We start from the raw sequence: 57,404 nt of genomic DNA, 5'->3' as shown, positions 1-57,404 counted from the left end.
CGACCGGCAGCCCCATGCTGCGTGCCAGTCCCACCGCCAGTTCCACATGGACCTGGGCTTGGCTTAGGCCCGGCCGCTGCAGCTCCAGGTAATAGGCGTTGGGAAACCAGCGCGCCCATTCTTCTGCAAGGTGCCTCGCGCGTTCCCAGTTCTGCTGCAGCAGGGCCTGCCCCACGTCGCCCTGATGGGCGCCGGAAAGCACGATGAGGCCGGCCGCCCCCTCGGCGAACCACTCCCGGCGCAACTCCGCCCGGCCGCGGTAGAGGTTTTCCCGGTAGGCGCGCGACAACAGCTCACACAACCGGCGATAGCCGTCACGGTCACGGCACAAAAGCAGCAGACGGAAAGGCTGGTCCCGGTTTGCCTCATTGGTGAGCCACACATCGCAGCCGATGATGGGCTTGATGCCCGCATTCCGCGCCGCGCGGTAGAACTTCACCAGGGCGAAGACATTCGCGAGATCGGTGAGCGCCAGGGCGGGCATGCCGTCTTCGCGCGCTTTGGCGACTGCATCGTCCACACGCACGATGCCATCGACCACGGAATATTCGGAATGCAGACGCAGATGGACGAAGGTGGGGTCGGGCATGGGGTGGAATTTTACCCCCTTTGCTTCGCCTCCCTGTGTCCGGGACTTCTCCCCCTGCCGTCAGTCTGGAACGATCGGCTGTGGCTTCGCCCTCGCCGTCGGGCGCGTGATTTTCCTGCGCTTGGCGCTTCGTCTTTCAAACGATATCGCCGGCGCTTTCTGCATCCAGCAGGACATCGACGCCACAGGCAGGGGTGATGGCGGCCGCAGGCAGCATCCCGCCGCCCCGCCAGCGGGCCACCGCCTCCCGTTTGCCTGCACCCGTCACCAGGAAGAGCACGCTGCGCGCCCGGGAGAGCCTCGCCGCAGAGAGGGAAACGCGCTGGGGTGGAGGCTTCGGGGCGTTTTCGATGGCGAGCACATCCGGCGCCGTGGGCCCCACCCCCCAGTCGTGGCCGGGAAACAGGCTTGCCGTGTGGCCGTCCTCGCCCAGGCCCAGCAGCACGAGGTCGAAATCCCCCACCCCCGCGAGCGCCTGCCGATAAGCCTCCACCGCCGCCGCCAGTCCCCGTTCGGTGGGGATGAGGTGCACCTGCGCAGCCGGGATGGGCACCCGGTCAAGCCAGACCGTCTGCGCCATGACGCTGTTGCGCTCCGGGTCGTTTGCGGCCGCCACCCGTTCATCACCGAACCACACGTGCCAGCGCGACCAGTCGGTGGCAAGCTGCGGCAGCAGGCTGTAGAGGAGACGCGGCGTGGTGCCGCCGGCGAGCACGATGTGAAAGGCGCCCCGTTCACCGATGGCGCGGCGTGCCGCCTCCTCCACGCGGCGCATCGCTTCCGCCGCCACCGCTGGGGCATCGGGCAGGACGTGCCAGCGGGTGGGCGTCATACTTCGTTACGCCATTCCTGATCCTCACCGTCGAACAGCCGGTTGGCCTCCTGCAGGCCCCAGCTACCCGCCGGATAGGTATGGATGTAATCCCGCTCCATGGCCCAATGCTTGAGGATGGGGTCCACCACCCGCCAGGCCCATTCCACTTCGTCGTAGCGGAGAAACAGGGTACGATCCCCTTCGATGACGTCCAGCAGCAGGTTTTCGTAGGCATCCAGGGATTTAACCCCGGGTTCCTGATAGAAGGCATTCATCTTCAACACCCTCGTCTGCATCTCCAGGCCCGGCTGCTTGACGTGCACCTCCATGTGCATGCTCTCCTCCGGCTGCAACGAAAGCACGATCCAGTTGGGCGCGATGGAAGTGAGCGGCGTTTCCCGGAACAGTTGCTGCGGCGGATGCTTGAAGCGGATGGCGATGAGGGAAAGCTGCTTGGCCATGCGTTTGCCGGTGCGCAGGTAGAAGGGCACATCCCGCCACCGCCAGTTGTCGATATAGAACTTGGCGGCGACGAAAGTCTCCGTCACCGAACCGGGCTCCACCCCTTCCTCCTCCTGGTAGCCGGGCACCGGCTCGCCATTGATGAAACCGGGGCCGTACTGGGCGCGGAAGGCGTGGGCGTTGACCGAACGCTTGGAAATCGGCCGGATGGAACGCAGCACCTTCACTTTTTCATCCCGCACCGCATCGGCATCCATGTTGGCGGGGGGTTCCATGGCCACCACGGTGAGTAGTTGCATGAGGTGGTTCTGCAGCATGTCCCGCAGCGCCCCCGCCCGCTCGTAATAATCCGCGCGCTTGCCGATCCCCACCTGTTCCGCCACGGTGATCTGCACGTGGTCGATGAAATTGCGGTTCCACAGGGGTTCGATGAGGGTATTGGCAAAGCGGAAGACCAACAGGTTCTGCACCGTTTCCTTGCCCAGGTAGTGGTCGATGCGATAGACCTGCTGCTCATCGAAGTGCTTGTGCAGCACCTGGTTCAGCATCTCCGCGCTTTCGATGTCCTCGCCGAAGGGTTTCTCCACCACGATGCGGTGCAGGCCGCGGGGCTTGTTCAACCCCGCGCGGTCGAGATTGTTGATGACCGCCACGAATTCGGCCGGCTTGATCGCCAGGTAGAAAACCACATTGGTACACGCCCCCATCTTGGGGGTGGCCAGCGCCTGCTTGAGCTTTTCGTAGTCCTCGCGGTTGTGCAGCTCGCCCTGCACGTAGGTGAAGCGTTGCGCGAATTTTTCGAAGAGCCCGGGATCGAACTGCGCCTGAAGTTTCCTCTCCAGCGCCTCGCGCATGAAGTTACGCCAGTCCTCGTCGGTGAAGGGACGCCGGCCGAAGGCAAACAGGCTCATGTGGCCCGGCAGCCGGCCGGCCCTTTCCAGATGATAGAGCGCCGGCAGCAGCTTGGTCTGCGACAGGTTGCCCGTGGAACCGAAGATGACGAAGCTGCAGGGGGTATCAGGATTGGTGGTCTGATTGCCGTTCATGCCTTGCTCCCGGTCTTCACCGCGTGGCCGCCAAAGCCCTTGCGCATCATGGCGAGCAGCTTGGCGGGGAAATCGTTTTTGCCCTGGCTGGCAAAACGCATCATCAGGGCCAGGGTCATCACCGGTGTCGGCACGCCCTGCTCCACCGCCTCCAGCGCCGTCCAGCGTCCCTCCCCGGAATCCGGCACATAGGGCTCGATGTCGGCGAGCCTTGCATCCTGCGCCAGCGCCTCCGCGGTGAGGTCGAGAAGCCAGGAGCGCACCACACTGCCATGGCGCCAGAGCTCGGCAATGGCCGCCAGATCCAGCTCGAACTCCCGCTTGGCGCCGAGCAGGGCAAACCCTTCCGCCAGCGCCTGCATCATGCCGTATTCGATGCCGTTGTGGATCATCTTGGTGAAATGGCCCGCCCCCACCGGCCCGCAGTGCAGCCAGCCCGTCTCCGGCGTGGGAGCCAGCACCCGCATGTAGGGTGTGATGCGGCTGGCCGCCTCGGCCTCGCCGCCGAACATGAGGCAATAGCCATTGGCAAGCCCCCAGATGCCGCCGGACACACCGCAGTCGATGAACTGCAGGCCGTGTTTTTTCAGCTCGACACCGTGGCGGATGGCGTCCTTGTAATAACCGTTGGCACCATCCACCACGAGATCGCCCGCTGAAAGGAGGGGCGTGAGCCGGCCGATGGCCTCCTCGGTTGCCGCCCCCGCCGGCAGCATGAGCCAGACGATGCGCGGCGGCGGCAGGGCCTCGACGAGCTCGTCAAAAGTCCGCACCGCGCGCGCGCCCGTTTCCTGTGCCAACGCCTCGGTGACCTCGAAGCTGCGGTTCCACGCCACCACCTCCACGCCACCGCGGGCGAGGCGCCGCGCCATGTTGCCGCCCATGCGGCCCAATCCCACCATTGCGATTCTCATGCGTCACTCCTTGAGCTTGGCCAGCGAAGAATACGCTCTATAATCCCTTTTTTCGCTTCCACTATAGAAGAACAACCGATTCCGCCGGAATGCCCCTCCAGGTTCTTTTCGCCACTTCGGAAATCCATCCCCTGATCAAGACCGGGGGGCTTGCCGACGTCTCGGGCGCCCTGCCCGCTGCGCTGCGCGGGCTGGGGGTGGACGCCCGCGTGCTGGTTCCGGGCTATCGCGCCCTCCTCGAACGTCTGGGCAGGAGCGACACGGTGGCGTGGTTTCCGCACCCCTTTACACAAGGGCAGGTGGAGTTGCGCGCAGCGGAAGTGCCGGGCAGCGGCGTTCCGCTCTATATCGTCGTCTGGGATGAGTACTTTAACCGAGACGGCGGCCCCTATCAGGCGGCCGATGGCCGCGACTGGCCGGACAATGCGCTCCGTTTCGGCTTGCTCTCCCATACCGCGGCGCTGCTTGCCTCGACGGACACCCCCCTCCACTGGCGGCCCCACCTCCTCCACTGCAATGACTGGCAGACGGGGCTTGCACCGGCCTACCTCCATTTCCGCCGGCAGCACACGCCGACGGTGATGACCATTCACAACCTCGCCTATCAGGGCAATTTCGGCGCCGAGTGGCTTGCCTCCCTGCGTCTGCCGCCGGAGAGTTTCAGTCTGCATGGCCTCGAATATTACGGTCATCTCTCCTTCCTCAAGGCCGGGCTGTATTACGCCAGTTGGCTGACGACGGTGAGCCCCACCTACGCGCGGGAAATCCAGGAGGAAAGCCTGGGCTTCGGCATGCATGGTCTGCTCAAGGCGCGATCTGCAACCTTGACCGGCATTCTCAACGGCATCGATACCAACGAATGGGACCCGGCCACGGACCCCCACCTGCCCCAGGGTTATGATGCCGATCATCTCCAGGGCAAGGCGGTCTGCCGGCGCGTGCTGAGGCAGCGCCTGGGGCTTGCGTTGGATGAGACGCGCCCCCTCATCGCCGTCATCTCCCGCATCACCTACCAGAAGGGTTCCGACGTGGTGCTCGCCCTCGCCCCCGCCCTGTTGCGCGAAAGGGCGCAGATGGCCATCCTGGGCAGCGGCGAAAAGGAGCTGGAAGCGGCCTTCACCTGCCTTGCCGCACGGCATCCGGGGGAGCTGTCGGTCACCATCGGTTTCGACGAAGGGCTGTCCCATCTCATGGAGGCCGGTGCCGATCTCTTCCTCATGCCCTCCCGTTACGAGCCCTGTGGCCTCAACCAGATGTACAGCCAGCGCTACGGCACACCGCCGGTGGTGCATGCCACCGGCGGACTGGCGGACACGGTGATCGATGCCACGGCGGAGAATCTTGCCAACGGCACTGCCACCGGCTTCGTCTTCCACGACATGCATTACGCCAGTGTGCTGGCCGGCGTCAGCCGCGCCCTTGCTGCCTGGCGCGATGTGCCCACCTGGCGCCGCATCCAGCGCGCCGCGATGGCCATGGATTTTTCCTGGGCGCGCAGCGCCCGCGCCTATCTGGACCTGTACCGGAGCGTATCAGGAATCAGCAATCAGGAATCAGGGATCGGAACGTAAGGGGCGCCGGAACACTCAATGTGCCCGCGCGCAAGGCGACGGCACCGGAAACGCCGGTTTTCTGAGCGTTCACCGAAATTCCCGCTTTTTTGTCTTCACAGGGCGTTGGTGTTCGGCTGCCCCTTTTCCGGCCACCGCCTACAGCCACACCATGAGCCCCATTTCCAGGGGATGGGTGAGCAGGGCGTGGGAGGGATAGGCGCGGATACGGTAGTCCAGACGGCCGCAGAGGCTGGGGGCGAGATCGAGGACGAAGCGGTGTTCCCCCGTCTCCCCGTCCAGACGATCGAAGCGGAAGCGGTAACGATGGGCGTCCTCGGCGTGGTGCTTGTTGCCCCGCGTCAGCAGCAGCTCCACCACCACGTCCTCCGGCTGCAGGCCATTCAGCCTGACCCCCACCTCGATGCGCACCTCCTCGCCAAAGCGGATGCGTCTTGGCGGCGTATCCAGCCGGCGTAACGTCACCCCCGGCCAGGCGGCACGCACCCGCTGTTTCCATTGCGCGAGGCTCCTTGCCCGCGCATAGTTTTCCTGCGCGAGATACCGTCCCGCTTTCGCCGCCGGGAGATAGAAGCGGCTTACGTATTCGCTCACCATGCGGCTTGCGTTGAAACGCGGCAGCAGGGTGGCGATGGAGGTTTTGGCCATCTTCACCCATTCTGGTGAATAGCCGAATTTGTCGCGCTTGTAGTAGAGGGGGATGACCTGGTCCTGCAGCAGTTCGTAGAGCGTCTGGCTGTCCTCCTTGTTGCGCCGGTATTCGTCCATGTTCTCCGGTGCGGGTTTGATGGCCCAGCCATTGGTGCCGTCGTAACCTTCGCCCCACCAGCCATCCAGCACCGACAGGTTGAGCACACCGTTGATACCCGCCTTCATGCCGGAGGTGCCGCTCGCCTCCAGGGGATAGACGGGGTTGTTCAGCCACACGTCCACGCCCGCCACCAGACGCCGCGCCATGTTGAGGTCGTAGCCTTCCGCCAGCAGCACTTTGCCGACGAATTCCGGCATGTGCATGATGTGGTAAATCTGCCGGATGAGCTCCTGCCCCGGTTGGTCGGCGGGATGGGCCTTGCCGGCGAAGATGAAGAGCACGGGACGTTCTCCATCCGCCACGATCTCCCGCAGCCAGTCCAGATTCTCGAAGAGGAGGGTGGCCCGCTTGTAGGTGGCGAAACGCCGTGCGAAGCCAATCGTCAGCACATTGGGGTTGGCCGGGTCCGCATAGCGGAACATGCGGTCCAGATGCGCCTGGGAGCCATGGTTGCGCAGATGCTGGTGGGTGATGCGATGCCGGATGAGCTGCAGCATCTGCGATTTGAGGGACTGGTGCACACTCCAGAAGAGGTGATCGGGAATGCGGTCGATGCGGGACCAGAAGTCAGGGTCCGACATGCGGTGGCGCCACTCGTAACCGAGGAACTGGTCGAACAGCTCGATCCACTCCAGCGCCAGGAAGGTGGGCACGTGCACGCCGTTGGTGACGTAGGTCATGGGGTTTTCCTCCGCTTCGATCTGCGGCCAGAGGTCGGCGCAGATGCGGGAGGACACGCCACCATGGATGCGTGAGACGCCGTTATGGCGGCGGGAACCGCGGATGGCCAGGGCGGTCATGTTGAAATCCGGGCTGCCATCCTTGCGACCGAGGGCCATGAGTTCATCGCGGCTGATGCCCAGTTCCGGCAGGAAGTCGCGGAAATACGCCTCGATCATGTCCGGCGCGAAGTGATCGTGGCCTGCCGGCACCGGCGTGTGGGTGGTGAACACCGTGTTTACCGCCACCGCCTCCAGGGCGCTGGCGAAATCCAGGCCCGCTTGGCGCAGCATGCGGATGCGCTCCAGAATCAGGAAGGCGGCGTGTCCCTCGTTGATGTGCCACACCGTGGGCTTCAGGCCCATGGCACTGAGGGCCCGCGGGCCGCCAATGCCCAGAATGATCTCCTGGCGGATGCGGGTGTGACGGTCACCGCCATAGAGCTGGTGGGCGATGTCCCGGTCTTCCGGCGTGTTTTCCTCGAGGTCGGTATCGAGCAGGATAAGGCGCACATGGCCGATGATGGCCTGCCACACCTTGACCGCCACCTGGCGGCCGGCGAGGGGCACACGCACGATGAGTTCATTGCCATCGTCCTCGAGCACCGGACTGATGGGCAGATCATCGAAATCCGCGTCGTGATAGGTGGCCACCTGCTGGCCTTCGCTGTTGATGGTCTGGGTGAAATAGCCCTGGCGGTAGAGCAGTCCCACGGCGATGAAGGGCAACCGCATATCGCTTGCCGCTTTGCAGTGGTCACCGGCAAGGATGCCCAGGCCACCGGAATAGATGGGGAAACTTTCGTGCAGGCCGAATTCGAAACAGAAATAGGCCACCAGATCGTGTTCCCCCAGGCTTTCCTGGCCGGAAGGGCGCATCGGCTCCGAGTGATAGGTGTCATAGGCCGACAGCACCCGGTTGTAGGTGGCGAGAAAAACCTGGTCGTCCACCGCATCCACCAGGCGTTGCTCGTCGATGCGGCGCAAAAACAGCTTGGGGTTGTGTCCCACCGCATCCCACAGGCCGGGATGCAGACGCGCAAACAGGGTACGGGTGGGCCGATCCCAGCTGTACCAGAGATTGGTGGCGAGTTCCTCCAGGCGGGCAAGCCGTCGGGGAATCTTCGGGTTCACCTCGAGGGTGAACGTATGACCGGTCGTCATGGCTGCTCCACTGAAAAAGGCGGCTTTTGTTTGGCGGGGTCGAAAGGGGAAGCCGGACCTCCGCCGCAGGGGCGCCTCATGTTCTTATGAATGTCTCCCGATAGTAGCGAAGTTCGTTGATGGACTCGTGGATGTCGGCGAGCGCGGTGTGTTTGCCCTCCTTGACCACGCCGGCGGCAAGCTCCGGCTTCCAGCGCTTGACCAGTTCCTTGAGCGTGCTCACGTCGAGGTTGCGGTAGTGGAAATAGGCTTCCAGCCGCGGCATGTAACGGGCGAGGAAGCGCCGGTCCTGGCAGACCGAGTTGCCACACATGGGCGACTTGCCGGCCGGCACCAGGGGCGCGAGAAAGGCCAGCATCTGCGCCTCCGCATCGGATTCACTCAGGGTGGAGGCCCGCACCCGTTCAATCAGGCCGCTTTTGCCATGGGTGCTCTTGTTCCAGTCGTCCATGGCATCGAGCACCTCGTCCGGCTGATGCACGGCGAGCGCCGGCGATTCCGCAACCACGTTGAGATCACCATCGGTGACCACCAGTGCCACCTCGATGATGCGATCCCGGTCGGGATTGAGCCCGGTCATCTCCAGGTCGATCCAGATCAACTGATTTTCAGCGGGCGCTTGTGCCATAATTTCCTTTCTTTTCCGGGTGGCAAAAACCCTTCTTCCGTCCCTGTCTATGGATACCGATTCCGCCGCCTTTATCGTCACCGCGGTCTTCCTCGCCGCCCTTGCGGCGCAGGTCGGGCTGACGCTTTGGCTTGGGCGCCGGCACGTGGCGCACATTCTAGCGCATCGCGATCGTGTTCCCGCCGAGTTCGCGGAACGCATCACGGCTGCCGATCACCGCAAAGCGGCGGACTACACCGTGGCCAGGACCCGGCTCATGATGGTGCAAAGCCTCGCCGATGCCGGCGTGCTGCTTCTTTTTACCCTCGGTGGCGGCCTCGATCGCCTGGATGGTTTGCTGCGCGGGCTGGTTAGCACGGAGCTCGCCCGCGGCGCCCTCTTCATCGCCACGGTGGTGCTCCTCCTGAGTCTTGTCGAGCTGCCTTTCTCCCTTTATCGCACCTTCGTCATCGATGCCCGCTTCGGCTTCAACCGCACCACGCCTGGCCTGTTCCTTGCAGACCTTCTGCGCACCACCGTGGTGATGCTGGTGCTGGGCTTGCCGCTGGTGCTGGCAGTGCTCTGGCTCATGCAGGCGGCCGGCCGTTTCTGGTGGCTGGCCGCCTGGGCGGTGTGGATGCTCTTCAACGTGCTGATGCTCGCCCTCTGGCCCGCGTTGATCGCCCCCCTCTTCAACCGCTTCACGCCGCTGCCGGAAGGGGAGCTCAAAGCACGCATCGAGGCCCTGCTTGCGCGCTGCGGCTTCGAGCCACAGGGGCTTTTCGTGATGGACGGCTCCCGCCGCAGCACCCACGGCAACGCCTATTTCACTGGCTTCGGCAGGACACGGCGCATCGTCTTCTACGACACCCTGCTGGCCAAACTCACGCCGGAGGAAGTCGAAGCGGTGCTTGCCCATGAGCTGGGTCATTTCAAACGCCGCCATGTGGTCAAACGTGTGCTGTGGCTGGCCGGGCTGAGCCTGGTGGGGCTCATGGTGCTGGCCCGGCTCTTAGAGCTGCCCGCCTTCTACACCGGCCTCGGCATAAGCCAGCCCTCGGCTTACATGGCCCTCACCCTGTTCATGCTGGTGGGCCCGGTGTTCACTTTTCTTCTCCAGCCCCTGCTGTCCTTCTATTCGCGCCGCCATGAGTTCGAGGCCGACGCCTTCGCCGCTCGCCATGCCAGCGCCGCGGCCCTGATCCAGGCGCTGACCAAGCTCTACCAGGACAATGCCGCCACCCTGACGCCTGATCCCCTGTATTCCACTTTCTACGATTCCCACCCGCCGGCGGCGCTGCGCATCGGGCGCCTGAAAACGGCGCCTGTTGCCTAGAGGGAGTTCGCCATGAAACGTTCGTTCTTTCTTCTGCTTTTCCTGGCCGCGACAGCGCATGCTCAGCCCTTCGCCGGCGGCGATGGGAAAAAAGGCAAAACGCTGCACGATGCCAAGTGCGTTGCCTGCCATGTGTCCCTCTATGGCGGCGATGGCTCCGGCATCTACACCCGCCCCGAGCGCAAGGTGAAAAGCGCGCAGGCGCTCGCCTCACGCATTTCCGCCTGCAATGCCAACACGGGTGCCGGCTGGTTCCCCGAGGACGAGCGCCACGTAGGAGCCTATCTCAATGAAACCTTCTACCACTTCAAGTGAGGTAACCATGACCACCGTCGTCTGCGATCTCAGCAAAGGCCATTGCAAACCCTGCGAGGGAGGGGTGCCGCCCCTCACGCCGGAACAGATCAACGGCTTCCTTTCCCAGGTGAAAGGCTGGACCCTGGAGAATGGCGGCATCACCAAAACCTACCAATTCCGCAACTATTACGAGACCATGGCCTTCGTCAATGCCACCGCCTGGATTTCCCACAGAGAGGACCATCATCCCGATCTGGAGGTGGGCTACAACCGCGTGACCGTGCGTTACATCACCCACGCCATCGGTGGCCTGTCGGAAAACGATTTCATCTGCGCCGCCAAGATCGACGCCCTCTTCGAACTGTAAGCCCATGGCGGAAGAGCGGCGCGTCGGCCGCGTGGTGGCCGCCCACGGTAGCCGCTTCGAGGTGGAGCTCGCCGACGGACGCCGTCTCTCCTGTGTCACCCGCGGCAAGAAGACCGGAGTGGCCTGCGGTGATCGCGTGGAAATCACGCCCACCTCGGCCGAAGGCGGCGTCATCGAAAGGGTGCTGCCGCGGGCAAGCCTCCTCTATCGCTCCGACCCCCAGCGGCAAAAGATCATCGCCGCCAACGTGACCCAGGGCGTGCTCGTGGTCGCGGCGGTGCCCAGCTTCCACGAGGAAATCATCAACCGGGTTTTGGTGGCGCTGGAGGCCCAGCAGCTCAAATGCGTGATCGTCCTCAACAAGGCCGATCTGCCGGAAACCGCCGCCGCCGAGGAACGACTTGCCCTCTACCGCGAGCTTGGCTATCCCCTGGTCAGGCTTTCGGCGAAAACCGATGTTTCGCCCTTAAGGCCCTACCTTGCCCGGGAGGTGAGCGTGCTCGTGGGACAGTCGGGCATGGGCAAGTCCACCCTCGTCAATGCCCTGGTTCCCGGCGCCCGCGCCGCCACCCGTGAGATTTCCACGGCGCTGGATTCCGGCCGCCACACCACCACCCATGCCACCCTCTACCACCTGGACGCGGAATCCGACCTGATCGACTCGCCGGGGCTGCAGGAATTCGGCCTCCATCATCTGCGTCCGGAAGACGTGGCGGCGGCCATGCGGGAATTCCGTCCCCTGCTGGGCCACTGCCGTTTCCACAACTGTCTGCACCGGGTGGAACCGGGCTGCGCCATCCGCGAGGCGGTGGAGGCCGGCCGCATCTCCCCGCGTCGGTTCGCCGCCTACCAGGCCATCGTCGGCGAAATCGTGGACTGGCGCGCCCGCCGCTACGGCTAGCCCCTCCATTTCCCGCAAGTGCCGCCGATATAGACTTGGACCATGGAAGCCAACGCACCCCTCCCCCTGCGTCTTGCCAGCGCCCTGGAACAGGTGGATGGCATCGTCCTCGGCAAGACCCATGCCGTGCGCCTTGCCTGTGTCTGTCTGCTGGCGCAAGGCCATCTCCTCATCGAGGACCTGCCGGGCTTGGGCAAGACCACCCTCGCCCATGCCCTGGCGCTCAGCTTCGGCCTGCAGTTCAAACGCATCCAGTTCACCGCCGATCTGCTGCCGGCGGATGTGGTGGGCGTGTCGGTGTGGGATCGGGGGGAAAACCGTTTCGTCTTCCATCCCGGCCCCATCTTCGCCCATGTGGTGCTGGCCGACGAAATCAACCGCGCCACCCCCAAGGCGCAAAGCGCCCTGTTGGAAGCCATGGAGGAAAGACAGGTCACCGTGGACGGCATAAGCCGCGCCCTGCCGGAGCCCTTTTTCGTCATCGCCACCCAGAACCCCCAGCATCAGATCGGCACCTTCCCCCTGCCCGAATCCCAACTGGACCGTTTCCTCATGCGGCTTTCCCTGGGCTATCCGGATGCCCGCGCCGAGCGCGCGCTGCTGGCGGGAGAGGATAGGCGCCGGCTGCTTGGGCAGGCGCGGCCACTGCTGGATGCATCCGCCATTCTCAAAGCCCAGGAAGAGGCGGCGCGGGTGTTTGTCTCCGAGCCCTTGCTGGATTACCTCCAGGCGCTGTTGCAGGCATCCCGCAGCGGCGCCTTTGGCCCGGGGCTGTCGCCCCGCGCGGGGCTCGCTCTGCTGCGGGCAGCCCGCGCCCATGCCTATCTCGCGGGCCGCCATGCCGTCCTGCCGGAGGACGTGCAGGCAGTGCTGGCCGCCTGCGTCGGGCATCGTCTCGTCGATCCCGCCGGCGAGAAGGACGGCGAAGCCTTGGCCCACCGTTTACTCGAGCGCGTGCCCGTGCCATGACGGGTTGGTAAGCCGCGGCCCATGCAACCCCTTGCCACCCTCACCGTGGGCCTTGCCCATCCCCTGCCGCGAGGCAGAAGGGGCCCGGTCCCGGGCCTCTCCCGCTGAAGAGCCATGGCCGCCGCTTTTCTCGCCGCGCGCTTTCCCCGCCTTTCCGCGTGGCTACGGACAACCCCGGTGGAGCCATCCCCGGTGGAAATCACCGGCCGTCGCATCTACATCCTGCCCACCCGCCATGGCGTGCTCTTCGGCGTGTTTTTGGCGGCCATGCTGGTGGGCGCCGTCAACTATGGGTTGAGTCTCGGCTTTGCCCTCGTTTTCCTGCTGGCCGGTGTGGGTCTCATCACCCTCTTTTACACCTGGCGCAATCTGCGGGGCATCACGGTCCACGCGCTGGGAGCGACACCCACCTTCGCCGGCGAAGCCGCGTGGTTTCATCTCGCCCTGTCGGCCGCCACGCCGCGCCCCGCCATCGAGCTCATTGCCGCGGGCGGTAGCCCCCTGCGGGTGGACGTGAACGGGCTCACCCCGGTGAGCCTGGCCATTCCCGCCCCCGCCCGCGGCCGACTGACGCTGCCGCGGCTCATTCTCGCCACCGACTATCCCCTGGGCCTTTTCCGCGCCTGGGCCATCGTGCGGCCCGATCTGGCCACTCTGGTCTATCCCCGCCCCCTCGACACCGCCCGGCTGGAACACGCCCCCGCCGCCCCCGACAGCGGGAGCCCCGAAATCCAGGCAGGGCCGCAGGGGCACGAGGTCTTCGCCGGCCTGCGCGCCTTCGTGCCCGGGGATTCCCCGCGCCGGGTGGCCTGGAAAGTCTTCGCCCGCGGCGGTCCCCTCCTCGCCAAGGAGTTCTCCGATACCGCAGGCGGAGTCATCTGGCTCGACTGGCAAGATGCTCCGGGGGAGCCGGAGACCCGGCTTGCTTGGCTTACCCGCGCCGTTCTCACCGCGGAGGCCCAGGGCGTGCGCTACGGCCTGCGGCTGCCCGGCAGGACACTGGCGCCGGATCGCGGTCCTGGCCACCGTCAGGCCTGCCTCAGTCTGCTCGCCACCTTTGGTGAAGCCAGGGCTTGCCCCGATTCCCGCCGCACCCGCGCAAAACCGCAAAGCCCGGCAAGCCCCCTTCCCCGGCGGAGCATCCTTGTCCTCACCGCAGGCCTCACCTGGGTGCTGGCACCCCTTGCCTTGCACCTGCCCCTCTGGGTGACCTTGGCGGCAGCAGCACTGATCACCTGGCGCACCCTGGCCACCCTGGGCTTCTGGCCCCTGGCGGGCAAAAGGCTTCTGCTCTTGCTTGCCGCAGCCGGTGCCGCCGCCATCCTCGCCGCCTATCACACGCTGTTCGGGCGCGAAGCGGGGGTGGCCATGCTCACCCTCATGACCGCCCTCAAGCTCATGGAAATGCGCAGCCGCCGCGACGGTGTGCTCGCCGTCTTCCTGGGGCTGTTTGTCCTCCTCACCCAGTTCCTCTACGGCCAGGGGATCGTCGAGGCGCTCATTGCTCTCACCGCGACGGGCTTTCTATTGGCCGGACTTGCCCTGCTCACCCATCCCGACCACAGTGGCCGAGGCGCGGCGCGACTGTCCGTCCTCCTCATGCTTTCGGCCCTGCCCGTCATGGTGGTGCTGTTCCTGCTCTTTCCCCGCCCCCTGGGCCCCCTGTGGGGTCTGCCGCGGGATGCGCGGGCGGGCATGAGTGGGCTTGACGAAACCATGAGCCCGGGCTCCATCAGCCGCCTCATCCAGTCCGACCAGGTGGCCTTTCGCGTGGAATTCGCCGGCCCCCTGCCACCGCCGGCGCAACGCTACTGGCGCGGGCCGGTGCTGGAACGCTTCGATGGCCGAAGCTGGCTGCCCGACCGCTCGCCCGCCCCGGAACCCACCGTGGAAAGCGCAGGTGAAGCCATCGCCTACACCCTCACCCTGGAGCCCCATGGCAGGAACTGGATCTTCGCCCTGGACGTGCCCGATCCCCTGGCACTGCCTCCCCAGACGCGCCTTTCCCCCACCCTGCAGTTACTCGCCGAAAAACCCGTGGAGCACCGGCGTCGTTTCGCCCTGCTCGCTTTGCCCCGCTACCGTCTCGACGCCAACGCCGACGCGAGTCTCCTCACCAAAGCCCTGGCACTGCCCGAAAAGGGCAACCCGCGCGCACGGGCCCTTGCGCAAACGCTTAGCGCGCGCGCCCACTCGGAGGAGGAAGTGGTGGCCGCCGCGCTCCAGCTCTTTCGCAGCCAGCCCTTCCACTACACCCTGACGCCGCCGCTTCTGGGGGAAGACGGCGTGGACGAATTCCTCTTCGAGACGCGGCGGGGCTTCTGCGAACACTACGCCGGTGCCTTCACTTTCCTCATGCGGGCGGCGGGCGTGCCGGCGCGGGTGGTGACGGGTTATCAGGGAGGCGAATTCAATCCTTTGGGCGGCTACTTCATTGTTCGCCAGTCCGACGCCCACGCCTGGAGCGAGGTTTGGCTCGCGGGGCGCGGCTGGGTGCGGGTGGACCCCACCGCCGCCGTGGCGGCGGAGCGGATCGAACGGGGAGTGGCCGCCGCCCTGCCGGCGGCGGAGCCCTTGCCCTTCCTCATGCGCACCGAGGTACGCTGGCTGCGGACCCTGCGTCTGCAATGGGATCTCCTCAACACCCGCTGGCACCAGTGGGTGATCGGCTTCGACCAGGAAAGACAACTCGCTCTGCTGGCGCGCATGGGCGCGGGCATCGTCTCCTGGCGGGAGCTTGCCTGGATGCTGGCAGCAAGCCTCGGTGCTCTGGCCCTGCTTTTTGCCGCCATCACCCTGCGCCGACCCACGCCCACCGATCCCCTGCAGGCCATCTGGCAGCGTTTCTGCCGCAGACTCGCCGCGGCCGGCCTGCCCCGCGCCCCCCACGAAGGCCCCCTCGCCTACGCCCGGCGGATCGCCCGCCTGCGCCCCGATCTTGCCGCACCCATCGAGGCCATCGCCGGCGCTTACGCCACCCTGCGCTACGGCCCCCGCATCAACCGCGAAGCACTCGCCAGCCTGCGCCGGCAGGTAGCAAAATTCCGCGTGCGGGGCGGCGTTAAGCGCCAGTTAAGCTCCCTCTAAGCCTCCTTTAAGGGAAAGACCGCAGACTGACGCCGTGTTCAAGCCACGGGAGTCTGCCCATGAAATCCGTTCTCTTCGTCCTCGTCGCCGGCGTGACGATGGCGTGCAACTTTGCCCAGGCCGCGACACCCGCCGAGCTTTTGGCGCAGTATCAGCTTGATGCGGCCAGGGCCACGCCGGGCTTTACGCCTTCCGCCCAGCGGGGCGGTGCGTTCTACCAGAACCGTTTCCCTGCCAATCCCCGGATGCCCGCCTGCACAAGCTGTCACACCAACGATCCGGCGCAGACGGGTCGGCACGTGGTGACGGACAAGGCGATCAAGCCTCTTGCGCCTGCTGCCAATCCTGAACGGTTCACCGATCCGGCCAAGGTGGAAAAATGGTTCCGCCGCAATTGCACCGAGGTGGTGGGGCGCGAGTGCACCCCGGCCGAGAAGGCCGATTTCATCGCCTTCCTGCTGAAAGGAAACGCGAAATGAAGCAGACGTTGATGCTCTTTGCCCTCTTGCTTCCGCTATTGGCCCACGCCGACAAAGAGGGCCGGACGCCCGCCGCTGCGCCGCCCGCCTACCCCGCGGAATGTGGCAGTTGCCATCTCGCCTTTCCACCCGGTTTGATGAGCGCAAACGATTGGCGCCAGGTGATGCAGCGGCTCGACCGGCACTATGGCGACAACGCGAGCCTCGATGCCAAGACGGCTGCGGAGATCGAGGCCTTCTTGACCCGCTACGCCGGAAGCGAAGGGAAATACGGCGGCGCCGCGCCAGCGCAGGCAGGCGAGCCGCCGCGGCTCACCCGCACGCCGTGGTTTGTGCGCAAGCACCGCGAGGTCTCCCGTGCCGATTGGAATCATGCGAAGGTGAAATCGCCGGCCAACTGTGCCGCCTGTCATACGCGGGCGGTGGAGGGCAGTTTTCGCGAACGCGAGATCGTCCTGCCTTCGGGCCGGCGCGGGGAAGGGGATTGAGCCATGGAGAGAATTCTGGTCTGGGACTGGCCGGTGCGCCTTGGCCACTGGCTGATGGTGGCGGCCTTCGCAATGGCGTGGCTCACCGCCGAGAGCGAATCCTGGCGGCTCGTCCATGCGGCGGCGGGGGGCGTCGTGGTGGGCGTGATCCTCTTCCGGCTTGTCTGGGGGGTCGTCGGTACGCGCCATGCGCGTTTCGCAAATTTCGTGCGCGGCCCAGCTGCCGTTCTTGCCTACCTAGAAGGGCTGGCCCAGTGTCGCCCGCCCCACGCGACCGGCCACAACCCCGCCGGCGGCTGGGCGATCATGGCGCTGCTCGCACTGGGACTTGCCACCGGCTTCACCGGCTGGCTGGCTTACAACGATATCGGCAGCCTCGGCGACCTGCACGAAGGCATGGCCCACACCATGCTCGCCGTGGTTGGCTTGCATATTGCCGGGGTGGGGGTCGGGAGTCTCGCCCACCGCGAAAATCTGGTGCGCGCCATGCTGACTGGCTATAAACGGGGGACAGTGGCGGAGGCGATCACCTCGCCCCGGCTCTGGGCCGTCCCGCTGCTTCTTGCTGCCGCATTGGCTTGCGGCATGGGGTTGGCGCGTTAAACTGCTGCCATGCGCCTGCTCCTCGTCGAAGATGATCCCCACCTGGGCGACGGCCTGATGGTCGGCCTGCGCCAGCAGGGTTACGCCGTCGATTGGGTGAAAGACGGTGTGGCGGCGGAACTGGCGCTGGCAACAGAACCTTTCGATCTCGTCGTGCTGGACCTGGGGTTGCCGCGGCGATCCGGGTTGGAGGTGTTGAGGAAGCTGCGCGCCCAGGGGAAGGCGACACCGGTCCTGATCCTCACCGCGCGCGATGCCACCGCCGACAAGGTGGCAGGGCTCGATGCCGGCGCCGATGATTACGTGGTCAAGCCCGTGGATCTGGATGAGCTCGCCGCGCGGGTGCGGGCGCTTACCCGCCGCGCCGCCGGCCGGGCCCAACCGGTGCTGCGCCACGGCGAGCTCGAGCTCGATCCCGCCGCCCACCGGGTCACGCTCGCCGGCCAGCCGCTGGAACTGTCGCCACGGGAATTCGCGCTGCTGGCGATCCTGCTGGAAAACGCCGGCCGGGTGCTCACCCGGTCCCAGCTCGAGGCCTCCCTCTACGGCTGGCATGACGAGCCGGAGAGCAACGTCCTCGAAGTGCACATTCACCATCTGCGCAGAAAACTCGGCACTGACCTCATCAAAACCCTGCGCGGCATCGGCTACACCATCCCGAAATGACCACGCGCTGGTTTTCATTGCGCCGCCAGCTGCTCCTGCTGCTCCTCACGGGGGTGACCCTCGCTTGGCTGGGCGCCATGACCTATGCCTACATCGAGGCGCGCCATGCCATCACCCACTTTCTCGAAGAGGAACGAAAACAGACCGATGAACATCTCCGCCACGAACTTGCCGAACATTTTCTCGAGGCGTTGCTGATGCCCCTCTTCTTCGGCCTGCCGGTGCTGGGCGGCTGGCTCTGGTTCGCTGCGTGGCGTGGGCTCAAGCCGCTCGATGAAATGGCGCGGGAAATTGCCGAGCGCGAGCCGCAGCGGCTGGATCCGGTCACGCCTGAGACGGCGCCGCGGGAGATTCGCCCGCTGATCGAAGCGCTCAATAGCCTCTTTGCGCGTGTGGCTGCCGCGATGGAAAAGGAGCGGCGCTTCACTGCCGATGCGGCGCACGAGCTGCGCACACCGCTGGCGGCGATTCGTGCCCAGGCGCAGGTGGCCGCACGGGCGCGGGACGAAGCGGAACGGCAGCATGCCCTGGAGCAACTTGCCGCAAGCGCCCAGCGCGCCGCCCACCTGATGGAGCAGCTCCTAACGCTCGCCCGCCTCGATCCGGCAGCCCCCCTGCCGATGGCCGAACTGCGCCTCGATCAACTGGCCGCCGAGGTCTGCGCCGAACAGGGGGCGCAGGCACTAGCGAAAGACATCACGCTGGAGCTCGCCGCCACTGAAGCCGCGCCGCTCATGGGCAACGAAGCCATGCTGCGCGTGCTTTTGCGCAATCTCATCGACAACGCCATCCGCTATACGCCGCAGGGCGGCAGGGTCGTCGTCACCATCACCCATCGCGCGGGCCGTCTCACCCTTGCCGTCTGCGACAACGGGCCGGGCATTTCCCCCGAACTGCGGCCGCTGGCCCTCGAGCGTTTCCACCGGCTCGCCGGCCAGGACACGGAAGGCAGCGGCCTGGGGCTGTCCATCGCCACCCGCATCGCCGAATTGCACGGCGCGCGCCTTGAACTGGATGAGGGAATCGACGGGCACGGATTGTGTGTGAGGGTTCAGGTTGCAGGACACAGGTTACAGAAGGACGGTGACAAACCGGCCCACTCCCCTTGAGAGGGATTTTCGTCTCGCTGCTATCTGTAACCTGTCACCTGGATCCTGTATCCTGCATGTCATCGAGGGGCATCGGCCGCCCCACGGCCCAACCCTGCGCATATTGCACGCCCAGGGTCCGCAGCACGGTGAGGATGGCTTCGCTTTCCACGAATTCGGCGATGGTGCCGATTCCCATCACCTGTGCCACATCCTGCACCGCCTCCACCATGGCGCGGTCCACTGCATCCTCGGCGATGCGGCGGACGAAACTGCCGTCGATCTTGACGAAATCGATGGGAAGATTGCGCAGGTAAGCGAAGGAGGACATGCCGGAACCGAAATCGTCCAGGCTGAAGCGGCAGCCACGGCGTTTCAGGGCCTGCATCAGCGCCGTCGCCCGTTGCAGGTTGGCGATGGCGGCGGTTTCGGTGATTTCGAAACAGACCCGCCGGCAGTCGAGGGCATGGTGGGCAAATTGCGCCTCCATCCAGGCAAGCAGGCTGTCGTCGGTGAGGGACTGCGCAGAAAGATTGATGGACAGGCAGACGTCTTCGGGACGGCGGGCAAGCCAGCGGAAAGCCGTTTCCATCACCCAACGGTCGATCCGGGCCATGAACTGGTAGCGTTCCGCCGCCGGCAGAAAGGCGGCCGGCGGGGTGAGGCTGCCATCCGCCTCGATGAGGCGCAACAGGACCTCACCGTGCCGCAGGGCCTCCGTGCCGTTCACTGGAACGATGGGCTGCCAGTAGAGACGGAACTGGCCCTCATCCAGTGCCTTGGTGAGCCGGGCGACCCAGTCCATTTCCTGTGCGCGCCGCCTGAAATCCACACTCTCCGCCACGTACTCACGCACGCGGCCGCGCCCTTCCTCCTTCGCCGCATAACAGGCGGCATCCGCCGCAGACAGCAACTCCTGCAACGTATGGCCGGGCCCATCAATGGCCACCATGCCAATGCTGGCCCCGGTGGTGAAGGTGCGTCCCTCCCAGACGAAGCGGTGATTCAGCAACAGTTCCAAGAGCTCGTCGGCGATTTTGCGCGCCCGTGCCGGGCCGGTATAGGGCAGCAGAACACCGAATTCGTCGCCGCCCAGCCGCGCCAGCACATCGTGCAAGCGCACCCGGTTCTGCATTTCAGTCGCGAGGCGGCGCAACAGTTCATCGCCCGCCATATGGCCGCAGGTGTCGTTGACTACCTTGAACTGGTCGAGATCCACGTAGAGCAGCGTGTGATGGTCGTCGGGACGCGTCACCTCCAGGAGCGCCTTGAGACGGTTTTCGAACTCCGCGCGGTTGAAGAGGCCGGTGAGGGGATCATGACTTGCCGCCCAACGCAGCCTGGCCTGGAGAGCATGCGCCTCGGTGACGTCGTGGAAGACGAGGATCACCCCCAAAAGATCACCGTAGCGATCACGGATGGGCGCCGCGGAATCCTCGATGTTGAGTTCGCGGCCATCACGGGTGATGAGCAGGGTGTGATTGCCCAACCCCACCACCTGCCCCGTCTCGAGCACTGTCTGCACCGGGTTGGTGATGGGCGTGCGGCGGATTTCGTCGAGGATGCGGAAAACCTCGGTGAGCGGCCGGCCCCGCGCCTCATCGGTCTGCCAGCCGGTGAGGCGTTCTGCCACAGGATTCATGAAGGTGATCTGCCCCGCGAGGTCGGTGGCGATCACCGCATCACCAATGGAGCGCAGGGTGACCTCGGCAAGTTCCTTCTCCTCCCACAGGCGCTCTTCCAGTTCGTCGCGGCGGGAACGTTCGGCGCGCAGCGCCTCCACCATGAGGCGGAAATCCCGCGCCAGCACGCCCACCTCATCGGGATGGGGATCGGTCTCGATCTCCACATCCAGGTCACCGGCGGCGATGGCATCGGCCGCTGCCGAAAGCCGGGCCAACCGCCGCGTCACCGCCTGCGCCACCCACCAGGCCACCCCTGCGCCCAACACGATGGCAAAAACGGTGAAGGCCACGCCGCGAAAGACCACGCGCCTGACCTCCGCATCCAGGCTGGCGCGGCTGAAGGCAACCCGCGCCAGCCCCACCGCCCGGCCCCCTGCGGTGATGGGATGCCCGGCATCCACCACCCCCCCATGCTCCATCACCTCGGGCCTTGCCGCGGCCATGAGTCTTCTGCTGGGCGCGTCGGTGAGGATGCGGCCCACCAGCCCTGCCTCGGTGGCCGCCCGCACCCGGCCATCCTGGTCGGTCACCAGGGCAAAAGCGAGGTGCGGCACCTCCCGCAGACCCTCGGTGAGGGCGGAGAGGGTGTCCAGGTCCCGGCTCACCAGGGCGCCGCTGGCGCTGGTGGCGAGATTGCGCGCCAGGGCCGCCGCCTGGCGATGGAAGGTTTCGGCGAGCAGTCTTTCCTCGCGGCTGACGAAGTCCCAGGCGATGTAGGCGGACAGGGTGGCATGCACCAGGATCACACTGGCCACGATACGGCCGCGCAGGGAATGCCACCCGTGCATCATCGCCTAGCGGCCGATCATCGTCCGGATGGACGCGGGCAGGCCGATTTCCGCGTCATAGCGTTCGAGGAAGGCACGGAAAGGCCGGTAGGTCTCATCATCGGCCCGTTCGAACCGCTGCTGCCCCAGCTTGAAGCGGGCGGGATCCACCGCCGGATCGTTGCCCATCGCCACCAGGGTAGCCGCCACCCGTGCCGTGAGGGATGGCGGCAGGTCCCGGCGCGCCACCACCGCGTTGTGGGGCGACGGGTCGGTGGTGAAAAGCACTGAAAGCTGGGCCGCCTTGGCCGGCTCATCCCGTTGGAAAGCCCGCAGGAAGCGGGCGGAGACACCACAGGCGGCGGCCTCCCCCGCCCAGGCGTTGAGCAGCGCCGCCACCTGCGTGCCGGTATAACGCAGACGCAGGCTTTTCACGTCTACCCCATGGCGGTGCAGATGCCAGAGGGGAAGCAGGGTGGCGGCCACCGCCGTTTCCGAAGGAAAACAGAGAAGCTGTTGATGGAGCTCCCGCAGGGTCTTCACCGTCCCCTGGCGGCTCACCAGGACGCCGCGGAAATCGTCATCGGGAAAATTCTTGGCGATGACGCGGTAACCCGCGCGCTGGGCGAGCAGGGTCTGCACGGGATTGGGCAGGGCGAAGTGATAGTGTCCGGCGGCAAGGCGCGCCTCGAATTCCCCGTAATCCTTGGCGCCCTCCAGACGGAAATGAACGCCGGGAAGATGGGCTTCGAGATAGTCCAGGATGGGCTGGTAGGCCGCCACCAGCTCCTGGGGATTGAGATGGGGATGAAAGCCGAAGACATAGGTGGCCTCCGGCGCTACCGCCGTGCCCGCGGGCCGGTATTCGGCCGCCTGCACCGGCACCAGAATCAAAATAAGCCACACCAGCCAACCCGCGCGCATATCCATTCCTTGTTGTTTTTGGCTGCCGCTCCAACCGGCTGCGCGGCTCTCCCATGGTAGCAAAAGGTGGGGGGATGGCAAGCCAAACGGCCTAAGGCGTCAAGGGCGCATGCTCTGCCTCGTGTTCATCGGCCCCGATGGGCCAGAGCGCATGGGCATCGAGGAGGAGACGGTAGCGCGCCTCGCTGGCCTCGATGGTGGCCAGGGTGGCCGCCAGCCGCGCTTCCAGGGCGAGGCGCCGCGCGGTAAGCAGGTCATTGAGACCGCCCTCCCCCAAGGCATAGGCACGCGCCGCAAGGGCGGCGGCCTCTTCCATGGCCTGCGCGGCGGCGGTCTGGCTCACGGCGGCGGCATGGGCCGCCTGCGCTCCCTGGAAAAGGTTTTCCGCCTCCAGGGCCAGTCTGGCCGCCACCAGCGCCTCGCGCTGGGCAGCCATCTCGGCCTCGGCGCGATGGGCCGCCACCGTCGCCGCCCGCGCGGCACCGCCGAAGGGGATGGAAACGGTAAGCCCGATGACGTTTTCCTCACCGCCCCGCTCCCGGCCCGCGTGCACACCCAGGGTGGGATCGGGTAGCCGCTCGGCCTCGGCACGGGCCACCATCAGCCGGCTGCGGCGCGCCGCCGCCTGGGCGGCGGCAAGCTCATGGTTGTGATCCAGCACCTTCTTCCGCCAGTAGGCGGCATCGAAGGGTGGCGGAGAAGCCAGGACCGGCTTCATTTCCGCGGGCAGGCGCAGACCGGGAAACCGCCGTGCGAGCTCGGTGGCCGCGGCCTGCTCGCGAAACCTGGCCTGGGCAAGATTCGCTTCCGCCTGGGCGAGCGCCGCTTCGGCGGCAAGCCTCTCCATCCGGGGCGCGTCCCCGGCCCGGATACGCCGCTCCACCACGGCAAGCTGTTCCCGGATGAGCGCCACCTGCTCGCGCCACAGCGCCGTCTGCACGTTCTCCTTCACCCAGGCGAACCAGCTCTTGAGCAGGCTTCGCGCCGCCTCGTGCAGGGCATCGCCCAGGGCCAGTCTGGCCTGTTCCACCCCCTCTTCCCCCAGCCGCGCATCCAGTTCCGCCTTTCCCGGCAGGCGGAATGCCCGCTCCAGCGCGACGTTCCATTCCCCATATTGCGCTCCGGGTGCCGGCCGCACCTCCCGGCGCTGACCGGTCAGACGCAGCACGGTCTCGTGGGGGCCCGCCTCGAGCCGTTGCCGGTTCGCCTCTTCCAGGCGGATGGCAGCGCGGGCGGCGGCCACCGTGGGCAGGCGTTCCAGCACCGCCACCACCTCCGCCGCCGGCGGCAGATCGGGATAATCCGCCGCAACCCCCGAACCGGCGAGGAGAAAAAGCAAAATCCCTAAAAGGCTTTTCATGCCAACCTCCCCTGTCCGGAAACCGGGCTCATCCACCAGGTGATTTCCGGATGCGGGAAACTGGCCTTGAGGTGGTCAAGCAACGCCTCGGCCTTTTCCCCTTCAGTGACGATCTGCACCATGACCCGCCCCACCCGGCCGCGCACGGCTTCGGCGCTATTGCGGTACACCACGCCCTGACCATGACCCGACACCATGAAGGTGGTGAAACCCGGCACCCATTCCGGGTGTTCCAGAAGATGATCCACCACTTCCTCTTCGAGGTCGGTGGGGATCACCAGCGTCAGACAGGTCATCATGCCAGTCGCTCCCGGGAAGAGGACACGCCGAAACGGGAAAAGAGCACCGGCAGCAACAGCAGGGTGAGCAGGGTGGAGGTGACCAGCCCCCCGATCACCACGATGGCCAGCGGCCGCTGGATTTCGGAACCGGGGCCATGGGCGAACAACAGGGGCACAAGGCCGAGGGCAGCGATGGAGGCGGTCATCAACACCGGGCGCAGGCGCCGCTTCGCCCCCTCCACCACTGCCCGGGACACCTCCATGCCCTGCGCCAGAAGCTGGTTGAAATGACTCACCATCACCACGCCATTGAGCACCGCAATCCCCAACAGCGCGATGAAGCCGACGGAGGCGGGCACCGACAGATACTCGCCGGAAAGCCAGAGGGCAAGCACACCGCCCACCAGGGCGAAGGGAATGTTGGTGAGCACCAAAAGAGACTGGCGCAGGGAACGGAAGGTGGCAAACAGCAGCAGAAAGATGAGGAAAAGCGCCACCGGCACCACAATGGCCAGGCGCGTGGCGGCCCGCTGCTGGTTTTCGAACTGGCCGCCCCACTCGAGCCGGTAGCCCGCGGGTAGCGGCACCCGGGCGGCGACCTTTTGCTTCGCCTCCTTAACGAAACCCACCAGGTCACGGTTGCGCACGTTGGTTTGCACGACGGCCATGCGCGTGGCGTTTTCGTGTTCGATTTTCACCGGACCGTCCACCCGCCTGGCCTGGGCCACCGCCGCCAGGGGCACGGCCTGCCCGTTGGCGGCGACGAGACGCACGCGGGTGAGTGCATCCCCGCTGTGCACTTCCTCGCCACCGCGCAACATTAGCGGCGTCCTTCGGCCCGGCTCGACGATGACGCCTACGGTCTTGCCCTCCACCAGGATGCGCAGGGCGTTCTGCAGCTCATCCCCGGTGAAACCGAGCCGCCCGGCGGCAAGCCGGTCGATCCCGATCGTCAGGTATTGGACGCCCTCGTTTTTCACCGCATAGACGTCCTGGCTGCCCGGCACCTCGCGCAACACCTGTTCAATGCGGCCTGCCAGACGGTCCAGGGTGGGTGCGTCGGGGCCGAACACCTTCACCGCCACATCGCCGCGCACGCCGGTGAGCATCTCCGACACGCGCATCTCAATGGGTTGGGTGAAATTCACCGACACCCCGGGAAAGGCCGCCATCACCTCCCGCAGCCGGTCGATCACCCATTCCTTGTCCGGCTTGCGCCAGTTTTCCTGTGGTTTGAGTACGAGGAAGCTGTCGGTGTCGTTGAAACCCATGGGGTCGAGCCCCAGTTCGTCGGAGCCGGTGCGGGCGACGATGCCGCGCACCTCCGGCACCTGGGCCAACACTGCCTGCTGCACCGCGAGGTCCAGCCGCAACGACTCCTCGAGACTGATGGAAGGCAGCTTCACCAGTTGCATGATGATGTCGCCTTCATCCATGGTGGGCATGAAGGTCTTGCCGATGCGGCTGTACACCACGCCCGTTGCCACGAGAAGGAGGAGTGCCGTCACCAGCAAAAGCCGCTGTTGACGAAGACTCCACGCCAGCACTGGCTCATAGAGGGCTGCCAGCCGCCGCACCAGCCAGGGCTCGCCGTGACGGACCCGGGCAAGCAGGAAGGAGGACGCCACCGGGATCACCGTCAGCGACAACAGAAGGGAGGCGGAGAGGGCGAAAACGATGGTCAGGGCCACGGGAATGAACAGCTTGCCCTCCAGTCCCTGCAGGGTGAGCAGGGGCAGGAAGACGATGACGATGATGGCAATGCCCGAAGCCACCGGCAGAGATACTTCCCGCACCGCGCGGTAGATCACATGCAGCGGCGAGACGGGGCTGTGGCTGCCGTGACGCGCGAGATGGGTGACGATGTTTTCCACGACCACCACCGCTGCGTCCACCAGCATGCCGATGGCGATGGCAAGCCCGCCCAGGCTCATGAGGTTGGCAGACATACCTGCGAGATGCAGACAGATGAAGGTGGCCAGTGCCGCAAGGGGCAGGGTGAGGGCCACCACCAGGGCGGCGCGCAAATTGCCGAGAAAGAGCAGCAGCAGGATCACCACCAGCACGATGGCTTCGGCCAGCGCCCGCGTCACCGTGCCCACCGCACGCTCCACCAGATGGCCGCGGTCATAGAAGACCTCGATGCGCACACCCGGTGGCAGAGTCTTTTCGATTTCGGCGAGCTTGGCACGCACAGCCTCCACCACCTGCCGCGCATTGGCGCCGCGAAGCCCCAGCACCAGACCCTCCGCCGCCTCGCCGCGCCCGTCGCGGGTGACGGCGCCATAACGGGTGAGACTGCCGATGCGCAGACGGGCGACATCCCGCACCCGCACCACGTTGCCGTCACGACGGGCAACGATGATATTGCCCACGTCGTCGAGATCGCGCACGGCGCCCTCGCTGCGCACCACCAGCACCTCCTCGCCGTCCGGCACCCGCCCCGCCCCATCGTTCCGGTTGTTGGCGGCCAGGGCCTGTTCCAGTTCAGTGAGGGTGATGCCCCGCGCCGCCAGTGCCTCGACATCGGGGATCACCTCGAAGGCCCGCGCAAGCCCGCCCAGCGTGTTGACGTCGGCCACCCCGGGCAAGGTGCGCAGCTGCGGCCGGATCACCCACTCCAGAAGACTGCGCCGCGCCTCCAGGCTGAGCCCCTCCCCCTCCACGGTGAACATGAACATCTCGCCCAACGGGGTGGTGATGGGGGCAAGGCCGCCGGATACGTGAGGGGGCAGGGCCGACTGGATGCCGTTCAGCCGTTCCGCCACCTGCTGGCGTGCCCAGTAGATGTCGGTCCCTTCCTCGAAATCGATGGTGATGTCGGCCAGGGCATATTTGGACACCGAACGCAGCACCCGCTGCCTGGGGATGCCCAGCATTTCCAGTTCGATGGGAGTAGTGATGCGGCTTTCCACTTCTTCCGGCGTCATGCCCGGCGCCTTCATCACGATCTTCACTTGGGTCGTGGAAACATCGGGAAAGGCATCGATGGGCAGCGCGCGAAAAGCCATCACGCCCACCCCCACCAAAAGCAGGGTAAGCACGATGAGCAAAAGCCGCTGCGTGAGGGCGAATTCGGTGAGCCTGGCCAGCATCACTGCCCCTGGGGGTTTGCCGCCGCCTTGAGCGCCGCCACCCCTTTCACCACAATGCGTGCCCCTTCCGGCAGGGCACCGCTCACCAAGACCTCACCGGCGCTCTCCTCCACCACCGTCACCGGTGTCATGACGAAGCCCTGGGCGGTCTGCAGAAAGACATGGGCGCGCCCCTGCTCCCGGGCGAGCGCGCCGGCGGGCAGGCGATACACCCGGGGTCCGGCAGCCAGTGTCACCTGCGCTTCCACGAACTGACCGGGCCGCAGGGACTCGAGCCCTTCGGTCATTTCCGCGCGCACCGGCACCGACTGGGAAGCGCCATCCACCGCCGCGCCCACCGTCACCACCCGCCCCCGGGCACCGGATGCCGTCACCGCTGCGCCGGGGCGCAGCGCCCTCGCCTCCTCCAGGCTCGCCTGCATCTCGAGCCAAAGGGGTTTCAGGCTGGCCAGACGGAAGAGCGGCGTATTCGCCTCCACCCGCTGCCCGGGTTCCGCCATCCGCTCCAGCACCACCCCCGTGATGGGAGCGGCAAGATCGATGACCGGCGACAGGCTGCGCGACTTGGCGAGCGCGCTGATCGCCGCCGGTGTCATGCCATACAGCCGCAACACCTGACGGCGCTGGGCGGCGGTGGCCGCCGCCTGGGCCTCGCTGTTTTGTGTGGCGCGCAGCCTTGCCTCCCCGATGATGCCTTCACGATAGAGTTGTTCGTCACGGCGAGAATTGCTCTCGGCAAGTTGCAGTTCGCTGGCGGCCGTGAGGTAATCCCGCTGCGCTTCCAGCAACATGGGGCTCGTCAGCCGCGCCATCAGCTGGCCGGCGCGCACGCTTTGCTGGCTTGCCACGGCAACCTGTTCCACCATGCCCGCCAGGGGCGCCGCCACCACGCGAATCTGCGCCGGCGGGACGACCACCCGCGCCGGCAGCCTGCGCCCGAGGCGCGCCTCCCCCGTGGGCAGGGGCGCGGTGACGATGCCGAGGGATCGCATCTGCCCCGCGTCGAGGGCGACGAGGCGGGGCGCCTCCTCCGCCCGGATGGACAAAGGAAAGGCAAGGACGGCGATCAACACGACAGCAACCAGGGGAACCATGGACACTCCTTCACCCCGCCGCCGGAAACGGCGGGCAGGCAACCAGTCTGCGCGCGCATTCTAACGTGGGCGTGTTGTAAGCGGCTTAAAACGGCCTTAAGACGCGCCTCTGCCTTCCCGGGCAAGAGCGGCTAGATGAAAAGCCGCCGGTGATTGTGCAGGTTGAGGCGGCGCAGACCGTCCACCCAGGTCACGAAGTCCATGTCGTGGCTGCGAGAGAGGGCAAGCGCCCGCTCCCGCAGCGCGTCCCAGGTGGGGTTGTTGGGGCTGGTGGCGAAGCCGAAGGCGATGACATTGCTGTGGCTGCCGGCGGGAAGTAGCAGGGTGAGTCCATCGAAGGCATCGAAAAGGCGCGCCACCTGGGTATTGAACTGGCCGTCTGAACTCCACAGATTGACCACCAGGATGCCCCCCGGCGCAAGCCGCGCCCGGCAGTGGCGGTAGAACTCCGGCGTGGTGAGTGCCTTAACCTGGCAGTGTTCGTCGTAGCCATCCACCATCACCACATCCCACTGCTGCACCGAGTTGGCGACAAAACGGGCGCCATCGTCGATGCGCACGGCAAGGCGCCCATCGTCGGCGGGAAGATGGAAGAACTGGCGGGCGGCCTGCACCACTTCGGGATCGATCTCCACCACCGTCGTCTGCGCCCCTGGCAGATGTTTCCACACCCATTTGGGAAGGGAGCCGCCGCCCAGGCCAATCATCAGAAAGCGGCGCGGGTCCGGATGGAAGAGGAGACACGCCAGCATCGCCCGCGTGTAGGCAAGCTCCAGCCGGTAGGGGTCGGTGAGGCGCATGGCGGACTGCACCGTGTCATTGCCTAGGTGCAGGGTGCGCACACCGTTTTTCTCGCTGACCTGCACCCGGCCTTTTTTCTGTTCCTCCCGCTTGAGGCGCCATCTGGCGAAGTAACCCATGGCGCCTTTTATACCACAGCCCGCCCTGGCGCTCAGGCGGAAGGCGCCAGGAAAGGATCAGGCGCGGATCGGGCATCCGCCCCAAGCGCCACGCATCGGTCGTATAATGGCAACCCCTTTTTGTCTTCGGCAACGGACGATGCGCGTCAGCCAGTTTTTTCTTTCCACCCTGAAGGAAGCGCCGGCGGAAGCCGAGCTCGTCTCCCACAAACTCATGCTGCGTGCCGGGCTGATCCGGCGGCTCGGCAGTGGCCTGTACACCTGGATGCCCCTGGGGCTGCGTGTTTTGCGCAAGGTAGAAGCCATCGTGCGCGAGGAGATGAACAAGGCCGGCGCCATCGAACTGCTGATGCCCGCCGTCCAACCCGCGGAGCTGTGGCAGGAGACGGGGCGTTGGGAGCAGTTCGGCCCGCAGATGCTCAAAATCAAGGACCGGCACCAGCGCGACTATTGCTTCGGCCCCACCCACGAGGAGGTGATCACCGACCTCGCGCGGCGTGAAATCCGCAGCTACCGGCAACTGCCCGTGAACTTCTATCAGATTCAGACCAAGTTCCGCGATGAAATCCGGCCGCGCTTCGGCGTCATGCGGGCGCGGGAATTCGTCATGAAGGATGCCTATTCCTTCCACGCCGATCTGGCCAGCCTGGAAGCGACCTATCGCGTGATGTATGACACCTACACGCGGATTTTCGAACGGCTGGGCTTGAGGTTCCGCGTCGTGGCGGCGGACACCGGCGCCATCGGCGGCACCGGTTCCCACGAATTCCATGTCCTCGCCGATTCCGGCGAAGACGCCATCGCCTTCTGTCCCAATTCCGACTACGCCGCCAATGTGGAACTGGCGGAAGCGCTGCCGCCCGCAACAAGCCGTCCGGCACCCGGGCGGCCCATGGAAAAGGTGGCCACCCCCGGCGCCCACAGCATCGCCGAAGTGTGCGCCCTACTCAAGGTCGAGCCGCAGCAGGTGGTCAAGACCCTCATCGTGGAAGGCGAGCAGGGGCTGCTCGCCCTGCTTGTGCGCGGCGATCACGAGCTCAACGAGGTGAAGGTGGGTAAGCTGCCGGAGGTGGGCAGGCTCAAAGGTTTTGCCACGGAAGCGCGCATCCGTGAGGCCGTGGGCTGTGGCACAGGCTCCCTGGGCCCGGTGGGGCTGGGACTGCCGGTGATCGCCGACCGCTCGGTGGCGGTGATGGCGGATTTCGTCTGCGGCGCCAACGAGGACGGCTTTCATCTCGTGGGCGTCAATTTCGGCCGCGATCTGCCGGAACCCCGGGTGGCCGACATCCGCAACGTGGTCGCCGGCGATCCCAGCCCGGATGGCAAGGGTCCGCTGGAAATCTGCCGCGGCATCGAGGTGGGCCACATTTTCCAGCTGCGCACCAAGTACTCCGAGGCCATGAATGCCACCTTCCTCGACGAGGAAGGCAAAAGCCGGTTCATGGAAATGGGCTGCTATGGCATCGGGGTGTCGCGCATCGTCGGTGCCGCCATCGAACAGAACCACGACGAGCGGGGCATCATCTTCCCCCGCGCCATGGCCCCCTTCGACCTCGCCATCGTCCCCATCGGGCTTTCCAAGTCTCAAGTCGTGCGCGAAACTGTCGAAAAACTTTACAGTGCCCTCACCCTGGGCGGGCTGGAAGTCCTTTTGGATGATAGGGATGAGCGACCTGGCGTGATGTTTGCTGATATGGAGCTCATCGGCGTCCCCCACCGCATCGTGGTGGGGGAGCGCAACCTCAAGGAGGGGAAGATCGAGTACCAGGCCCGCCGGGACAAAGAGGCCCGCATTCTTCCCCTCGAGGGCGCCGTGGAGTTTTTGCTCAGGGAAATTCCGCTCAAGCCATGAAGAAGCTCATCGTGCACCTCTGCTTCGGCCTCGTAAGCGGCCTGCCACTGGCGGCCTGGGCGGGCGCGCAGGTTTACGAGGAACTGTCCGCCAGCGTGCGCGCAGCGTTGTCGAAAAGCGTGGCGGATACCGCCGCGCCGCGCGTCGTCACCACCAATCCGCGGGAAGCGGAGGCCTGGCTTGCCGCCATGTCGGAGCGATTGAAGCGCTTCATGCCCGATCCCCAGGAGCGACGGGATTTCCTCGTCACCGTGCACTACGAGGCCACCCGCGCCGGCCTCGACCCGCAGCTGGTGCTTGGCCTCATCGAGGTGGAAAGCGGCTTCCGCAAATATGCCATCTCCTCCGCCTCGGCCCGGGGTTACATGCAGGTCATGCCCTTCTGGGTGAAACTCATCGGCACCCCCGAACATAACCTCTTCCATCTGCGCACCAATCTGCGCTATGGCTGTACCATCCTGCGCCATTACCTGGACATGGAAAATGGCAACCTCTTCCGCGCCCTCGGCCGCTACAACGGCAGCCTAGGGCAGGCGGAATATCCCAACATGGTGCTGGCGGCATGGAAGACGCGCTGGGCGTGGCACTACACCGACAACCCGCGCACGGCCGGGCAGAACACCGCCCAACATTCCGGCTGAAGCGGCGTCTGTCGTTCCTTGCCGAAATCACTGCCCTGAGCGTGACTACTCCGGCAGATGGATGACCGCGGGAAGCCCCGCGCGCAGCGTCTCCTTCACCGGGAAGACGACCTCGATGGGATACTCACCCTTCCCCCCGTCGGGTTCCAGGCCCAGGGCGCGGATACGGCCCGCATAGCGCCGGCCTTCCACCTCCACTTCCACTTTCTGACCGGTGGCAAGCTGGCGCAGCCGGGACAGTCCCACCGTTCCCCGCGCCACCATTTCGCCGGCGCGGGCAAGGACGATGAGGGGCTCTGGTTTGAGGGCGCTGGCCACCACCTGACCGGGTTCCACCAGCCGGGCCAGCACCACGCCATCGAAGGGCGCGCGCACCGAGGCATCGCGCAATTGTTTCTGCGCCGCCGCAAGCCGCGCCCGGGCGGCGTCGCGCTGCGCCTTGGCGCGGCTGTGGCGCAATTGCGCCGCTTCCAGTTCGGTGGCGGCGATCACCGTGCGGTTGTAGAGTTCCTGCACCCGGTCCAGGTTGCGCTTGGCATCCTTTTCTTCCTCCTCCGCCTGGGCCAGGGCGGCCTGCGCCTCGGCCACCTGGGCGGCGAAGGCGCTGGCATCGAGGCTCAGGAGGCTCTGCCCCTTGCGCACGCGGTCACCCGCCTGCACCGTCACGTTCTGCACGATGCCCGAGGCGGCCGCCCCCAGTTCCACGCGCTGGGACCATTGCAGGGTGGCGGCCACCTCCGCGGCGAGGACGGGGGTTGCCATCCAGGCTGCAAACCAGACGAAATGCTTGATCACGGTTGTGCTCCTTTGCCTTGCGCCAACTGGGAAAGGGGACGCCCCACCAGCGCCTCGATGCGCGCCAGGGCGAGGGCCAGGCGGTATTCCACGCTGCGGGCGGCAAGCTTCGCCTCCATGGTCTTGGCCATGGAATCGCCCAGGTTGGTGCGGTACTCCATCTCATATTGGCCCCGCGCCCGCTCCAGGGCGAGGTCGCGGTAATCCATTTCCACCTTGGCCGCACGGCGCCCGATGCGACGCAGGTGGTCCGCGTCCAGCCAGGCGGAAAGCAGGGCCTGAGCAAGCTCCCGCTTCAGGCGTTCGGTTTCCGCCTGCAGTTTCTGGAACTGGGCCTGTTCCCGCGCCAGCGAAGCCGAGACAGTGCGTCCCTGATAAAGCGGCCAGGTGAAGATCACACCGGCGCGGGCCTGATCCCGCCCGGAGAGGGGCCGCTGGGCGTAATCGGCGACTTCCAGCTCCGCATCCAGGCGCGGGTTGCGCTCGGCGCGAATGGCCTCGAGGCGCTGCTGGGAGGCGGCAAGCAACTGCTGCTGGGCCTTGAGCCGCGGATTGTTCTCCAGCATGGCGGCCAGCAGCACCTCGTAGTCGGGCAGCGGCCGGTCATTGTCGGCGAGGACCGGGTCCTCCAGCTCGCTGGGAAGCTGCCCCGGCCGGTTCATGGCATCGGCAAGCAGCGCCCGCGTCAGACGCTGAAGCTTTTCGCTTTCATAGCGGCGCACCAGCCATTCCTGGGAGCGGGCCTCCAGTTCGGCCACATCCACACCGGAGAGGAGCTTTTGTTCCGCCCGGTCCCGCGCCTGATCGAACGCCACATAGGCGACGGCGAGATACTCGTTGTCCACGGTGTAGCGCAGATCAGCCAGAAGCACGTCGAAATAACGCGCCATGATCGTAAGCCGGCGCTGGTCCCGCACGTCGAGGAGACTTTTTTCGCGGGCATCCAGGACGAGTCTGGCCGCCTCCTCGGCGCGTTGGCTGCGGCCGAAATCCCACAGGTTCTTGCGCGCGAAAAGCCGCACGCTGTTGTCGGAGATGAAATCCGTATCCGAAGGACGCAGGGCGGGGCGCACCCGCTGCAGGCGCGCTTCCAGATTCAGCGTCAGGTCCGTGCGCGCCGTGGTGAGCTCGAGGTCGGCCAGGGCCAGCGCCCGCTCCGCCTGGGCCGCTTCCACATCGGGATGGGGTTCATCCGCGGCCCGCAGGGCCTCGGCCAGGGTGAGCACCCCATTCGCCGCGCAGGCCACGGAGCTTGCGAAGAAGATGAGCAGCGCCGGCAGCGCGCGCATGGCACTCACTGCGCAGCCTGGGCTTTATAGACGTTGAAGGGCACGCTCTTGTACGTCCCCTCCACCACATAGCGGCCAAGAAGAAGAAACTCGCGGGCATCCTTCGCCACCCCGGTGAAGCGGTAAACGGGATTGCCCTCCAGATCGAAGAAGAGGAAAACGGGGGTCGCCCGCACCCGGTTTTCCGCGGCAAAGGCTTTTTCCGTGGTCTCCCTGCCCTTGAAATCCACCATCGTGAGTTCGTTCTTGATGTCGATGGGGAAGATGAGGAAGTGCTGCTTGAAATAATCCTGCACCTCGGATTGGTTGAGGATGGTGTCCTTCATCCGGTGACACCAGGGGCAGTCCTCCTGCTCGAACATGAGCAGAATGCCCTTCTTCCCCTGGGCCTTGGCGGTGGCAAGCTCCGCCTTGAAATCACCGATCTTCTGGTCGAAGAAATACTGGTTGACGTCCCGCTTCTCGGCAGCGACGGTGAGGCTTGCCAGCATGAGGATGGCAGCCAGCAAGGCGCGTAACATGACCTCCTCCAGCCTTTTACTTTTTTCCGGGTTTGGTGTTTTGCGCAATGTAGCGTTCCACTTCAGCCTGCGTCAACGCACCCACGTTGTAGGCGGCAAGCTGCCCCCGGGGATCGAAGAGATAGGTGGTGGGCAGGCCCCTGAGCGGGCCGATTTGCGCGGCGATGCGCGCATCCCCCAGCACGATGGGGAAAGTGACGAAAAGATCCTCGGCAAACTTCTTCACGTACTCTGGATCGCGCCAGTCCATGGCGATGCCGATGACCACCAGGTCCTTGCGCGTCTCGTGGAGTTTCTGCAGCTCCGGCATTTCCTCGAGACAGGGCGGGCACCAGGTGGCCCAGAAATTCACCAGCACCCATTTGCCCCGGTAATCGGTGAGCCGATGCACCCGGCCCTGGGTGTCAGTGAGGGTGAAGGCCGCCGCGGCCGCGGAAAACAGGCCCAGCAGAAACAAAACCAGAACACGCCCCACCACCCGTCGCAACACCGTCTGGCTCCCGTAAAATGTCGGTTTTCGTCCTAAAGACCCACTGCCATGGAATACCGCATTGAAAAAGACTCGCTGGGCGAGTTCAAAGTTCCCGCCGAGGCCTGGTATGGCATCCAGACGGCGCGCGCCGTGGAGAACTTCCCCATCTCGGGACGCCGGCCGGACGTGGATTTTATCAAGGCCCATGTGCTCATCAAACTCGCGGCGGCCCGCGCCAACTGCCAGCCGGGCTGGCTCGATGCCACCCGCCGGGATGCCATCGTCGCCGCCTGCGAGCGCATCCTCGCCGGTGAATTCCTGGATCAGTTCGTGGTGGACCGCTTCCAGGCGGGTGCCGGCACCAGCCACAACATGAATACCAACGAAGTGATCGCCAATCTGGCCAATGTGGCCCTGGGCGGCAGGAAGGGCGAATACAAGCCCATCCATCCCAACGATCACGTGAACATGGGGCAAAGCACCAACGACACCATCCCCACCGCCATCCGCCTGGCCTGCCTGATGAAACTGCCCCGCCTGCTGGAAGCGGTCGGCGCCATGGCGGCGGAATTCGAGCGCATCGGCCACGAGGAAAGGGACACGGTGAAAAGCGCCCGCACCCACCTGCAGGATGCGGTGCCCACCACCGTGGGGCGGGAATTCGCCGCCTACGGCTGGACCCTGCGGCGCATCATGGACGAGCTTGCGGCGGTGCGGCCGCGGCTGTGTGAAATCGGTCTCGGCGGCTCGGCGGCGGGCACCGGGCTCAACACCGCCCCGGGTTATCCACAGCGGGTGGCGGAGGAGCTCGCCCGCCTCACCGGCGAACCCATCGTGAGCTCCCATCTCACCGCCCAGATGCAGTCCATGTATGACCTGCAGCGACTGTCTGCCGCCCTGCGGGGGTTGGCCCTGGAGCTCACCCGCATCAGCAACGACATCCGCCTGCTTGCTTCTGGACCCCGCACCGGCCTGGGAGAGATCACCCTACCGCCGGTGCAGCCCGGCTCCAGCATCATGCCGGGCAAGGTGAACCCGGTCATGTTCGAGATGCTCAACCAGGTCTGCTACCAGGTGCTGGGGCAGGATGCGGCCGTGGCCTGGATGACCCAGGCCGGTCAGCTCGAGCTCAACGTGATGATGCCGGCCCTGGGCTCGGCTCTGTTCGACGCCATGGACTGGCTCACCCACGCCATCCGTGCCGCCACCGAAAAGAACCTGAAGGGCCTCAAGGTGAACCGGGAGCGCTGCTATGCCTTCATTCACGCAAGCGTGGGGCTCGCCACCCTCCTCAATCCGCGCATCGGTTACATGAAGGCGGCGGAAATCGCCAAGGAATCGGAAAGAACGGGCCGCCCCGTGCGGGAGATCGTGGCAAGCCACGGCATCATGAGCGCAGAGGAATTCGACGCCCTGGTGTTGCAGGCCGCCCGCGACGGCCGCATCGACGATTGACGGAAAGGCGCAAAGCGCCGCCTTTTCCCGCGCAGCAGGCGGACCGACAACTCCAGCCTTCAGCGCGCCTTGGTGTGGCCGGGCGCATTGGCGCTGTTGCCCGGTGCGCCCGCCCCTGTCGTCACCGCCGTCACCCGGGCCGCGCCCTGCCCACCGCCCTGGCCTGCGCCCACCTGCACCGTCCCCCTCCCGTTGCCTTCGGCTCGGACGCTCTTTCCATACACCACGCCGCCACCGCTCAGGGCAGTGGTGATGCCCCGCCCAGAACCCTGACCGGAGGCGGATTTCGCCGCCGTCTCGCCAAATTTGCTGCCCGCAGGCGCAGTGACCGACCCGCTCGCCTGCGCCGGGGCCGCCGCCTTCATGCTGCTGATCACTTCACCCAGCCGGAAACCATTGGCCTTGGCAATCTCCCCCCAGCCCATGCCGGCGGCGCGCTGGGTGAGGATGCCCTGCAGGGTGACGGTGCGGCTGCTCACCGTGCCATCCGCCGCCACCGTGGTGACGGTGAAGCTGCCACCGGTGAGCGCCGCCTGCAACTGCTCCGGCGTGGGCTCGCTGATGCCGTATTGGGCGAGCTGGGCCTTGGCCAGACTGAGACTGATGTAGGTGTTGCCGTAGCCCATGGGCCGGGTGGGCGGGGTGATGGTGGTGCTGGTCACCGTGCCCGCGGGCGACACACTGGTCAGGGTGATGGGTGAGCCCGTGCGCAGGCCAGTGATGAGGGCCTCCGCATTTTCCTGGGAGCCAGCAAAAGCGGCGAAATCCGCCGCGAACCGGCTCGTCACCTGGGCTGGCTGCCGCGCCCCTTCGCTGTCAAGGCGCGCCGCCTGGGTGGTCAGGGTGGTCTCCTCCTGCCCGGCGGCGACGGCCCCCGTGCTGGCCACAAACAGGATGGCGAGCAAAGCCCGACGCAAAATATCCATGATTGCCTCCTCTTCTCAGGTCACATCGAATGCCGGCACGAGCCGGCCGCTAACTCCCACCTTGCACGGTTCAGGGAAATCCTCACAGGGAGCGCTCCGTCTGCATGATGATCTCGGTGGCCGTGGCGCTGTCCTTCAGAAGTCCCTGGGAGGCCACCACGCGCATGCGGGTGGTGTTGGGGCTCAGCGCCTCCAGCTCGATTTCGATGTCCCGGTCGGCCGCCCGGGCCTTGATCTGCTCCCCGTTTTCGATGCGGGAAGTGCCCGCCACCTTGATCTGCATGCGCTGCAGCGCCTTGAGACTTGCCGCCTTCACCTTGGGCAGGGGTTCGGCAAAGGTGCGGTAAGTGATGCCACTCAAGGTGTGGGAAACCCCCGCCGAGGCGCCCACACCCAGCGCCGTCAGAGCTGCCGCCTCGCAACCCGCCAGCCCCAGGGCCGCCAGCAATAGGAAGAGGGTTCGCATCGATCCCATCCATCTGCTCCTCGAAAAAAGTTTTCATCCCTGTCAACCCACGCGGCCCCCCTGCGTTAAGGACGATAGCACGGGAGCCGTGCTGTTTCCTTTAACCATCGTTCACAAAAGGAGTCAACCATGAACAAACTCTTCGCCAGCCTGATTGCCGCCTCTTTCGCCCTGGCCACCAGCGCCTTTGCCGCCGACGCCGCCGCGCCCGCGGAGCCGGCTGCCGCCCAGGCCAAATCGGCGGATGCCCCGGCCAAGAAGAAAACCCACAAGCGCAGCCACAAGCGCACCCACAAGCCCGAGGCTGCCGCGCCGGCTGCCAAGTAAGACAGGCGGCGCCCCGCAGAGGATTAAAATGGCGGCCGATGACTTTGTCATCGGCCGCTTTTTCGTCAACCGTGAACGGAGGAGAAACGATGAAACGACTTCTGCTTGCCCTCACCCTTGCGCTCGCCACCCTTCCGGCCGCCCATGCCAAGGAAGAGAAAGCCCCCACCCCCCAGCAGGAACGCATGCGCCACTGCAATGAGGAGGCGGGCAAACAGGGCCTCATGGGCGATGAGCGCAAACAGTTCATGAGCCAATGCCTCAAAGGAGGCGGCGAGGCGGGCAAGGCGCGCACCGAGCAGCAGCAACGCATGGCCGACTGCAGCCGCCAGGCCAAGGAGCAGAACCTCAAAGGCGATGCGCGCAGGAAATTCATGAGCCAGTGCCTGAAGAAGCAGTAACTTCCCCCCTTCCGGCTCGCCAGTAGCGGGGCTGGCGGGCCCGCTCCTCGCTCACCTCGACCCCGCCGTCCGTGAGAAGGAAGGTGAGCGCCCCGCTTTCGTCACTGCGCAGCAGCCGGCTGCCCCACAGGCGGTAGCGCTCCACCACCTCCGCCTTGGGATGGCCGAAGCGGTTGCGATAGCCGACGGTGAAGACCGCCCATTCCGGGGCCACGTGGCCGATGAATTCCACTGTGGAGGACGTCCGGCTGCCATGGTGGGGCACGATCAGCACCTCACTTTCCAGCGCCTCCCCCAGGCGGGCGATGATCTCCCGCTCCGCCCGCGCCTCGATGTCGGCGGGGATCAAAAGGGCGCGGCGGCCCACGCTCGCCTGCAGCACACAGCCGCGGTCATTGGCCTTGCGATAGGCAGCCGCCTGCGGCGAGGGGTGGAGGATGCGGAAGACCACGCCATCCCATTGCCACTGCTGGCCCGCCTGGCAGGAAAGAAAGCGCGGCGCGGCAAGCCGCAGCGGGTCTTCCGCCGGCAGCGAGGCGAGCACCCAGTCCACCGGCACGCCATCGAGCACGGAAGGGGCCCCGCCCGCGTGGTCGTTGTCGGCATGGGAAACGATGAAGCCGTCGAGGCGCTTCACTCCCACCGCACGCAGATGGGGGAGGACGATGCGGCTGCCGCTGTCGGCGTCGGTGGCAAAACGCGGCCCGGCATCGAAAAGCAAGGCATGGTCGCGGGTGCGCAGCAGCACGGCCAACCCCTGGCCCACGTCCAGCACCGTCGCCTCCAGGGTGGCCGGCGGCAGCGGCGGTGGGGCGAGGAGAAACAGGGGCAGAAAGGCGAAGGTCCCCGCCCAGCGTGCAGGAAAGCCCCGCGGCGCGAGGAGCCAGGCCACCCCCACCACCGCCACCGCCACCGTCCACAACGGCGGCGCATGTTGCTGCCAGACGGCGGCGGGCCACTCGGCGAGCCAGGCGAGGGGCATCAGCCCCAGGGCAAGCACGGCATGGGCAGCGGCCAGGAGGCTGTCCAGACCAAGAAAGGCCCCGGCGAGGGTAAGCGGCACGACGACGAAACTCACCAGGGGAATGGCAATGGCATTGGCGAGGGGTGACACCAGCGAAGCCTGCTGGAAGAGCACGAGGAGCAGGGGAATGAGCCCCACGGTCACCGCCCACTGGATGCGCGCCGCCTCCACCGGGCGGCTTGCGCGGCCGAGGCGGTGGGCGCAGACATAGAAGATCAGCGCCACCGCGGCGAAAGACAGCCAGAAGCCGGGCGCACGCACAGCCCAAGGGTCGAGGAGGATGACAGCACCCAGGGCAAGGCTCAGCACGCGCGATGGGGAAAGGACTTCGTCGCGCCAGGCCGCCACGGCCGCCGCCGCCACCATGTAGAAGGTGCGCTGGGCGGGCACGGCGAAGCCGGTGAGCAGGGCATAGGCCAGGGCCGCCAGCACGGCGAAAAGGAGCGCCGCCTTGCGCGCCGGCCACCATTGGGCAAGCCGCGGGCTGCGCCGCCAGGCCCAGTGAACGATGGCGAACACCAGGCCAGAGAAAAGCGTCACGTGCAGGCCGGAAATGGCCACCAGATGGTTGATGCCGGTGCGGGTGAACAGCCGCCACTGATCCTGGGTAATCCCCCCCTGCTCACCGATGGCCAGGGCGATCAACACCCCGCCGAAGGGCTTGCCGGCGAGGGCCGCCGCCATGCGCCGCGCAATGGCGTCACGCAGCCGGCCGATGAGGTAGGCCGGCTTAACGACAAAGTGATCGATGCGGAAATTCTCGGGGTCCTGGCGGATGTAACCGGTGGCGCGGATGCCCCGCTCCAGCAGGTGATACTCGTAATCGAAACCATGGGCATTGACCGTCCCATGGGGGCGCTTGAGGCGCACGGTCCACTGCCAGCGTTCTCCGGCGCGCAGCCGCGCGGGATTGAGATGGGCGCCCTCGTCGGCATCCTCGGCGTGGCGGAACCAGAACAACTGGATGCGACGGGGCACCTGCGCGCCCGGGGTCAGCACCTCCTCCACATCGAAGGGGAAACGCAGGCCCCGCTCGGTGAACTGGGGCAAGTCCGCCACCACGCCCACCACCCGGATGTCGCGGCCCTCCCACGCCGAAGGCAGGGCATCCGCCAGGCGCAGTTGGGCACGCCAGCCAGCATAGTGGAAGCCGGCGAGGAAGGCCGTGGCGAGCGCGAAAGCCAGCCCAAGCCGTGGCAGCCGGGGCAGAGAGAACAGGGCGGCTCCCGCGAAAACGGGCAGCCAGAGGGCCGCCGTGGCGGCGGGGAGGCTTGCCTGCTGCTGCAGCCATGCCACCCCGAGGACGAAGCTTATAATGAGCAAACGCCCCTTTCCCATGAAGCATCTATTCCGCAAACACCTGCCCCATCCCCGGCACATCCGCGACCATCCATCCGTGCGCTGGCTGGCCCCGGTGCTGCATCACCCGAACCTCTGGCACCTCAACCGCCGCTCCGTGGCCGGCGGGGTGGCGGTGGGCCTGTTCACCGGCCTCATCCCGGGGCCGGTGCAGATGCTTTTCGCCGCCATCCTGTCGGTGATCTTCCGCGTCAACCTGCCGGTGGCGGTGCTCACCACCCTCTACACCAACCCCTTCACCTTCGTGCCCCTCTACCTGCTCGCCTACGAGATCGGCAAATGGGTCTATCCCAACTCGGGCGCCCAGGTGACGGCCTTCGAATTCGACTGGCGGGGCGACTGGCTGGCGGCCATTCCCGCCTTCTTCCACTGGCTGGCCTCCCTGGGTCCCACGCTTTTGGTGGGCGTGCTGATTCTGGCCTCCACCCTTTCCCTGGTGGGCTATTTCACCGTGCGGGGGTTGTGGCGTCTGGGCGTGGTGCTCCAGTGGCGGCGGCGCCGCCAGAGGAATTTACCACGGCAATGACTTTGGCATGGAGGGCTCTAAGGCGCGTGCCGTCCGGTCAGACGCGGCACTCTTCCGCGTACTGCACTTCGCCGGTTTCGTCCACACTTTCCAGATAGACGTCGTAACCCCAGAGGCGCGCCACGTGTTTGAGCATCTCCGGCGTGCTGTCACCCAGGGGACGGCGGTCGTGCATGAAATGACGCAGGGTGAGGGAGCGGTCACCGTAGAGGTCCACCTCCCACACCTGGATGTTGGGCTCGCGGTGGCCGAGGTTGTATTGATCGGCAAGCCAGCGGCGCAGTTGCAGATAACCGGCCTCGTCGTGGATGGCCGCCACCTCCAGTTTTTCCTCCCGGTCATCGTCCACCACGGCGAACAGGCGCATTTCGCGGATGAGATGGGGCGAGAGATACTGGGCGATGAAGCTTTCGTCCTTGAAGTTGCGCATGGCGAAGTCCAGCACTTTGCGCCAGTCACCCCCGGCGATGTCGGGGAACCAGCGCCGGTCTTCCTCGGTGGGGTTTTCGCAGATGCGGCGCAGATCGCGGAACATGTTGAACCCCAGGGCATAGGGATTGATGCCACCGTAGGCGCGGCTGTAGAAGGGCGGCTGATAGACGACGTTGGTGTGGGACTGGAGAAACTCGATCATGAACCCATCGGTAAGCCGCCCCTCGTCGTAAAGGTGATTGAGCAGCGTATAGTGCCAGAAGGTGGCCCAACCCTCGTTCATCACCTGGGTCTGCCGCTGGGGATAGAAATACTGGGCGATTTTGCGCACGATGCGCACGATCTCCCGCTGCCAGGGCGCAAGCCGCGGCGCATGCTTTTCGATGAAGTAGAGCAGATTCTCCTGCGGCTCGGGGGGGAAGCGCTCCGCCTCCTGCTCCCGCTTCGCGGCCTCCCGGGCCGGCAACGTGCGCCACAGGAGGTTCACCTGGGACTGGAGATAGGCTTCCCGCTCCCGCTGGCGCGCCTGCTCCTTGGCCATGGAAAGCCTCGCCGGCCGCTTGTAGCGGTCCACGCCGTAGTTCATCAGGGCGTGGCAGGAATCGAGGATTTCCTCCACCGCCTCCTCGCCATAGCGTTCCTCGCACTCGGCGACGTAATTGCGTGCGAAGACCAGGTAGTCGAGGATGGCCTCGGCATCGGTCCAGGTGCGGAACAGATAGTTGTTCTTGAAGAAAGAATTGTGGCCATAGCAGGCGTGGGCGATGACCAGCGCCTGCATGGTCATGGTGTTCTCCTCCATCAGGTAGGCGATGCAGGGATTGGAGTTGATCACGATCTCGTAGGCAAGCCCCATCTGGCCCCGCTTGTAGCTTTTCTGCGTGGTCATGAAATGCTTGCCGAAGGACCAGTGGTGGTAACCCACGGGCATGCCCACTGAAGAGTAGGCATCGATCATCTGCTCGGAGGTGATCACCTCGATCTGATTGGGATAGGTATCCAGGCCATATTCCGCCGCCACCCGCGCGATTTCCCGGTCATAGGCGCGCAGCAGGTCGAAGTTCCAGTCCGAACCCTCGGAAATGGGGCGGCGTCTGATGGGCGTCTCTTCCTTCATGCCGTGGCCTTTTTCCGGAACAGCTCCCGGAACACCGGATAGATGTCTTCCAGCCGCAGAATGCGCTGCATGGCGAACCGCTGCGGATAGAGGGAATGCACGTACTCGTATTCGTGCCAGAGGCTTTGCGGGTGCTCCGATTCGATCTCCACGTAGGCGTAGTACTGCACCAGGGGCAGGATGGAATGCAAAAGGAGCTCCCGGCAGCGGGGGGAATCGCCTTCCCAGTTGTCACCGTCGGAGGCCTGGGCACAGTAGATGTTCCAGGCCGCGCTGGGGTAACGTTCCCGGATGATCTCGTGCATGAGCTCCAAGGCGCTCGAGACCACCGTTCCGCCGGTCTCGCGGGAATGGAAGAAATCCTCCTCATCCACCTCCATCGCCACCGTGTGATGGCGGATGAAGACGAGATCGATCCGCTCGTAGCTGCGGGTGAGGAAGAGATAAAGCAGCATGAAGAAGCGTTTGGCGATGTCCTTGCGCTGCTCATCCATGGAGCCGGAGACGTCCATGATGCAGAACATCACCGCCTGGCTCGTGGGTTGCGGCTTGTCCACGTGGTGGGCATAGCGCAAATCCCAGGTATCGAGGAAGGGGATGGCCGCCAGCCGCGCCCGCAGGCTTTCCACCTCCTCGCGCAGGGCCTCGGCTTCCGGACTGTCCGCCAGGCCGGAAGCCACCAGTTGTTCCAGCGCCGCCTCCGCCTGCGCCAGGCGTTCCCGCGCGCCCGCCCCCATCGCCAGCCGGCGGCCGATGGCCCGTTTCATGGAGCGCACCACGTGCAGATTGGCCGGATTGCCATGGCTGACGAAGCCGGCGCGCACCCGTTTCACCTCCGGCACGGCGGTGAGCTGTTTTTTCACCATGTCCGGCAGCGCCAGGTCCTCGAAGAAATAGTTCATGAATTCTTCGCGGGACAGCTCGAAGACGAAATCGTCCAGCCCCTCCCCTTCGGGGGAGCCGCCACTGCCGCGGCCGTCACCGCCCGGGGGTCGATCGATGCGATCCCCGGTGACGAATTCGCGGTTGCCGGGATGGACGATCACGCGCCGCCCGCCGGGGCCGTGGTGGAAAATGGGTTCGGACAGATCCTTGGCCGGAATGGAAATCTTCTCGCCCCGTTCGAGATCGGTCACCCCGCGCCCGGAGACCGCTTCCCGCACCGCCTGCCGGATCTGGCTTTTGAAGCGGCGCAAAAACCGCTGCCGGTTGACCGCGCTGCGGTTCTTGCCGGAAAGGCGCCGATCGACGAACTGGCTCATGCCGCCTCCTTGACCTCAAACCCTAAAGCGCGTCTCCCCTGGGGCAGGCGGCTGCGGGTCGCCGGCGTTTTCATCGTCAGCCTCCGCGGCAAAGACGCCGTCAGGACGACTTCCTCGCCCGCAGATACCACTCGGCGAGGAGCCGCACCTGTTTTTCCGTGTAACCCTTGGCCACCATGCGCTGCACGAATTCCTGATGTTTCTTCTGCTCCTCGCTGGAGGCCTTGGTGTTGAAGGAAATGACCGGCAGGAGGTCCTCGGTGCTGGAGAACATCCGCTTTTCGATCACCGCCCGCAGTTTCTCGTAGCTGGTCCAGGCCGGGTTCTTGCCATGGTTGGCCGCCCGCGCCCGCAGCACGAAGTTCACCACCTCGTGGCGGAAGTCCTTGGGATTGGCGATCCCCGCCGGTTTTTCGATTTTCTCCAGTTCGGCGTTGAGCTGCGCCCGGTCGAGGATCTCGCCAGTATCCGGATCGCGGTATTCCTGATCCTGGATCCACATGTCGGCGTAGGTGACGTAGCGGTCGAAAATGTTCTGCCCGTACTCGGAATAGGATTCGAGATAGGCCGTCTGCAGCTCCTTCTCGATGAATTCCACGTAACGGGGCGCCAGGTATTCCTTGATGAAGGCGATGTAGCGGCTTTCCACCTCGGGGGGCAGTTGCTCCTGCTCGATCTGGTTTTCCAGCACGTAAAGAAGATGCACGGGGTTGGCGGCAATTTCGCTGTGATCGAAGTTGAATACCTTGGACAGGATTTTGAAGGCGAAACGGGTGGACACCCCCGTCATGCCCTCATCGACACCGGCGAAGTCGCGGTATTCCTGATAGCTCTTGGCCTTGGGGTCAATGTCCTTCAGGTTCTCACCGTCATAGACCCGCATCTTGCTGTAGATGCTGGAATTCTCCGGCTCCTTGAGCCGGGTCAGCACGGAAAACTGCGCCAGCATTTCCAGTGTGCCCGGTGCGCAGGGCGCCTCGGCAAGGGAGCTGTTGCGCAGGAGCTTCTGGTAAATCTTCACCTCGTCCGACACGCGCAGGCAGTAGGGCACCTTGACGATGTAAATGCGGTCGAGGAAGGCTTCGTTGTTGCGGTTGTTCTTGAAGGCCTGCCATTCGCTCTCGTTGCTGTGGGCGAGCACGATGCCCTCGAAGGGAATGGCGCCAAAGCCCTCCGTGCCCTTGTAGTTGCCCTCCTGCGTGGCGGTGAGCAGGGGATGCAGCACCTTGATGGGCGCCTTGAACATCTCGACGAATTCCAGCAGGCCCTGATTGGCCAGACACAAACCGCCGGAGTAGCTGTAGGCATCGGGGTCGTCCTGGGAGTATTTCTCCAGCTTGCGGATGTCCACCTTGCCCACCAGCGAGGAGATGTCCTGGTTGTTTTCGTCGCCCGGCTCGGTCTTGGCGATGCCCACCTGCCCCAGCACGGACGGCCAGCGCTTCACCACGCGGAATTTGGTGATGTCCCCGTTGAATTCGTGCAGACGCTTCACCGCCCAGGGCGACAGCACCTTGTTGAGATAGCGCCGGGGAATGCCGTATTCCTGCTCCAGGATCTCGCCGTCCTCATCGGCGGAAAAGAGGGCAAGGGGCGAGTCGTTGACCGGCGAGCCCTTGATGGCGTAGAAGGGCACGCGCTCCATGAGATGTTTGAGCTTTTCCGCCAAAGAGCTCTTGCCACCCCCCACCGGCCCCAGCAGGTAGAGAATCTGCTTTTTCTCCTCCAGGCCCTGCGCCGCGTGGCGGAAGTAGGAGACGATCTGCTCGATGGTCTCCTCCATGCCGTAGAAGTCCTTGAAGGCGGGATAGATCTTGATGACCTTGTTGGAGAAGATGCGGGAGAGCCGGGGGTCCTGGCGGGTGTCCACCAGCTCCGGTTCACCGATGGCGGCCAGCATGCGCTCGGCGGCGCTGGCGTAGGCCATGCGGTCTTTTTTGCAGAGCTCGAGATACTCGTCGAGGGAGTACTCCTCCTCCTCTCGACGGTAGCGGGCGATGTACTGGTTGATCAGGCTCATGGGCACCCCCGATGCACGATGTAAGACCGACGCCGAAACCCTGACGACAAACCCTGCCGTCCTGCGGGACTCTGGCACCGATCCTTGGACCGGGCCGAAGGGGATTGGTGCCATGCACCCACGTTTCGATTATCGGCCAAAACGGCCGGACCTTGATCGAAAATTTTCTGATGGCCCCTGACGGCCCGTTCATGGTGCCCGCCGCCGTCTCACTCCCGAATGCGCGCACCGGAACGGTTGAGGAGATACACCACCGCCCGCTCCACCTCTTCGTCGGTCAAGGCCGGATTGCCGCCGCGGGGCGGCATGCCGCGGATGCCGCGGATCGCCATTTTCACCATCATGCGCTTGCCCTCGCGGATGCGGGGCGCCCAGGCCTTTTTGTCGCCGATGCGGGGGGCCCCCGCCGCGCCCGTGTCATGGCAGGCGGCACAGGTTTCCCGGTAGACCTGCTCTCCCCCTTTTCCCCTCCTCCGCGGCAGCCAAGCTTCCCGCAAGGAGCAGCAAAGCCAACACGGTTACGCGCAGCATCAGATGGACTCCTCTCACCCCTGCCCACCCCGAGATCAGGCACGGCAGTCAAAATGGTTTCCACAACAACAAGGAGGCAGCGTGAGCTTCGAGGCTTGTCGCCGAAGGCCACACCTCCCATAATCGTACCAGGAGATCTGGCATGAAAGGTTTGCATCTGGAAGAAGCGGGAGAGGTAGCGGAACGCTACGCCGTGGTCTATGCGCCCGGCAAAAACCGCAAGCGCTTTGCCGAAAACTGCGTGTACGTGAAGGAAAGCGAGGCGCAGGCGCGCAGGGAGGCCGACCCCGCCCGCGGGCGCTTCGCCGCCGTGGTCATCGGTCCTTCCCGTTCCAGCGAGGGCTTCCGCCTCTACTACCTCAAGGCATGGCTCGACTGATCCGGCCCCTTGCCCGCATCGTCCTTGCGTTCCTGCTCCTTACCGCCGCTTCTGCCTGGGCGACGGGCGCGGACCCGGCCATCAACGCACCCTTCCGCGATCCCGACTTCCGCGAATGGGTGGAACGTTTCGAACGGGAAGGGCGCGAGGTCTATGACCGGCGCCATGCCATCGTCGAAGCCACGGGGGTGAAACCGGGCATGGCCGTGGCCGATGTGGGCGCGGGCACGGGACTGTTCACCCTGCTTTTCGCCAGGCGTGTGAATCCGGGGTCCGTCTATGCGGTGGACATCTCCCGTCCCTTCGTCGAAGCCATCCTGCGCCGGGCGCGCGAGGCGGGGCTTGGCAACATCAGGGGTGTGGTGAACACTCAGGAGGACAGCGGGCTTGCCCCCGCCTCCATCGATCTTGCCTTCGTCTGCGATACCTACCACCACTTCGAGGCGCCGCAGGCCATGCTGGCCTCGCTCCACCGGGCGCTGCGCCCCGGCGGCAGCCTGGTGATCGTAGATTTCCAGCGCATTCCCGGCACAAGCTCCCGCTGGGTGCTGGACCACGTGCGCGCCGGCAAGGAGACCGTGATCGCGGAGGTCACCGCCGCCGGCTTTCGTCTGGTGGAGGACCGGCCCCTGTTGCGGGACAACTACTTCCTGCGTTTCGTCCGGGAGCCCTGAAGCCGTCGAGGCTTCGACGCAGGCCGTCATCCCGGTGACACCCACGCCGCGCCCCACCACGGACAGACGGCCTTGGACGGCCTTCGGCAGGCGGGCATTGTTCTTGCAGCGGCCACCGCAGGTCTCCTCCGCCTGCTGGCCATGTTCCGCCCCCCCACGCTGCGTGAGCTTTTCCTTGCCGCCTTCCTCGCCGGCCTCCTGCTGCCCCTGATCCCCTTCGCGGTGGGGTTTCCGGGCCTGGCCTCGGCTGGCGCGCTGCCCCTCTGGCTGGGGCTCGCCCTTGCCGCCGCCACGGGGGGCGCGCTTGCCGCCTGGGGCCTCTCGGCATTGCTCAAGCGCAGCCTCACCGTGGTGGAGGAAGCGATGCGGGCAGAAAACCCCGAGGCATGCCGGCATAAGCTCGCCACCCTGCCCGCCTGGGCTCCCGCCGAGGTGCATGCCCTGCAGCAGGGGTTGGCGCGGCTTGCCCGGCAGGTGGAGGCGCGCCTTGCTCAACAGCTCGCCCACAGCGAAGAGCTGCGGCAGCGGCTGGAGGAAGCCAGCCGCAACCTCGCGGTCGCCAATGAAGCGCTCGCCACCCGCGCCTTTACCGATCAGGTCACGGGGCTTGGCAACCGGCGCGCCCTCTGGCGGCGGCTGGCGCACTGGGAACGCGCCGCCCCCGACAGTTATTCCCCCATGCAACTCTTGCTGTTCCGCCTCGAAGACCTCAACACCCTGGAAGCCTGGCTCGGCCCCGAAGCCCAGGACGCGGTGCTGGCCACGGTGGCCCAGCGCCTTGAGCGCGCCGCCCGGCCCCAGGATTTCCTCGTCCGCTACGGCTGCAACGAGTTTCTCCTCCTCATGCGCCGCTGCCCGCCGGAGGTGGCCGCCCAGCGCGCGCAGCAAATCCGCGAAGCCCTGTTGCGGGAGCCCGTCCAGGTCAAGGGCGAAGCCATCCCCCTGAAAATTGCCCTTGGCACCGCCCAACTGGAGGCCCCCCTCAGCCGGCCCGGCTTCGCCCAACTCCTGCGGGTCGCCGCCCAGGCGACCGCAGAGGCGGGGACTGCTTCCTTCCCTGTGGCCGACTGATTCCCCGTCCCGGCGATGAGCCGGGCCCACCTTGTCAAAGGGAAAATCCTCTTCACTGCCCACTGGGGCACTCGTCCTCTCGCTTCTGGTGTGAACGATCGTTCGATATACTGAGCAGGTCACTGCCAAAAGCCTGCACACCATGCCGCCTTCTGCCGAAAAGGATGCCCGCCCCGCGCCACGAGGGGATGCCGACATGGATCGGTTCGTGGCCGGCCTGCTGCGCAAATACCGCGACCGCATCACCGGCCACCTGCACCTTCCGGCGCAGCCCGCCCGTCATGCCGATTTTCCCGAAACCCTCGCCCCGCCCCTGGCCGCGGCGCTTGCGGCGCGGTCCATCGAAAAGCTCTACAGCCACCAGCGGCAGGCCTGGGATCACGTCACCGCCGGCCGCCACACGGTGGTGGTGACCCCCACCGCCTCCGGCAAGAGCCTCTGCTACAACCTGCCGGTGCTGGATGCGGCGCTGAAGACGGGGGCGAAGGCACTTTATGTATTCCCCACCAAGGCGCTGGCCCAGGATCAGGTGGCCGAGCTTCTGGAACTCAACGCCGCCGGCAACCTGGGCGTGCGCGCCTACACCTTCGACGGCGACACCCCGGCCGACGCGCGCAAGGCGGTGCGCACCCGCGGCGACATCGTGGTCACCAACCCGGACATGCTGCACCAGGGCATCCTGCCCCACCACACCAAATGGGCCCAGTTCTTCGAAAGCCTCAAATACGTGGTGATCGACGAGATGCACCTCTACCGCGGCGTGTTCGGCTCCCACGTGGCCAATGTAATCCGCCGTTTGTGGCGCGTCTGCCGTTTCTACGGCGCAGAGCCGGTGTTCATCCTTACCTCCGCCACCCTTGCCAATCCCCAGGAACTGGCGGAGGCCCTGATCGGGGCACCGGTGACCCTGGTGGCGGAAAGCGGTGCGCCCCAGGGGGAGAAACACATCCTGTTGTGGAACCCGCCGGTGATCAATGCGGATCTGGGCTTGCGCGCTTCCAGCCGTTCCCAGAGCACGCGGCTGGCGCGGCTGGCGGTGAAGGCAGGTTTCAAGACCATCGTTTTCGCCAATTCCAGGCTATTGGTGGAGGTGCTCACCAAATACCTGAAGGACGTCTTCGACCGCGATCCGCGGCGTCCACCGCGGGTGGCGGCCTACCGCGGCGGCTACCTGCCGCTGGAGCGCCGCGCCGCGGAAAAAGACCTCCGCGCCGGCCGTCTCGATTGCGTCATCGCCACCTCGGCGCTGGAACTGGGCGTGGACATCGGCGCCCTCGATGTGTGTGTGCTCAATGGCTATCCCGGCACCATCGCCGCCACCTGGCAGCGTCTGGGCCGGGCCGGACGGCGTCAGCGCACCGCCCTTGGCGTGCTGGTGGCGGGAAGCGATCCCCTCGACCAGTACGTGGTGCGGCACCCGGAATTCTTTTTCGGTCAGTCACCGGAACATGGGCGCATCGACCCCGATTCCCTGCTCATCCTCATGGATCACGTGCGCTGCGCCGCCTTCGAACTACCCTTCGTGGTGGGCGAGCGCTTCGGCAGGGAAAAGCTGGAAGACCTCCTCGCCTGGCTGGAGGAGCAGGGTGTGCTGCACCGTGAAGGCAGCCAGTGGCACTGGATGGCGGACAGCTATCCGGCCAACACCGTTTCCCTGCGCAGCGTGGCGGAGGGCAATTTCGTCGTCGTGGACTTAAGCGAAGGCCGACAGGAGGTGATCGCCGAAGTGGACTACACCTCCGCCCCCCTCACCCTCTTCGAAGGCGCGATCTACATGGTGCAGGCCGTGCCCTATCAGGTGGAACGCCTGGACTGGCAGGGGCGCAAGGCCTTCGTCCGCCGCACCCGCGCCGATTACTACACCGACGCCATCGACTACACCCGCCTGAAAATCCTGGACACCTTCGAGAAAGCCGGCAGCGCCGCGCGGGGGGAAGTGCATCTGGTGCGGCGCGTGGCGGGCTACAAAAAAATCCGCTACTACACCCACGAGAACGTGGGCTATGGCAACGTCAATCTCCCCGACCAGGAAATGCACACGACGGCGGTGTGGTGGACGCTCGATCCCGAGTGCCTGGCGAAAGGCTTTGCCCACCGCTGGCAGGCGCTGGATGGCTTCCTCGGTGCGGCCTATGCGATGCACCACGTGGCCGCCCTGCTCACCATGGCCGAACCGCGGGACCTGGGCCGCGCCGTGGGGGATGCCGGCAGCACCTGGTTCGCCACCGTGGGCCCGGATGGCCGGGGAGTGCCCCAAAGCCACAGTGGAGGCGAGCTCGACCCCGACAGCCTGGGCCGGGAATTCCGGCCCACCGTCTTCCTCTACGACAACTATCCCGGCGGCATCGGCCTGTCGGCCCCGCTATTCGATTTCCGCCGGGAGGTGATCCACCGCGCCCGGGAGCTGGTCGCGGCCTGCGGCTGCACCTCCGGCTGCCCCTCCTGCATCGGCCCCATTCTCGCCAGCGACGAGGTGCGGGGGTATTCCCCCAAACAGGCGGCCGCCCAAGTGCTGGCGCTGTTGGCGGAGGAAGGACGGTGATGCGGGGCGTTTCCCCTGCCCTGATGCGGGGACGATGATGCGACCGCAAGGCTTTGCTCCATGAACCTGCGTGAGCGCCTAAAGAAGTTGCAGGGCCAGAGAGGCTTCGCCGCTTCCCCCTCGCAGCCCACCCTCGCCGAACGCCTGGCGCGGCACGAGCGGCGGCCTTCGCCCCTGAACGAGGCGGAAGTGGCCGAGAAATTGGGCGGCGAAGTCATCGAGCGCGGGCTCATTCTCATCGAACGCACCTTCCCCTTAAACTTCGTCCATGGGGACATCACCCTCGACGAAATGCTCAAGGCGCCGCTGGCTGTGATCGGGGGCGACAGGGTCGAGCCGGAGGCACTTCTCTTTCTCGATACCGAGACCACGGGGCTTGCCGGTGGCACCGGCACGCTGCCCTTCCTTCTGGGCCTGGCCCGCATCGAGGGCAATACCCTGCGCCTGTGCCAGTTCTTCCTCACCGGCTTCACGGGCGAGGCAGCCATGCTGGAGGCCGCGCGGCGCTTTGGTGAAAAGGCAGCGCAGCTCGTGAGCTTCAACGGCAAGGCCTTCGACGTTCCCCTGCTTGCCACCCGTTACCGCCTGGCGCGCCGCGCCGACCCCTTCTCGCGGCTGAATCATCTGGACTTGCTCCACCCCACGCGCACCGCATTCGCGCGCACCTGGCCGGACTGCCGCCTGCAGACGGCGGAGCAGCGGCTGCTGGGCTTTTACCGCAAAGACGATCTGCCGGGTGCGCTCGTGCCCCAAGTGTGGTTCGATTTCGTGCGCCGCGGGGATTTCGCCCGGGTGCCGGCCATCGTGCAACACAACCGCTGGGACCTGATGAGCCTTGCCGCCTTGGCAGCGCGGCTTGCCGCCCTTTTTCAGCATCCCGATCATGCCGAGGCGGATGTGCTCGCCATCGCCCGTGCCTTCCGCCGCCGGGGCGAGGAGGACACAGCCCACGCCCATCTGGCCCGGCGCCGCGAGGCGCTGACGGTGTCGGGGCTCATGGAACTTTCGCAATTGCACCGCCGACGGGGCGAATGGGAGAAAGCGGTGGCCATCTGGGAAAAGCTTGCCGCGGGGGGTTGTCTGCCCGCCATGGAGGCGCTTGCCAAATACCACGAACACATCAGCCGCAACCTCCCCGAGGCGCTGCGCCTTGCCCGGTTGCTGGTCAGCCGGCGGCCGGAGGATCCGGCTTTCGCGCGGCGCTTTACGCGGCTTTCCCGCCGTCTTGACCGTTAGAACACTCGTCCAGTTTCCAGTAGCGCAAGAACAGGCGCCCGCCGCGCTGGATTTTTTCCGGGCCGCGGTCGGCGAAAGCCAGAATGCGCGCCACCTGCGCATCGTCGAGGAAGGGCCGGCCCTCGCGCCACGGCAGGGTGGAAAGCTCGATGATCCATCGGCCCGCCTCATCGCGGCGGCCGAAGGAAAGGTCGAAATCCAGCACGGCGATGAGCTGCTCCCGGGTGAAACCCTTGAGCTCGGCGAGAAGGGCGAGACTCTCCGCCCGCTGGGTGGTGCCGTAACGGTCCCGCACATAGGCGAAATAGGGACCGACGCGGAGCAGATAGCCGCGGCATTCATCCCCACCCGCCACCCCCACCTGCACATCGTGGAAACGCAGCGCCAGCACGCCGCCCTCGGCGCCGGCCAGCCGCTCCCAGCGCGCCGTCTCCCGCCCATCGAGACAGAATTCCCGCAGCCCCCCTTCCTCCACGCGCAGCCGCCGCAGAAAAGGCTGCCCCCGTTGGGGACAATAATCCACCTGGCGGCGGCGATGGAGGACATCCCCGGCGGCAATGCACGCTCCCGCCACCCCACCCTGATGGGCGAGGATCATGAGCTCATCATCGCTCAAGTCGGCAAAGCCCCGGCGCGCGGAGAAATCCGGCCGACTCGCCGGAATGTCCACCATGGCGTGCAGGCGCGTCGTCTGCAGCCAGAGGCTGCGGGTATCCGGTGTCTGTTTGCGCCAGGCGCCGACATAGGCGGCCGGCACGTCCGTATTGTTGGCGGGAAGCTTGAGGCTCATGGGATCAGGTGAGGGCAAAAGCCAATACTACCGGCATGACCGCCAGTGACGCCAGGTTTCCCAGCAGGACGATGGAGGCCACCTTTTCCGGCTCCTGGCCATATTGCTCCGCCATCAGATAGTTGAGCACGGCGGGCGGCAGCGCGCCGAAGACGAGGAGAATCGCCCGCTCCCGCGACGAAAGCGGCACCAGTGCATCGATGACAAGGACCATCATCAACCCCGTTGCCGGCGCCATGAGCCCGCTCAAGGCACCGATGCGCCAATCCCTGAAGGAAACCTGATTGAGGCGCACCCCCAGGCTGAAGAGGAGCATGGGAATGGAGGCATCCCCCAGCATCCTGATCGCCGTGTAGAAGGGCGGCCACAGCGCCTGTCCGGAGAAACTCACCGCCATACCGAGGAGGGTGGCGATCATCACCGGCGTTTTCATGAGCTCAACCAGACCCATGCGATGGGCGAGCAGATAGGGGCCGAGGGAGAAATGCAGCACCATCTCGGTGAGGAAGAGGACAATCGCCGCCGGCAATGCCGCCTCGCCGAAGGCCAGCACGATGAGCGGGATGCCCATGTTACCGGAGTTGTTGAACATCATGGGCGGCACGAAGGTCTTCGCCTCCACCCCGGCAAGGCGTGCCACCGGCCACGCCAGGAGCCCCGAGCCGAGGATCACCGCCGCACCGGCAGCCGCCAAGGGCCAGTAATGCGCCAAATCGAAGGATTTGGACGCCAGCGCGGCGAACACCAGCGCCGGCACCAGCACGTCCATGCTGATCTGGTTGGTGACCTGGATGTCCGGCCGCTTGAGGCGCCCATACCACCAGCCGATGCCGATGATGGCGAAGACGGGGAAGACGATGGAGAGAATGCGCAGCGCAAGCATCGGCGCATTTTACCCGGACGGGTGGCGGGAGACGGGAAAGAGCGAAGATCCCCCTCAACGAAAATCCCGCGACCTGGCCTCCAGTTGCCCCAGCAGTGCGCTGTAGTCCACCAGATGTTGGGCGATGAGGTGGACCACCTCCGCCTGCCGTTCCAGGCGCCCAAAGACACCCAGCAGGCTTGCGTGCAGCAGCTCGCGCCGCTGGCGTTCGGCGAGTTGACGCCACACCACCACGTTCACGTAGCCGGTCTCATCTTCCAGGGTCATGAAGATCACGCCGCTGGCGGTATCCGGCCGCTGACGGTTGATGACCAGCCCCACGGCGCGAGCCCATCTGCCGTGGGGCAGGCGGCGGATTTCCTCCGCGGTGAGCATACGCCGCCTGCGGAAGGCATCCCGCAACAGGGCGAGGGGATGACGCCCCAGGGTGAATCCCAGGCTCGCATAATCGGCCACCAGGTTCTCGGCCTCGGTGGGCGCGGGCAATGCCACCTTCTCCTCCGCCGTTTCCACCGGCTGAAAGAGGGGCGGTCGGTCCCCGATGCCGGCCACTTCCCAATGGGCGGTGTGACGATGACCGGCGAGGGAATCCAGGGCGCCGGCCGCCGCCAGCGCCTTGAGATCACGCCGATCGAGCGCCGCCCGCCGGGCCAGGTCCTCGATACTGGTGAAAGGGGCGAGGGCACGCGCCCGCATGAGCCGCTCCCCCCCCTCGCGGGAGAACCCTTTGACGAGACAAAGCCCCAGCCGCAGGGCGGGGGGCTTTCCCGGCGAAGGGGTTGGAGGTTCCAGGGAACACTCCCAGCCGCTCGCCATCACATCCACCGGCCGCACCTCCACACCGTGCCGCCGCGCATCCTGCACGAGCTGCGCGGGTGCATAAAAGCCCATGGGCTGGCTGTTGAGCAGGGCGCAGGTGAAGGCCGCAGGTTCATGGCATTTGAGCCAGGCGGAGACATACACCAGAAGGGCGAAGCTCGCCGCGTGGGATTCGGGAAAGCCGTATTCGCCGAAGCCCAGGATCTGCTGAAAAATCTGGCGCGCGAAATCTTCCGTGTAGCCGCGCGCACGCATGCCGGAAATCAGGCGCTGCTCGAAATGTTTGAGGCCACCCCGCCTACGCCAGGCGGCCATGGAGCGGCGCAGCTGATCCGCCTCGCCGGGGGTGAAGCCTGCGGCGACCATGGCGATCTGCATCACCTGCTCCTGAAAAATGGGCACGCCGAGCGTGCGCTCCAGCACCGATTGCACTGCCTCGGAAGGATAGCTCACCGGCTCCAGCCCCTGCCGCCGGCGCAGATAGGGATGCACCATGCCGCCCTGGATGGGCCCCGGCCGCACGATGGCCACCTCGATCACCAGGTCGTAGAAGCAGCGCGGTTTCATGCGCGGCAGCATGGCCATCTGCGCCCGCGATTCGATCTGGAACACGCCCATGGTGTCGGCGCGCTGGATCATGTCATACACCTGCGGGTCTTCGGCGGGAATGTCGGCCAGGGTGAAGGGTCTGCCGCGGCGGGCGCTCACCAGCTCCAGCGCCCGGCGGAGGGCGGAGAGCATGCCCAAGGCCAGCACGTCGATCTTGAGCAGGCCCAGGGCGTCGAGGTCATCCTTGTCCCACTGGATCACAGTGCGGCCGGGCATGGCCGCATTCTCGATGGGCACCAGCCGCGACAGGGGGCCGCGGCTGATGACGAAGCCGCCCACATGCTGCGACAGGTGGCGGGGAAAACCCACCAGTTCGTTGACCAGCTTCATGAGCTGGCGCAGGCGGGGATGGTCCGGATCGAAGCCCGCCTCCCGCAAGCGCTCCGGCAGTACCTGCCTGCCATCCCACCAGGCCACACTGCGGGCGAGACGATCCACCTGGTCGGGATCGAGCCCCAGCGCACGGCCCACATCCCGTAGCGCGCTCTTCGGTCGATAGGAGATCACCGCCGCTGCCAGCGCGGCGCGCTCACGGCCGTATTTCGCGTAGAGATACTGGATGACCTCCTCGCGCCGCTCGTGCTCGAAATCCACGTCGATGTCCGGCGGCTCATTGCGCTCGCGGGAGAGGAAACGCTCGAAGAGCATCTCCATGCGCGCCGGATCCACTTCGGTGATGCCCAGTGCGTAGCAGACGGCGGAATTGGCCGCACTGCCGCGGCCCTGGCAGAGAATGCCGCGGCTGCGGGCAAAGCGCACGATATCGTGCACGGTGAGAAAATAGGGCTCGTACTGCAACTCACGGATGAGGGCAAGCTCATGCGCCACCAGCTTGCGCACCTTCTCCGGCACACCGGCGGGATAGCGCCGGGGCCGGACCCTTTGATGTGGCTGCACATGACGCTCGACAGGCTCCTCTCCCGCGACATAGGGAAACCCATCTCCTCGCGCAACATCGTGGATATATGCAACTGCGTCGGTAAGACCGTGGTGAGCGGGGGCAAGCGCAGGACGGCCCTCATCGCGCTCGGGCGGCCCTACGACGAGGACTTCATAAACATAAAGGACTGGAACCTCCCGGAGAACAGGGAGAGGACGGGGCCTGATGGGTGGGCCTTTACCTCAAACAACTCTCTGCTTCTGGACTACGGCGACGAGATAGACTACGACTGGTTTGCCGAGAAGCAGATAACCAACGGGGAGCCGGGCTTCGTCTCCCTCCCCATGATGCAGACCTACGGGCGCCTGAAGGACGGGGTTCTCCCGATGGAGCGGAGGGACAACGCCATCCTGTGTAACCCCTGCGCCGAGATATCCCTCGAGAGCGACGAGGTCTGCAACCTGGTCACCGTATCGCCGAGCGCGCACGAGAGCATAGAGGACTTCCTGCGCTCCATAAAGTTCGCCTTCCTCTACGCCAAGACGGTGACGCTCCTTTCCACCCACTGGGAGGCGACGAACGCCGTGCAGATGCGCAACCGGCGCATCGGGTGCTCCGTCTCCGGGCTGGCCCAGTTCGTCGAGGACTACGGCTACCCGACGCTCAGGAAGTGGCTCGACGCCGGGTACAACGAAATACGCCGCAGGGACGCTCAGTACAGCGCCTGGCTCGGTGTCCGGGAGAGCATAAAGGTAACCGCCGTCAAGCCAGAGGGTAGCGCCGCGCTTCTCTCGGGCTCCACCCCCGGCGCGCACTACCCGACGGGGAGAACCTACATCCGCCGCATCCGCTTTAACAACCTCGACCCCCTGGTCGACGTTCTCGCCTCCGCCGGGTATAACGTGGAGCCTGCATACGGCGACGAGAAGCATACCGTGGTCGTGGACTTCCCCGTGCGCGGCCCGCAGATACGTAAGGAGGATGAGGTCTCGGTCTACGAA

At 65.8% G+C, this 57,404-nt stretch carries 50 protein-coding genes (1 of these 50 running past the window's edge); 23 read left to right on the top strand and 27 right to left on the bottom strand.

Annotated features, from left to right (window positions below):
* The 4 genes from dnaE to gnd all read right to left on the bottom strand — a co-directional run.
* Window positions 1-589: the beginning of a DNA polymerase III subunit alpha gene (gene dnaE / locus K6T56_02560; GenBank protein ID MCL6555226.1), read on the bottom strand. Its footprint begins 2,876 nt before the window's first position; 589 of the gene's 3,465 nt are visible here — the first part of the coding sequence; it begins with the start codon at window positions 587-589; its stop codon lies off the left edge, out of view.
* Window positions 590-725: 136 nt separating this feature from the next.
* The gene (gene pgl, locus K6T56_02555; GenBank protein MCL6555225.1) at window positions 726-1,421 is read right to left on the bottom strand and encodes a 6-phosphogluconolactonase; all 696 of its coding nucleotides are present in this window, start codon (window positions 1,419-1,421) and stop codon (window positions 726-728) included.
* The gene (gene zwf / locus K6T56_02550; protein MCL6555224.1) at window positions 1,418-2,911 is read right to left on the bottom strand and encodes a glucose-6-phosphate dehydrogenase; all 1,494 of its coding nucleotides are present in this window, start codon (window positions 2,909-2,911) and stop codon (window positions 1,418-1,420) included. Before zwf ends, pgl begins: the two co-directional genes overlap by 4 nt.
* A complete protein-coding gene (gene gnd / locus K6T56_02545; protein MCL6555223.1) occupies window positions 2,908-3,825 on the bottom strand; it encodes a decarboxylating 6-phosphogluconate dehydrogenase in 918 nt (305 codons plus the stop codon). The genes zwf and gnd overlap by 4 nt, the downstream gene beginning before the upstream one ends.
* 89 nt (window positions 3,826-3,914) lie before the next feature.
* Between gnd and glgA the strand changes: the two genes are divergently transcribed.
* Window positions 3,915-5,396: a glycogen synthase GlgA gene (gene glgA, locus K6T56_02540; GenBank protein ID MCL6555222.1), complete on the top strand. Its 1,482-nt coding sequence runs from the start codon at window positions 3,915-3,917 to the stop codon at window positions 5,394-5,396.
* Window positions 5,397-5,534: 138 nt separating this feature from the next.
* Here the strand turns inward: glgA and glgP are convergent, their stop codons facing one another.
* Window positions 5,535-8,090 carry an alpha-glucan family phosphorylase gene (glgP, locus tag K6T56_02535; GenBank protein ID MCL6555221.1) on the bottom strand — a complete coding sequence of 852 codons (2,556 nt, stop codon included), beginning with the start codon at window positions 8,088-8,090 and terminating at the stop codon, window positions 5,535-5,537.
* A 76-nt stretch (window positions 8,091-8,166) separates the two neighbouring features.
* The gene (gene orn, locus K6T56_02530; protein ID MCL6555220.1) at window positions 8,167-8,718 is read right to left on the bottom strand and encodes an oligoribonuclease; all 552 of its coding nucleotides are present in this window, start codon (window positions 8,716-8,718) and stop codon (window positions 8,167-8,169) included.
* A gap of 73 nt (window positions 8,719-8,791) precedes the next feature.
* Here orn and K6T56_02525 point away from each other — a divergent pair, with 73 nt between their 5' ends.
* The 11 genes from K6T56_02525 (at window position 8,792) to K6T56_02475 (ending at window position 18,999) form a co-directional block, all read left to right on the top strand.
* Window positions 8,792-10,033, top strand: a complete 1,242-nt coding sequence (locus tag K6T56_02525; protein ID MCL6555219.1) for a M48 family metallopeptidase — start codon at window positions 8,792-8,794, stop codon at window positions 10,031-10,033.
* Between the two features lie 12 nt (window positions 10,034-10,045).
* Window positions 10,046-10,348 (top strand): hypothetical protein, encoded by a 303-nt coding sequence (locus K6T56_02520; protein ID MCL6555218.1) that lies wholly within the window; start codon window positions 10,046-10,048, stop codon window positions 10,346-10,348.
* 7 nt (window positions 10,349-10,355) lie between these two features.
* The gene (locus tag K6T56_02515; protein MCL6555217.1) at window positions 10,356-10,697 is read left to right on the top strand and encodes a 4a-hydroxytetrahydrobiopterin dehydratase; all 342 of its coding nucleotides are present in this window, start codon (window positions 10,356-10,358) and stop codon (window positions 10,695-10,697) included.
* A 4-nt stretch (window positions 10,698-10,701) separates the two neighbouring features.
* Window positions 10,702-11,598, top strand: coding sequence for a ribosome small subunit-dependent GTPase A (gene rsgA / locus K6T56_02510; protein ID MCL6555216.1), 897 nt, complete (start codon window positions 10,702-10,704; stop codon window positions 11,596-11,598).
* 42 nt (window positions 11,599-11,640) lie between these two features.
* Complete coding sequence (locus tag K6T56_02505) at window positions 11,641-12,567, top strand: AAA family ATPase (protein ID MCL6555215.1); 927 nt, start codon at window positions 11,641-11,643, stop codon at window positions 12,565-12,567.
* Window positions 12,568-12,681: 114 nt separating this feature from the next.
* Window positions 12,682-15,654: a transglutaminaseTgpA domain-containing protein gene (locus K6T56_02500; protein MCL6555214.1), complete on the top strand. Its 2,973-nt coding sequence runs from the start codon at window positions 12,682-12,684 to the stop codon at window positions 15,652-15,654.
* 98 nt (window positions 15,655-15,752) lie between these two features.
* Window positions 15,753-16,133, top strand: coding sequence for a DUF1924 domain-containing protein (locus K6T56_02495; GenBank protein ID MCL6555213.1), 381 nt, complete (start codon window positions 15,753-15,755; stop codon window positions 16,131-16,133).
* On the top strand, window positions 16,130-16,621 hold the full coding sequence (locus tag K6T56_02490) for a diheme cytochrome c (GenBank protein MCL6555212.1): 492 nt from the start codon (window positions 16,130-16,132) through the stop codon (window positions 16,619-16,621). The genes K6T56_02495 and K6T56_02490 overlap by 4 nt, the downstream gene beginning before the upstream one ends.
* 3 nt (window positions 16,622-16,624) lie before the next feature.
* The gene (locus K6T56_02485) at window positions 16,625-17,224 is read left to right on the top strand and encodes a cytochrome b/b6 domain-containing protein (protein MCL6555211.1); all 600 of its coding nucleotides are present in this window, start codon (window positions 16,625-16,627) and stop codon (window positions 17,222-17,224) included.
* A gap of 9 nt (window positions 17,225-17,233) precedes the next feature.
* A complete protein-coding gene (locus tag K6T56_02480) occupies window positions 17,234-17,890 on the top strand; it encodes a response regulator transcription factor (protein MCL6555210.1) in 657 nt (218 codons plus the stop codon).
* The gene (locus K6T56_02475) at window positions 17,887-18,999 is read left to right on the top strand and encodes a hypothetical protein (protein ID MCL6555209.1); all 1,113 of its coding nucleotides are present in this window, start codon (window positions 17,887-17,889) and stop codon (window positions 18,997-18,999) included. Before K6T56_02480 ends, K6T56_02475 begins: the two co-directional genes overlap by 4 nt.
* A gap of 34 nt (window positions 19,000-19,033) precedes the next feature.
* Here the strand turns inward: K6T56_02475 and K6T56_02470 are convergent, their stop codons facing one another.
* The 7 genes from K6T56_02470 to K6T56_02440 all read right to left on the bottom strand — a co-directional run bounded on the left by K6T56_02470 (window position 19,034) and on the right by K6T56_02440 (window position 29,104).
* The gene (locus tag K6T56_02470) at window positions 19,034-21,454 is read right to left on the bottom strand and encodes an EAL domain-containing protein (GenBank protein MCL6555208.1); all 2,421 of its coding nucleotides are present in this window, start codon (window positions 21,452-21,454) and stop codon (window positions 19,034-19,036) included.
* Between the two features lie 3 nt (window positions 21,455-21,457).
* Window positions 21,458-22,354: a phosphate/phosphite/phosphonate ABC transporter substrate-binding protein gene (locus K6T56_02465; GenBank protein ID MCL6555207.1), complete on the bottom strand. Its 897-nt coding sequence runs from the start codon at window positions 22,352-22,354 to the stop codon at window positions 21,458-21,460.
* 91 nt (window positions 22,355-22,445) lie between these two features.
* The gene (locus K6T56_02460) at window positions 22,446-23,714 is read right to left on the bottom strand and encodes a TolC family protein (GenBank protein ID MCL6555206.1); all 1,269 of its coding nucleotides are present in this window, start codon (window positions 23,712-23,714) and stop codon (window positions 22,446-22,448) included.
* A complete protein-coding gene (locus tag K6T56_02455) occupies window positions 23,711-24,013 on the bottom strand; it encodes a DUF3240 family protein (protein ID MCL6555205.1) in 303 nt (100 codons plus the stop codon). The genes K6T56_02460 and K6T56_02455 overlap by 4 nt, the downstream gene beginning before the upstream one ends.
* On the bottom strand, window positions 24,010-27,090 hold the full coding sequence (locus K6T56_02450; GenBank protein ID MCL6555204.1) for a CusA/CzcA family heavy metal efflux RND transporter: 3,081 nt from the start codon (window positions 27,088-27,090) through the stop codon (window positions 24,010-24,012). Before K6T56_02450 ends, K6T56_02455 begins: the two co-directional genes overlap by 4 nt.
* Window positions 27,090-28,184, bottom strand: a complete 1,095-nt coding sequence (locus K6T56_02445) for an efflux RND transporter periplasmic adaptor subunit (protein ID MCL6555203.1) — start codon at window positions 28,182-28,184, stop codon at window positions 27,090-27,092. Before K6T56_02445 ends, K6T56_02450 begins: the two co-directional genes overlap by 1 nt.
* Before the next feature lie 131 nt (window positions 28,185-28,315).
* The gene (locus K6T56_02440; protein ID MCL6555202.1) at window positions 28,316-29,104 is read right to left on the bottom strand and encodes a fused MFS/spermidine synthase; all 789 of its coding nucleotides are present in this window, start codon (window positions 29,102-29,104) and stop codon (window positions 28,316-28,318) included.
* A 139-nt stretch (window positions 29,105-29,243) separates the two neighbouring features.
* On the opposite strand from K6T56_02440, the gene K6T56_02435 reads away from it, so the two are divergent.
* Together K6T56_02435 and K6T56_02430 are read left to right on the top strand one after the other, a co-directional pair.
* A complete protein-coding gene (locus K6T56_02435; GenBank protein MCL6555201.1) occupies window positions 29,244-30,956 on the top strand; it encodes a proline--tRNA ligase in 1,713 nt (570 codons plus the stop codon).
* Window positions 30,953-31,597 carry a lytic transglycosylase domain-containing protein gene (locus K6T56_02430; GenBank protein MCL6555200.1) on the top strand — a complete coding sequence of 215 codons (645 nt, stop codon included), beginning with the start codon at window positions 30,953-30,955 and terminating at the stop codon, window positions 31,595-31,597. Before K6T56_02435 ends, K6T56_02430 begins: the two co-directional genes overlap by 4 nt.
* Window positions 31,598-31,642: 45 nt before the next feature.
* Here the strand turns inward: K6T56_02430 and K6T56_02425 are convergent, their stop codons facing one another.
* From K6T56_02425 to K6T56_02410, 4 genes are read right to left on the bottom strand one after another with little or no spacing between them, the layout of a single operon-like run.
* Window positions 31,643-32,392 carry an efflux RND transporter periplasmic adaptor subunit gene (locus K6T56_02425; protein ID MCL6555199.1) on the bottom strand — a complete coding sequence of 250 codons (750 nt, stop codon included), beginning with the start codon at window positions 32,390-32,392 and terminating at the stop codon, window positions 31,643-31,645.
* Window positions 32,389-33,690: a TolC family protein gene (locus K6T56_02420; GenBank protein MCL6555198.1), complete on the bottom strand. Its 1,302-nt coding sequence runs from the start codon at window positions 33,688-33,690 to the stop codon at window positions 32,389-32,391. The genes K6T56_02425 and K6T56_02420 overlap by 4 nt, the downstream gene beginning before the upstream one ends.
* Window positions 33,687-34,202: a thioredoxin family protein gene (locus K6T56_02415; protein MCL6555197.1), complete on the bottom strand. Its 516-nt coding sequence runs from the start codon at window positions 34,200-34,202 to the stop codon at window positions 33,687-33,689. The genes K6T56_02420 and K6T56_02415 overlap by 4 nt, the downstream gene beginning before the upstream one ends.
* Before the next feature lie 16 nt (window positions 34,203-34,218).
* The gene (locus K6T56_02410; protein MCL6555196.1) at window positions 34,219-34,692 is read right to left on the bottom strand and encodes a TlpA family protein disulfide reductase; all 474 of its coding nucleotides are present in this window, start codon (window positions 34,690-34,692) and stop codon (window positions 34,219-34,221) included.
* 48 nt (window positions 34,693-34,740) lie between these two features.
* Here K6T56_02410 and K6T56_02405 point away from each other — a divergent pair, with 48 nt between their 5' ends.
* Window positions 34,741-36,129 (top strand): aspartate ammonia-lyase, encoded by a 1,389-nt coding sequence (locus tag K6T56_02405; GenBank protein ID MCL6555195.1) that lies wholly within the window; start codon window positions 34,741-34,743, stop codon window positions 36,127-36,129.
* A 59-nt stretch (window positions 36,130-36,188) separates the two neighbouring features.
* On the opposite strand, the gene K6T56_02400 is transcribed toward K6T56_02405, so the two are convergent.
* A complete protein-coding gene (locus K6T56_02400) occupies window positions 36,189-37,055 on the bottom strand; it encodes a hypothetical protein (GenBank protein MCL6555194.1) in 867 nt (288 codons plus the stop codon).
* Window positions 37,056-37,137: 82 nt separating this feature from the next.
* Window positions 37,138-37,521 carry a DUF3568 domain-containing protein gene (locus K6T56_02395; protein ID MCL6555193.1) on the bottom strand — a complete coding sequence of 128 codons (384 nt, stop codon included), beginning with the start codon at window positions 37,519-37,521 and terminating at the stop codon, window positions 37,138-37,140.
* A gap of 129 nt (window positions 37,522-37,650) precedes the next feature.
* Here K6T56_02395 and K6T56_02390 point away from each other — a divergent pair, with 129 nt between their 5' ends.
* Window positions 37,651-37,848 (top strand): hypothetical protein, encoded by a 198-nt coding sequence (locus K6T56_02390; GenBank protein MCL6555192.1) that lies wholly within the window; start codon window positions 37,651-37,653, stop codon window positions 37,846-37,848.
* An 89-nt stretch (window positions 37,849-37,937) separates the two neighbouring features.
* Window positions 37,938-38,249 carry a PsiF family protein gene (locus K6T56_02385; GenBank protein MCL6555191.1) on the top strand — a complete coding sequence of 104 codons (312 nt, stop codon included), beginning with the start codon at window positions 37,938-37,940 and terminating at the stop codon, window positions 38,247-38,249.
* Here K6T56_02385 and K6T56_02380 read toward each other — a convergent pair.
* Entirely contained in the window at window positions 38,221-40,611 is a 2,391-nt protein-coding gene (locus K6T56_02380; protein MCL6555190.1) for a DNA internalization-related competence protein ComEC/Rec2, read from the bottom strand. The genes K6T56_02385 and K6T56_02380 overlap by 29 nt on opposite strands.
* On the opposite strand from K6T56_02380, the gene K6T56_02375 reads away from it, so the two are divergent.
* Window positions 40,610-41,158, top strand: coding sequence for a DUF2062 domain-containing protein (locus K6T56_02375; GenBank protein MCL6555189.1), 549 nt, complete (start codon window positions 40,610-40,612; stop codon window positions 41,156-41,158). The genes K6T56_02380 and K6T56_02375 overlap by 2 nt on opposite strands.
* A 37-nt stretch (window positions 41,159-41,195) precedes the next feature.
* Here K6T56_02375 and K6T56_02370 read toward each other — a convergent pair whose 3' ends face one another.
* The 4 genes from K6T56_02370 to K6T56_02355 form a co-directional block, all read right to left on the bottom strand.
* Complete coding sequence (locus tag K6T56_02370; protein ID MCL6555188.1) at window positions 41,196-42,707, bottom strand: SpoVR family protein; 1,512 nt, start codon at window positions 42,705-42,707, stop codon at window positions 41,196-41,198.
* The gene (locus tag K6T56_02365) at window positions 42,704-43,969 is read right to left on the bottom strand and encodes a YeaH/YhbH family protein (protein ID MCL6555187.1); all 1,266 of its coding nucleotides are present in this window, start codon (window positions 43,967-43,969) and stop codon (window positions 42,704-42,706) included. The genes K6T56_02370 and K6T56_02365 overlap by 4 nt, the downstream gene beginning before the upstream one ends.
* Window positions 43,970-44,069: 100 nt before the next feature.
* Complete coding sequence (locus K6T56_02360; GenBank protein MCL6555186.1) at window positions 44,070-45,989, bottom strand: PrkA family serine protein kinase; 1,920 nt, start codon at window positions 45,987-45,989, stop codon at window positions 44,070-44,072.
* 209 nt (window positions 45,990-46,198) lie between these two features.
* A complete protein-coding gene (locus K6T56_02355; protein ID MCL6555185.1) occupies window positions 46,199-46,486 on the bottom strand; it encodes a c-type cytochrome in 288 nt (95 codons plus the stop codon).
* Window positions 46,487-46,662: 176 nt separating this feature from the next.
* Here K6T56_02355 and K6T56_02350 point away from each other — a divergent pair, with 176 nt between their 5' ends.
* From K6T56_02350 to K6T56_02330, 5 genes are all read left to right on the top strand, one after another.
* The gene (locus K6T56_02350; protein MCL6555184.1) at window positions 46,663-46,899 is read left to right on the top strand and encodes a hypothetical protein; all 237 of its coding nucleotides are present in this window, start codon (window positions 46,663-46,665) and stop codon (window positions 46,897-46,899) included.
* The gene (locus K6T56_02345) at window positions 46,887-47,573 is read left to right on the top strand and encodes a class I SAM-dependent methyltransferase (GenBank protein ID MCL6555183.1); all 687 of its coding nucleotides are present in this window, start codon (window positions 46,887-46,889) and stop codon (window positions 47,571-47,573) included. Before K6T56_02350 ends, K6T56_02345 begins: the two co-directional genes overlap by 13 nt.
* Before the next feature lie 72 nt (window positions 47,574-47,645).
* Window positions 47,646-48,644: a GGDEF domain-containing protein gene (locus K6T56_02340; protein ID MCL6555182.1), complete on the top strand. Its 999-nt coding sequence runs from the start codon at window positions 47,646-47,648 to the stop codon at window positions 48,642-48,644.
* Between the two features lie 196 nt (window positions 48,645-48,840).
* Entirely contained in the window at window positions 48,841-51,186 is a 2,346-nt protein-coding gene (locus tag K6T56_02335) for a DEAD/DEAH box helicase (GenBank protein ID MCL6555181.1), read from the top strand.
* A gap of 60 nt (window positions 51,187-51,246) precedes the next feature.
* Entirely contained in the window at window positions 51,247-52,422 is a 1,176-nt protein-coding gene (locus K6T56_02330) for a ribonuclease H-like domain-containing protein (protein ID MCL6555180.1), read from the top strand.
* Here the strand turns inward: K6T56_02330 and K6T56_02325 are convergent.
* From K6T56_02325 to K6T56_02315, 3 genes are read right to left on the bottom strand one after another with little or no spacing between them, the layout of a single operon-like run.
* Complete coding sequence (locus K6T56_02325) at window positions 52,391-53,212, bottom strand: hypothetical protein (GenBank protein MCL6555179.1); 822 nt, start codon at window positions 53,210-53,212, stop codon at window positions 52,391-52,393. The genes K6T56_02330 and K6T56_02325 overlap by 32 nt on opposite strands.
* A gap of 4 nt (window positions 53,213-53,216) precedes the next feature.
* Complete coding sequence (locus tag K6T56_02320; GenBank protein MCL6555178.1) at window positions 53,217-54,095, bottom strand: AEC family transporter; 879 nt, start codon at window positions 54,093-54,095, stop codon at window positions 53,217-53,219.
* 54 nt (window positions 54,096-54,149) lie between these two features.
* Complete coding sequence (locus K6T56_02315) at window positions 54,150-56,630, bottom strand: error-prone DNA polymerase (GenBank protein ID MCL6555177.1); 2,481 nt, start codon at window positions 56,628-56,630, stop codon at window positions 54,150-54,152.
* Window positions 56,631-57,404: the final 774 nt, after the last annotated feature.

The sequence above is a fragment of the Burkholderiales bacterium genome, from assembly GCA_023511995.1.
Classification (GTDB): Bacteria; Pseudomonadota; Gammaproteobacteria; order Burkholderiales; family Thiobacteraceae; genus Thiobacter.
Note: the sequence above shows the minus strand (reverse complement) of the source record. Positions and strands in the feature narration are given on the sequence as shown.

Bases quoted from the DNA above. Each gene is read 5' to 3' on its own strand.
- K6T56_02495 (MCL6555213.1), top strand. From the start codon at position 15,753: ATGGCGTGCAACTTTGCCCAGGCCGCGACACCCGCCGAGCTTTTGGCG.
- K6T56_02460 (MCL6555206.1), bottom strand. From the start codon at position 23,714: ATGAAAAGCCTTTTAGGGATTTTGCTTTTTCTCCTCGCCGGTTCGGGG.
- K6T56_02395 (MCL6555193.1), bottom strand. From the start codon at position 37,521: ATGCGAACCCTCTTCCTATTGCTGGCGGCCCTGGGGCTGGCGGGTTGC.
- K6T56_02360 (MCL6555186.1), bottom strand. From the start codon at position 45,989: ATGAGCCTGATCAACCAGTACATCGCCCGCTACCGTCGAGAGGAGGAG.
- glgP (MCL6555221.1), bottom strand. From the start codon at position 8,090: ATGACGACCGGTCATACGTTCACCCTCGAGGTGAACCCGAAGATTCCC.
- K6T56_02465 (MCL6555207.1), bottom strand. From the start codon at position 22,354: ATGCGCGCGGGTTGGCTGGTGTGGCTTATTTTGATTCTGGTGCCGGTG.
- K6T56_02400 (MCL6555194.1), bottom strand. From the start codon at position 37,055: ATGGATATTTTGCGTCGGGCTTTGCTCGCCATCCTGTTTGTGGCCAGC.
- glgA (MCL6555222.1), top strand. From the start codon at position 3,915: ATGCCCCTCCAGGTTCTTTTCGCCACTTCGGAAATCCATCCCCTGATC.
- K6T56_02475 (MCL6555209.1), top strand. From the start codon at position 17,887: ATGACCACGCGCTGGTTTTCATTGCGCCGCCAGCTGCTCCTGCTGCTC.
- K6T56_02385 (MCL6555191.1), top strand. From the start codon at position 37,938: ATGAAACGACTTCTGCTTGCCCTCACCCTTGCGCTCGCCACCCTTCCG.
- K6T56_02505 (MCL6555215.1), top strand. From the start codon at position 11,641: ATGGAAGCCAACGCACCCCTCCCCCTGCGTCTTGCCAGCGCCCTGGAA.
- orn (MCL6555220.1), bottom strand. From the start codon at position 8,718: ATGGCACAAGCGCCCGCTGAAAATCAGTTGATCTGGATCGACCTGGAG.
- K6T56_02335 (MCL6555181.1), top strand. From the start codon at position 48,841: ATGGATCGGTTCGTGGCCGGCCTGCTGCGCAAATACCGCGACCGCATC.
- K6T56_02520 (MCL6555218.1), top strand. From the start codon at position 10,046: ATGAAACGTTCGTTCTTTCTTCTGCTTTTCCTGGCCGCGACAGCGCAT.
- K6T56_02500 (MCL6555214.1), top strand. From the start codon at position 12,682: ATGGCCGCCGCTTTTCTCGCCGCGCGCTTTCCCCGCCTTTCCGCGTGG.
- gnd (MCL6555223.1), bottom strand. From the start codon at position 3,825: ATGAGAATCGCAATGGTGGGATTGGGCCGCATGGGCGGCAACATGGCG.
- K6T56_02515 (MCL6555217.1), top strand. From the start codon at position 10,356: ATGACCACCGTCGTCTGCGATCTCAGCAAAGGCCATTGCAAACCCTGC.
- K6T56_02375 (MCL6555189.1), top strand. From the start codon at position 40,610: ATGAAGCATCTATTCCGCAAACACCTGCCCCATCCCCGGCACATCCGC.
- K6T56_02370 (MCL6555188.1), bottom strand. From the start codon at position 42,707: ATGAAGGAAGAGACGCCCATCAGACGCCGCCCCATTTCCGAGGGTTCG.
- K6T56_02450 (MCL6555204.1), bottom strand. From the start codon at position 27,090: ATGCTGGCCAGGCTCACCGAATTCGCCCTCACGCAGCGGCTTTTGCTC.
- zwf (MCL6555224.1), bottom strand. From the start codon at position 2,911: ATGAACGGCAATCAGACCACCAATCCTGATACCCCCTGCAGCTTCGTC.
- K6T56_02430 (MCL6555200.1), top strand. From the start codon at position 30,953: ATGAAGAAGCTCATCGTGCACCTCTGCTTCGGCCTCGTAAGCGGCCTG.
- K6T56_02415 (MCL6555197.1), bottom strand. From the start codon at position 34,202: ATGTTACGCGCCTTGCTGGCTGCCATCCTCATGCTGGCAAGCCTCACC.
- K6T56_02350 (MCL6555184.1), top strand. From the start codon at position 46,663: ATGAAAGGTTTGCATCTGGAAGAAGCGGGAGAGGTAGCGGAACGCTAC.
- K6T56_02365 (MCL6555187.1), bottom strand. From the start codon at position 43,969: ATGAGCCAGTTCGTCGATCGGCGCCTTTCCGGCAAGAACCGCAGCGCG.
- K6T56_02390 (MCL6555192.1), top strand. From the start codon at position 37,651: ATGAACAAACTCTTCGCCAGCCTGATTGCCGCCTCTTTCGCCCTGGCC.
- K6T56_02330 (MCL6555180.1), top strand. From the start codon at position 51,247: ATGAACCTGCGTGAGCGCCTAAAGAAGTTGCAGGGCCAGAGAGGCTTC.
- K6T56_02405 (MCL6555195.1), top strand. From the start codon at position 34,741: ATGGAATACCGCATTGAAAAAGACTCGCTGGGCGAGTTCAAAGTTCCC.
- K6T56_02485 (MCL6555211.1), top strand. From the start codon at position 16,625: ATGGAGAGAATTCTGGTCTGGGACTGGCCGGTGCGCCTTGGCCACTGG.
- K6T56_02470 (MCL6555208.1), bottom strand. From the start codon at position 21,454: ATGATGCACGGGTGGCATTCCCTGCGCGGCCGTATCGTGGCCAGTGTG.
- K6T56_02445 (MCL6555203.1), bottom strand. From the start codon at position 28,184: ATGGTTCCCCTGGTTGCTGTCGTGTTGATCGCCGTCCTTGCCTTTCCT.
- pgl (MCL6555225.1), bottom strand. From the start codon at position 1,421: ATGACGCCCACCCGCTGGCACGTCCTGCCCGATGCCCCAGCGGTGGCG.
- rsgA (MCL6555216.1), top strand. From the start codon at position 10,702: ATGGCGGAAGAGCGGCGCGTCGGCCGCGTGGTGGCCGCCCACGGTAGC.
- K6T56_02345 (MCL6555183.1), top strand. From the start codon at position 46,887: ATGGCTCGACTGATCCGGCCCCTTGCCCGCATCGTCCTTGCGTTCCTG.
- K6T56_02380 (MCL6555190.1), bottom strand. From the start codon at position 40,611: ATGGGAAAGGGGCGTTTGCTCATTATAAGCTTCGTCCTCGGGGTGGCA.
- K6T56_02325 (MCL6555179.1), bottom strand. From the start codon at position 53,212: ATGAGCCTCAAGCTTCCCGCCAACAATACGGACGTGCCGGCCGCCTAT.
- K6T56_02320 (MCL6555178.1), bottom strand. From the start codon at position 54,095: ATGCTTGCGCTGCGCATTCTCTCCATCGTCTTCCCCGTCTTCGCCATC.
- K6T56_02435 (MCL6555201.1), top strand. From the start codon at position 29,244: ATGCGCGTCAGCCAGTTTTTTCTTTCCACCCTGAAGGAAGCGCCGGCG.
- K6T56_02480 (MCL6555210.1), top strand. From the start codon at position 17,234: ATGCGCCTGCTCCTCGTCGAAGATGATCCCCACCTGGGCGACGGCCTG.
- K6T56_02490 (MCL6555212.1), top strand. From the start codon at position 16,130: ATGAAGCAGACGTTGATGCTCTTTGCCCTCTTGCTTCCGCTATTGGCC.
- K6T56_02440 (MCL6555202.1), bottom strand. From the start codon at position 29,104: ATGGGTTACTTCGCCAGATGGCGCCTCAAGCGGGAGGAACAGAAAAAA.
- K6T56_02455 (MCL6555205.1), bottom strand. From the start codon at position 24,013: ATGATGACCTGTCTGACGCTGGTGATCCCCACCGACCTCGAAGAGGAA.